Consider the following 53,293-nt stretch of genomic DNA (forward strand, 5'->3'; position numbering starts at 1 on the left):
TTTCACGCCCCCAGCAGCCGCTGGGGGCGTTGCGCTGTTTGGGCTGTTCTGGTTTGCCATCTCTGCTGGCCGCTGGAGCAGCCCTTTGTGCACTTTGCACCGGGTACACTGCCGGGCATGACTCCTTTTGAACAGGCCCAGCAAGACGTGCAGACCCTCACCCGGAAGCCCGGGAATGATGTGCTTCTCAAGCTCTACGCGCTGTATAAGCAGGGCAGCCAGGGCGATGTCAGCGGGGCGCGGCCTGGGGGCTTTGACTTCGTGGGTGGAGCGAAGTATGACGCCTGGGCTGGCCTCCAGGGCATGAGCCAGGACGACGCGCAGCGGGAGTATGTGGCACTGGTGACTACACTCAAGGCACATAGCTGAGGCGAACACCATCGCTACCAGTTCAGAAACCTGTCAAATGTGTATCTGGCCAGGACGTCTTTCTCTGCGACTTTGCCGCGCAGATGAGCAATCACAGTTGGTTTGGTCGGGCATCTGGCAGAACATCGCCCCGTGCTAGTCGCTCCGGCACAGCGCCGGAGCGGCTTCGTCTCGCGGCCCTTACATCTACAGTCTGGCCTGTCTTCCTGCCCTGATCGGGTAAGCTGCAAACCGTGACTGACGCGTCCCCCTCTGCTTTGCACGCGCCCGACATCATGGCGGCGGCCAGGGCGCGCATGAAGATGCTGGCGGCCGACTACGCTGCCCGGCTGCCCGGTCTGGATACCCATAGCCTGATGCACGGCCTGGACGGCGTGCAGTTGACCTTCATGCCGATGGGCGACCGGGACGGCGCCTATGACCCCGAACACCGCGTCATCCTGGTGAACAGCCGGGTGCGTCCAGAGCGGCAGCGGTTTACCCTGGCCCACGAAATCAGCCACGCCCTGCTGCTGGGAGACGACGACCTGCTGAGTGACCTGCACGACGCCTACGAGGGAGACCGACTGGAACAGGTCATCGAAACTCTGTGCAACGTGGGGGCCGCCGCACTGCTGATTCCCCGCACCCTCATTGACGAGATGCTGTCGCGGTTTGGTCCTACTGGGCGAGCCCTGGGCGAGCTGTCGCGCCGCGCCGATATCAGCGCCAGTACCGCCCTGTATACCCTGGCAGAACACACCGCCGAGCCGGTTCTGTACGCCGTTTGTGCGGTGGCCCGGCTCCCCGTAGACGAGGGGGACGATGAAGGTGAGCGGCCAGCCAAGGCCCTGACGGTGCGAGTCAGCAGCGCGGCGCCGGGCGTCAAGTACAGCCTGCGCCCCGGCACCCCTATTCCCGACGACCATCCGGTTGCCGCTGCGCTGGACACGCGCCTGCCGATCACGCAGGACAGTTATGTGCCGTTTCGATCAGGACGGCGTATGCCGGCCCAGGTGGACGCCTTTCCTGACCGGCACCGGGTCATGGCCAGTTTCCTGCTGCCCGTGCGCGCTGAGGCCGCCCCAGTTTGACGGCCCTGCACACCCTGCGTTTTGGCCGGCCAGTGCCCGGTGGCGTGCGGGGGGCGGAGGGCTGGCAGGTCGGCTGGAAGGGCACAGCCGTGATGGGCATTCTGAATGTCACGCCGGACAGTTTCAGCGATGGAGGGCGGTACGCCTCGCTGGGGGCGGCTGTGGCGGCGGCGCAGGCGATGCACGCTGCTGGGGTGCTGATAGTGGATATCGGCGGCGAAAGCACTCGCCCTGGCGCCGAGCCGGTCCCGGCCACGCAAGAAATTGACCGGGTGCGGCCGGTGGTGGCCGCCCTGCGCGACGCGGGCGTGCTGCTCAGCGTAGACACCATGAAACCGGAGGTGGCCGAGGCCGCGCTGGCTGCGGGCGCCCATCTGGTCAACGACGTGGGCGGCCTGCGCGACCCTGCCATGGGCGCGGTGTGTGCGGCTTACGGGGCGCCGGCCTGCATCATGCATATGCAGGGCGAGCCGCGCACCATGCAGCGTGATCCCCAGTACAGCGATGTGGTGGCCGAGGTCGGCGCGTTCTTGCAGGAGCAGGCACGGTTGGCACTGGGCGCGGGGGTGCCGGACGTGCTGCTGGACCCAGGGCTGGGCTTCGGCAAGACGCTGGACCACAACCTGACCCTGCTGCGCGCCCTGCCCGCGCTGTGTGCCGGGCCGCAGCCGGTGCTGGTGGGGGCCAGCCGCAAACGCCTGATTGACTGGCTGGCGCAGGTGCCAGCAGCCGAGGACCGGGACCCGGGGACCCTGGCCCTGCACCTCCACGCCGCGCGGGCGGGGGCGGCCGTGGTGCGTGCCCACGCGGGCGCCGCGCATGTCCAGGCCCTGAGGGTACAGGCGGCGCTGGATCACCCTGAAGTGGCCGTAGGCTACACTCGGCCCTGATGACTGCCTCTGCCCCCACCCAGACCAGCCGCGTGGTGTTGCAGGGGCTGGAGTTTCACGCCCACCACGGCGTGTATACCCCCGAGGCCACACTGGGTGCACGCTTCGTGGTGGACGCCGAGCTGTATTACCCGTTTGTGGACCTGTCGGATGAGCTGGGGGAGGCCGTGAATTACGCCGAGGTCTACGCGGCCATCGCTGCCGAGGTCACAGAGACGCGCCGGCAACTGATTGAGGTGCTGGCCCACCGGATTGCGCGCCGGGTGCTGGCGGCTCAGCCGAAGCTGCTGGCGATCACCGTGCGCGTGCATAAGCCGTTTGCGCCCCTGCCCGGCGTCTTCCGCGACGTGTACGCCGAACTGACCCTGACACGCGCCGAGGTGTGACCGACGCCTACCTGGCCCTGGGGGCCAATCTGGGCGAGCCGCTGCCCACGCTGCGCTGGGCGGTCTTGCAGCTGCGTGCGCTGGGCGAGGTGGCCGCAGTGTCGCGGCTCTACCGCAGCGCGCCGGTGGGCGGCCCACCCGGCCAGCCGACATACCTGAATGCGGCGCTGCTGCTGCGCACGGCCTGGGCGGCCCCGGCCCTGCTGGCGGCTCTGCATGACCTTGAGGCCCAGGCCGGGCGGCAGCGCCGCGAGCGCTGGGAGGCGCGGGTGCTGGACCTGGACCTGATTTTGTACGGCGAGCAGCGAAGCGAAGCCCCAGCCCTACGGCTGCCGCATCCGTTGGCCTGGGACCGCGCCTTCGTACTGGCTCCGCTGGCTGACCTGGACCCAGAGCTGCGCCACCCGCTCACCGGGGAAACGGTGGCAGCGGCCCTGGCCCGTGTGGGGACGGCTGGGTTGCATGCCACTGACCTCGCCCTGACCTGAACCGGACGGAGCGGCCCGCAGCGGCCGGGCGAGCGCTATGCTGGGGGATGACATGAGTGAACACACCTCCTCCAATCGCCACGGCGGTCTGGGCCGCACGCTGCTGTGGGTGGCCGTGGTCCTGACTGTGGCGCTGCTGAGCTTCGTGATGGCTGTGACGACCCGCAGCAACCCGATCTACAGCGACCGCGAGGCCAACGGCATCAGCAAGTACAAGTTTATCGAGGTCTGCAAAGAGGCGCTTGAAGACACTGACGAACTGACGGTCAGCGCGGGCGGCCAGAGCCTGCCCCTGAAGACGCTGGTGGAGCAGGGCAGCCCTCTGAAACCTGGCGATGAGATTCACGCCGAACTGGAGGCGGAGCCCGCCCAGGTGGTGCGCGCCGCCCAGCCGGCTGAAGGCGGCGGCTGGACCATGACCGGCCCCGTTACCATCGCTGTCCACAGTGGCGAGCGCGTAAACGCTCTGGGTCAGCTGCCCCTGCAGTGCAGCCACGACAAGAAGACGGGCAAAACCACCGCCCAGCTGAGCCTGCCGGGCCAGTAACACCGGCTGACACGCGAGGCGCGGAAGACGGGGTTCTCCTGGTCTTCCGCGCCTCGCTTCTGGCGGTCTAAGGACGTCGTACCGGGAGTGGAGTCTGTTCGGCGCTTTTTCAGACAGTGGATAAGTTTAGGTACGACGTCCTTTTTTCGATCCTCACTTTGCTCGGTCAATCTAAAGACTGATTTCGTTGTACTTACATCACCACGTCCAGGCCGCTCAGGCATTCCTCGGCGATGGCGCGGGCCAGGGGGTCGCGGGTGCTGCGGGCGTAGCTGACGCCCAGTTGCAGGTGGCGCTGCCCCCCATCTTTGCCCCCCAGCAGCTCTAGCGTCTGATAGAACGCCAGGTGGGTGTGGGCCAGCAGCACGTCGCGCGTGCGTTCGGGGGGCAGCAGGGTCAGCAGGTCCAGCGCCTCGCCGTACAGCCGCAGGGCGCGCGCCTGGTCCCCTTCCAGCGCACCTTCCCGGCCCAGTTGCAGGGCGCGGGCGGCGGTCAGGTACGCACTTCGCATGGCAGGCATTCTAGAGGAGAGGAGAGGGCAACACCCCCTTGTCTGTTCGGGCCGCCGTACGCGGCAACGTGGGGGCCTAGCGCCGTTTTGAACTGTTCCCTCGGGAAGCCGCCCCACCCACAAGGAGCCTTTTGACCGACTGGACCATTGAACCTGCCCGCCCCGAAGCCCTTCACGAAGTTGTGGCGCTGCTGCCCGACCCCGCTGAAGCCGAGCGGCGCCTGAGCCTCCTCCGGGAGAATGTGGCGGCGGGCCGCACGCACCCCGAGCAGTTTCAGCTGCTCCGCTCGGCGCGCGGGCTGGAGGGCGTGTGTCTGCTGCCGACGCCCGCTCACATCCCGCTGCTGCCCAGGCTCCAGGCCGGAGTGCCTCGGGCGGCGGCACAGGCGTTTCTCGCTCATCTCCGCCGCCAGGCCACGCCTGGGCGGCAGCTCATTCTTGACGACACCCTCGCCCCGCTGGGCCGGGAGGCTGCACAGGCGGCGGGATGGCAGTTTCAGGAGGAGGCTGTCTTTTACACCACCGACCTGCGGGCGCGTACCTGGCCGGCTGACCCCCAGGCCCAGCGCCTCGGCCCGGAGGCGCTGACCCGGCCTGACGTGCAGCGGCTGCTGGCGGCTCTGGACCGTGCGGACCTGAGTCTGAAGGAGGGGTGGGTGCTGGTGGCATTATCAGATGCGGCTGGCCATCTGACCGCCCTGGGCGCAACAGGTTCTGGTGGTCGCCCCAGCACAGCGAGCATTGATCTGATTGGGGTGCATCCAGCGGCGCGGGGTCAGGGCCTGGGCCGGCGCCTGCACGCGCACCTGCTGGCGTTGGCCTCCCACACGTTCACTGGCCATATGGGTGCCACCTGGGCTGACAACCACGCCATGATCCGCATTTTCGAAGGCCACGGCGCCGTCCTCAGCCAGCGGCACCTGGTCTTTGTTCAGCCTTGACCGGTGGCCTGGCTAGCGGGTACAATCCTCTCTTGGTCAAGTGGGGCAGGGCAACCAACGGCTTTGCGTGCAAAGCGGCCCGAACCTCAGACGGAAGCCCCGCCCAGGTGGGCGCGACCGGACTGCAAAGGAGGCATGTCACATGCCCAAGATGAAGACACTGAAAGCGGCCAGCCGCCGGGTGAAGATCACCGGGACCGGCAAGGTCATGGCGTTCAAGAGTGGCAAGCGCCACCAGAACACCGGCAAGAGCGGCAACGAAATCCGCGGCAAGGGCAAGGGCTTTGTCCTGGCCAAGAGCGAATGGGCACGCATGAAGCTGATGCTGCCGAAGGGGAAGTGAGCTAGATGCCACGCGCCAAGACCGGCATTATCCGCCGCCGCCGTCACAAGAAGGTCCTGAAGCGCGCCAAGGGCTTCTGGGGCAGCCGCTCCAAGCAGTACCGCAACGCCTTCCAGACCCTGCTGAACGCCGCGACCTACGAGTACCGCGACCGCCGCAACAAGAAGCGCGACTTCCGCCGCCTGTGGATTCAGCGTATTAACGCCGGCGCCCGCCTGCACGGCATGAACTACTCCACCTTCATCGGTGGTCTGAAGCGCGCCGGGATTGACCTGAACCGCAAGGTGCTGGCTGACATCGCCGCCCGTGAGCCCGAAGCCTTCAAGGCCCTCGTGGACGCCGCCAAGACCAGCAAGTAAAACGCTTTCTCGCTGGGCCGCTCCCTTTACCGGGGGCGGTTTTTATTGTGCCTGACCTCTGGATGCCGATTGAATCGAGCATGCTACCAGGTGGAATCCAAGCGGACTGGCGGAGTTGCGCCGCAGACCTGACAAGTTCCGCAGGAGAGCGGGCAGGACAAGAGATGGACTGACGCGATATGGAAGCGTAGAGGGTGCTCTCCTGGCTGTGCTGGAATGAAGTGGAATCTGGATTCCACCTGTTGGCCTCTGCTGTATCTCCGCCGCGCACTGCTTAAGCGGAACACCACAAGACATCAGGCCGCTGCGGTCAACAGGCGGCCTGATGCTTTGAAGGGGTGCTTTCTGCGGGGCTCTGCCGGTCTGACGCCTTGCTTTACGGCTCGAAGGTGTCCTGAAAGGCGTACCGGTCGCCGCGCACCCAGTAATTGACATAACTGGCTCGTTTCTGGCCGCTGTAGGTGGTGCGGCGCAGCAGGAAGGCCGCAGTGCCCAGCGGCACCCGCAGCAGGTCGGCTTCTTCCTGGCGCAGATTGACGGCCTCCAGGTTTTGCTCGACGCGCTGAAGGGGCAGGCCCAGGCTGATCATGGTTTCGTGGATGCTTTCGGTGGCGAGGTTGTGGTCCAGCAGGCCCGGCACCAGCGCGCCGTTGATATAGCGCTTTTCGATGACCAGGGCTTCGTCGCCGGCGGTGCGCAGGCGGTGCACGAAAATCACCGGGTCGCCCGGCTGGATTTGCAGCACGATGGCGATTTCCGGTGTGGCCTCTATCTGCATGGCGCGCAGCACCGTGGTGCGGTGGTCGGGGTGGCGCGCCCACTCCTTGAAGGGGCGCACGCGGAACATGCCCTGACGGAAGCGCTTGCCGGTCGGAAAAGTGCCGGCCCCCTGCACGCGGTAGACGTACCCTTCGCGTTCCAGTTCGTCAATGGCCCGGCGGGCCGTCATGCGCGAGACTTCGAATTCGCGGGCCAGTTGTGGCTCGCTGGGCAGCGGCAGCCCTTCGGCGTAGTGGCCGCCCAGCAGGCGGTCTTTCAGGGTGGTCTTGATGAGCGGGTACTTCGCCATGCATCCCTCCGGTGTGTCCGCTGGCGGGCGGAACCTGCTTCATCTTATGTTTAGTGTCCGTGGTACACAAGTTCACTGCCTCGGTGACTGGACCTGGGCCAGTGTTACCTAGCCGCCGATGTGCGACATTTCGACCCTCGACCCCTGCGGCGCGGCCTCGCCACGCTCCTCGCTGTAGCGGTCACGGCGGGCCTGCCAGGTCTGGGCAATCTGGTCACGTAGGTCGGCGTCGCTGGCCCCAGCGCGCAGCGGCGCGCGCAGATCGGTGCCGGTGCCGGCAAACAAACAGGTGTACAGCACCCCCACTGCCGAGAGCCGTGCCCGCGTGCAGTCGCCGCAAAACGGCGCCGTGACCGAACTGATCAGGCCGACCTCGCGGCCCTGGGCATCGGCGTAGCGCGTGGCCACCTCGCCCCGGTAGGCAGCGCCCACGGGTGTAAAGGGCTCGCCGCCGCCGCTTAGGTGGGCCAGCACCTCGCGCGAGGGGACCACACCGCCCAGGTTCCAGCCATTGTGGTTGCCCACATCCATGAACTCGATAAAGCGCACCGGGGCGAGGTCGCGCAGGGCCGCCCACAGCTCCCGTAGGCCCTCGTCGTTCACGCCGCGCTGGACCACCGTGTTGATTTTGACGCCTAGCCCTGCCTGAAGTGCCGCCTCGATGCCGTCCAGCACGCGCTGGGGGTGGGTGCCCAGACCGTTCATGCGCCCAAACACTTCCGGGTCCAGGCTGTCCAGACTGACGGTTACGCGCCGGAGCCCTGCCGCTTTCAGGTCGCCCGCCAGCCGGGGCAGCAGCAGGCCATTGGTCGTCATGGCGAGGTCCTGCACGCCGTCTATGGCGGCCAGGCGGCCAATCAGGACCGGCAGGTCACGCCGCAGGGTGGGTTCGCCGCCGGTAATCCGCACTTTCTCGACGCCCAGTGCCACAAAGGCCCGCGTCAGCCGCTCGAGTTCCTCGAAACTCAGCAGCTCCTGACGGGGCAGAAAAGCGTAGTCGGGGCCAAACACTGAGGCGGGCATGCAGTAGGTGCAGCGCAGGTTGCAGCGGTCGGTCACGCTCACACGCAGGTCTCGCAGGGGGCGGCCCAACACGTCACGCAGCATCAAAGAGCAGCATACGCGCGCTGGGCAAAGCGGTTGGCGGGCCAGTTTGCTTTTTGAGGAGGTGCGTGCGGCCTCCTTTCACCTGTTTGTTGCACCCGGTTCAGTACCGCCCCGGTACTGGTCTGGACCGCTGAGCAGACGGCCCGGCTAAGGCGGAAGGCCCGGCGGCTACAGTGGGGCACGCACCTCGCCACAATCTCGCCCTCGTCCCGGAGGAGTTCATGACCCAGACCCGCCCTGCCAGTGACCACATTGACGCCATGCTGCACGAAGACCGCGTTGTGGCCCCGAGCGCCGATTTTCAGGCCCGCGCCCGCATGGGCCGGGAAGACTACGACCGCCGTTACCGCCAGAGCCTGGATGACCCGGACACCTTCTGGAGCGAGGTCGCCGGGCAGCTGCACTGGTTTGCACCCTGGCAGGAGGTGCTGGACTGGCAGCCGCCACACGCACAGTGGTTTGTGGGGGGGCAGACGAATATCGCCTACAACGCCCTGGACCGCAACGTGGCGCGCGGGCTAGGAGACAAGACCGCCATCATCTGGGAGGGCGAGGACGGCGAGGTCCGGCGCTTCACCTATGCCGAGCTGCTGACCGAGGTGAAGCGGGCCGCCAACGCCCTGACGGCCCTGGGCGTCGAGAAAGGCGACCGCGTGACCCTCTACCTGCCCCTGGTGCCCGAAGCTGCCATTGCCATGCTGGCCTGCGCCCGCATTGGGGCAGTGCATTCGGTGGTGTTTGGGGGCTTCTCGGTCAGTGCGCTGGCTGACCGCCTGAACGACGCCCAGAGCAAATTGCTGATTACCGCCGACGCCGGGCAGCGCCGGGGCGCGCTGGTGAGCTTGAAAGCCAACGCCGATGAGGCGGTCGCGCTGGCCCCCAGCCTGGAGAAGATGCTGGTGGTGTGCCGCGCCGACTGCGGCGCCCCCATGCAGGCGGGCCGCGACGTGTGGTGGCACGACGCCCTGGCGGCCGCTGGAGCTGAGCATGAGGCGGCGCCGCTGGACAGCGAGCACCCGCTATTTGTGCTGTACACCAGTGGCAGCACCGGTAAGCCCAAAGGCGTGCAGCACACGACGGGCGGGTACATGGTGGGCACCTATCTGACCACCCAGACCGTCTTTGACCTGCAGGACGACGACGTGTACTGGTGCACCGCCGACGTGGGCTGGATCACCGGGCACTCTTACAGCGTGTACGGCCCCCTGCTGAACGGCGCCACGGTGCTGATGTACGAAGGCGCCCCCAACCACCCCGACTGGGGCCGCTTCTGGCAGCTGGTGGCAAGGCACCGCGTTACCATCCTGTACACCGCCCCCACGGCCATCCGGTCGTTCATGCGCCAGGGCGATGACTTTCCGGCCCGCGCCGACCTGAGCAGCCTGCGCCTCCTGGGGTCGGTGGGCGAGCCGATTAACCCGGAAGCCTGGATGTGGTACTGGCGCGTGATTGGCGGCGAGCGCTGCCCCGTGGTGGACACCTGGTGGCAGACCGAAACCGGGTCCATCATGCTGACCACCCTGCCCGGCGCCCATCCCAGCAAACCCGGCAGCGCGGGCCTGCCCATGTTTGGCGTGGAGCCGGCCATCATGACCCGAAGCGGCGAGGAACTGGGTGCCGATGACGGCGGCCTGCTGGTGCTCAAGCGGCCCTGGCCCAGCATGCTGCGGACGGTTTACGGCGACGACGAGCGCTACCGCAAAGCCTACTGGGGCGAGATTGAGGGCGTGTACTTCGCCGGGGACGGCGCCCGCCGCGACGCCGACGGCTACTACACTGTGATGGGCCGGGTGGACGACGTGCTGAATGTCAGCGGGCACCGCCTGGGCACTATGGAAATCGAGTCGGCCCTGGTGGCCCACCCGAGCGTGGCCGAGGCGGCGGTGGTGGGGCGCCCCGACGACGTGAAAGGCGAGTGCGTGGTGGCGTTTGTGCTGCCCCAGGGGGGGTACACGGTCGATCCGAAGGAGCTGCGCGCCCATGTCAGCAAGGAAATCGGTGCCCTGGCCCGTCCGGATGCCATCTACATTGCCGACGCCCTGCCCAAGACGAGAAGCGGCAAGATCATGCGCCGCTTTCTGCGGCAGATTGCGGCGGGCCGCAGCATCGAGGGCGACACGAGCACCCTGGAAGACCCCAGCGTGTTGGAGCGGCTGGCGGCTACCCCGTCGGTGTAGATCAGGTCACCCAGACCTGAAGGTGCAGGGCGTCTTGCACGGGGAAGAGGTGGTCGGTTCTGGCGGCCACCTCGCCATAACTCTGGGCCAGGGCGCGGGCTATGTCAGCTGTGACCGTGACCGGCAGGCGCAGGTCAAACGTCGGTATGGCCTGGTCGTGACCTGAGGCCTGAAATCGTCCTAGCGCCGCCCGGGTCTCCCGCAGGTGGTCGGGACTGTGCGCCGCCACGATGACCTGTCCGCTGGGCCGCAGCACCCGCCGCGCTTCACACAGCGCCTGTGCTGGGTCTGGCAGGTGCGCCAGCACACGCACGAACAACACGGCGTCAAAACTGGCTTCGGGGAAAGGGAGGGTGTCGGCGGTGCCGCGTAGGACACCTGCGCCCGGTTGGGGGTCCAGGCCCGCCAGGTGGCCCCGGTGCCCCCGCGCTTTTAGCTCGCGCAGCAGCCGGCCGTCCCCGGCGCCAACGTCCAGCACATCCAGAGCAGGGGAAAGGCTCAGGGCGCCCAGCAGCGGGCCGTGTGGCCAGGGCTCACCACAGAGGCCAGAGAGGAGGGCGTCACGGGCAGCCAGACTCACCCTTTAAAATGTTCCTGCGCAAGAATATAGAGCGCGCTTTGGGTATCCAGCATATCTTCCAGAGGTAGGCCCTCCTCTTGCCAGAGGGCCTGAACATGCTTACAGCGGCCTACAAAGTCTTGCAGGAGGCCGCTTATAGTGCGCCTGTCCAGACCTTCTGACTTGTCATACAGCGCTTGGATGGCTTTTGCAGAAAAAGATGCCCGGTAAAATGGATGGTGCTGCGGATTGGCAACAAAAAGGAAATAGGACACTACACTCGTTCTGGCATTCAATGAAGCAAATCGTTTCTGGTGGGTTGCTGGAAGAACATTTAGAGCTGGATCAATAATGCTCCAGAAGAGGTCAGCACCCTTGAACGTGATTTGATCAGCCCACAGGGCTGTGAGTGCTTCTCGAAACAGCTTAGGGTGGTGAATGAACATGCTGCTCAGATCGTCCTTCATGCGCCAGTCCAGCAGGTTCAGTTCAATTTGAATGTTGGGCTCTTCAGTTTCACCACGTAAAAAGGATTCTAGAGCGTCTCTGGTGGCAGCTGCCCCCCGTCGTTTGTAGTGGCGCTCCTCTGCATCAAGCTGGGCCATTTTTTCGGGTAGTCTAAGAAACGCTGTAGCTCCTGCAAATTTTTGTTTATAGGTCATATTTGACTGTATCGCCTGTACCTCACCGCACCACATGTAGAAGGCAGACGGCCATAAGCCATCTGCCTCCTGGCATCTGCCCTGCTCTTACATCTCCATCCGCGTTTTCAAAAAGTTTGTCATGACCGCGCCGCGCTTGTAGAACGGGTTGTCCATGATTTTGACGTACAGGGGAATGGTCGTTTTCGGGCCCTGAATCACGGTTTCTTCCAGGGCGCGCTTCATGCGGACAATCGCCTGCTCGCGGGTGTCGTGGTGGACAATCAGCTTGCCAATCAGGCTGTCATAGTGCGGCGGAATCACGTAGCCGCTGTAGGCGTGGCTGTCCACGCGCACGCCGGGGCCACCCGCGAAGTGCACGTCGTCCATCTTGCCGGCCGCCGGGCGGAAATCCTTGTCGGGGTCTTCCGCGTTCAGGCGGCATTCGATGGCGTGACCACGCAGCACAATGTCGCCTTGCTGCAACTTCAGGCCGTAACCCGCTGCAATTTCCAACTGCAACTTCACGAAGTCCAGGCCACTGATTTCCTCAGAGACGCAGTGTTCCACCTGAATGCGGGTGTTCATCTCCATGAAGTAGTAGTTGCCGTCGCGGTCCACGATGAATTCCAGCGTGCCGGCCCCGGCGTAGTTGACGTGCTTGGCCAGGCGCACGCCGGCAGCCAGGATTTCCTGGCGCAGGCTGTCTGGCAGGGTGCTGGGCGCCTCTTCAATCAGCTTCTGGTTGCGCCTCTGAATGGAGCAGTCACGCTCACCAATGTGAATGACATGCCCCTGCCCGTCGCCCATGACCTGCACTTCTACATGGCGGAATTCCTCCAGAAACTTTTCCATGATGATGGCGGGGTCGCCAAAGTACAGCCGCGCCTCTTCCTGCGCCTGGGCAAAACCCTTGGCCAGTTCGTCCTGGGTGCGAATGATTTTCTGGCCGCGTCCGCCCCCGCCCGCGCTGGCCTTCAGCAGCACGGGGTAGCCAATCTGCTTGGCCGCCAGCAGCGCCGCGTCTGTGTCATCCAGTACGCCAGTGCCGGGCACCACGGGCACATTGCTCATAGCGGCAATCTCGCGCCCACCGGCTTTGGACCCCAGGGCGCGCATGCTCTCGGGTGTGGGCCCGATAAACACGATGCCGTGGTCGCGGCACATCTCGGCAAAATCCGGGTTCTCGGCCATAAAGCCGTAGCCAGGGTGAATCCCCTCGGCGCCGGTCATTAGGGCAGCCGACAGGATGTTGGGGATATTGAGGTACGACTGGTTCGAGGCGGGCGGCCCCACGCACACCGATTCGTCGGCCAGCAGCACGGGCAGACTCTTTTCATCGGCGGTGGAGTACACCACGACCGTCTTCACGCCCATCTCGCGCGCGGTGCGAATAACGCGCAGGGCAATCTCGCCGCGGTTGGCGATCAGGATTTTTTTAAACATGTGCTTGCCTCCGGCAGAACGTCAAAGCATCCAAGGGTCAAAGGGTCTAAGCAGGTGCAGCCCTTAGCCACTTGGACTCTCTGACCCTTGGCCTCACTCAATGATGAACAGCGTTTGACCGTACTCGACGGGCTCGGCGTTTTTCACCAGAATCTCGCGCACCACGCCGCCCATCTCGGCTTCGATCTCGTTCATCAGCTTCATGGCCTCGATGATGCACAGCACCTGACCAGCCTGAACGGTGTCCCCCACCTTGACGTAAGCAGGCGCGTCGGGGGTGCTGGCCGCATAGAAGGTGCCCACAATCGGCGCCTTGACCGGCGTGCCCTTGCTGGCGGCGGGGGCGGCAGCGGGTGTGGGGGCTTCGGTGGCGGGCGCTGGGGCGGCACTGGGCGCGGCGGGCGCCTCAGGGGCAGCGAGCGGGGCCACCGGGGCCGGGCTGGCGGGCGCCGGGGCAAAGACGGGCGCGGGGCCGGCCACCGGCTGGGGTGCAGGCGCGCTGGGCACCCCGGCGGCCTGGGGGCCGCGCTTGAGGCTTAGGTCAAAACTGCCTGTCCGGAGGGCAAATTCACGCACGTCGGCGTGTGTCAGGGCGGAAAGAATCTGTTTCAGGTCGTCCGGGTTCATGGCCCCTCCTAGGTGTGGTGGTGAAGCACGGGTCGTGTGGTATCGCCTCATCATGACGGGTTGGGCAGGCGCGGGGGTGTCACCCGCTGCCTAACGCCCGTTAGGCTGCACCGAGTCTAACGGCAAAGGCGCGCGCCGCCCCCGAGTCTTTTCGGCAGGCGGCGCGCAGACACCAGGCTTAGGCCCGGCTGAGGTACTGGCCGGTGCGGGTGTCCACCTTGACGCTGGTGTCCTGTTCCACAAACAGGGGCACCTGCACGGTGGCGCCGGTTTCCAGCTTGGCGGGCTTGGTGCCGCCCGAGACGGTGTCGCCGCGCACGCCGGGGTCGGTTTCCACGATTTTCAGGATGACCTGGTTGGGCAGGGTGATGGTCAGGGCCTTTTCGCCGTACATCGCCACTTCGACTTCGGTGTTTTCCTTCATGAACTTGGCGGCGTCGCCCACCAGGCTGGGGGGCAGCGTCACCTGCTCGAAGGTGTCCATGTCCATGAACATGAAGTCGTCGCCGTCTTTGTACAGGTACTGCATCGTCTTGCCTTCAACGTAGATGTCCTGCAGCTTTTCGCCGCTGTTGAAGGTACGGTCCACGATGGAGCCCGTTTCCATGTTGCGGAACTTGGTGACCACCTTGGCGCCGCCGCGCCCCATCTTCAGGTGCGAGTAATCCAGGCATTCCCACAGGCCGCCGTCCATCTCTACTTTGGTGCCGTTCCGCAGTTCCGTCACGCTGATCATGTGTCTCTCCTTTGGTCTTCTGGCCGGGGCCGCCTCCAGGCACGCTGGGGGGCCGCGCGGCAACGCCAGAGAGTCTAGCAGAGGCCCGCCTGACCCTTCCACCGGCCGGCGTGCCTTTTCTGCTATGCTGTTCCGGTTGCCGCGCCCGTCCCCGCCCCCAGGCTGACTGACAGCCGGAGCGCGGCGGGGCAGGGCGGCGAAGCCCTAACCGCAAGGAGAACACAGCACATGGAACTGAACGCCCAACCCCGCAGCAGCCAGCAGAAACTGGCCGAAGGCATGATTCCCGCCGTGGCCTACAACAAGGACAAGAACGTGTCCTTTGCCATTGACCGCAAGGCGTTTGACCGCGCCTTCCGTCAGCACAGCACCACCGGCCTGTTTGACATCACCCTGGAAGGCGGCGAAACCTTCCCGGCCCTGGTCAAGACTGTCCAGATGGACAAGCGTAGGCGCGTGCCTATTCACGTGGATTTCTACGTGGTGACCTACGGCGAGCCCGTGACCGTGTCGGTGCCGGTCCACACCAAGGGCAAGAGCCAGGGTGAAGTCATGGGCGGCCTGGTGGACGTGGTGATTCACAACCTGTCCGTCGTGGCCCCCGGCCCCCGCCGCATCCCCCAGGAACTCGTTGTGGACGTGACCAAGCTGAACATCGGTGACCACGTCACTGCCGGTCAGGTCAAGCTGCCTGAAGGCGTCAAGCTGGCTGCTGAAGAAGACCTCGTGGTCATCAGCGTGCTGCCGCCCCGCCTGTCCGACAGCGAAGCCGCCGCCGAGCAGCAGGCCGCCCAGGTGGCCGGTCTGGTGGCCGCAGGCGAAATCAGCGAAGAGGCCGCGACGGCCATCTTGGAAGGCGACGCGACTGTGGAAGAAGCCAAGGCCGAAGCCGCTGGCGACGCCACCGAAGCGGCCGACGACACCAGCGAGAAGAGCGAAGAGTAAACGCACTTTCCAGAGGCGAGGCTCCCATGAGGGGCCTCGTCTTTTCATTAACTGGGAAGAGAAAGGCTAGGGCCAGGACAGGTGTGTCCAAGTCTGCGGCGCAGCGCTTCTGATGGTTGACCTGTCGGCGACCAGATGGCCTTGCGGCTTGGCCGGGTGTTGACCTGCGACAGGACGACAGCTTGAGCTTCCTCTCCAAACTCCAACTGAATCGTGTGCAAGCAGGGTTCAATTCGAACAGGACGACAGGAAGCGTGTTCTGGGCCTGGAACGGGCTCTTTCCCGATTTGTGACCGGAACAGACCGAACTCGGGTCAGCGGCTGAAGCCAACTTGCGAGAGAACCCAGAGGCATCGATCAACCGTCGATCAGAGCGCCATAAAAAAGCCACCCTGGGTATTCCCAAGGTGGCTATAGGAGTTTTCCCTTTATGCAGGTTGCATCTGAAGGCCCAGGGTGTCTGGGTTGGGGGCCTCCGTCGGCGGTGCGCCCAGGACCACGCGGTTCTGGCCGGTCTGGTGCAGGGCGTTCAGGCTGTCCTCGGCCTCGCGCAGCAGGGTCAGGCCATCTTGACGGCCATCCTGAAACGCCAGGGCGATGCTGACCGTGACATTGGCGCCATCCACAGGCCGCGAAGCCACGCGCACGCGCAGCCGTTCGCACACGGCGCGGGCCGAGCGGGCGTCGGCAGCGCGCAGGACCAGAACCAGCTGGCCGTCGTCCAGGCAGCCCAGCAGGTCGTCGTCCCGCACGGCACCCAGAATCACCCGCGCCACGTGGGCGAGGCGGTGAGGCTCAGGGGTGGCGTCTGCCGGCACGCCGGGGTGCGGAGCGTCCAGTCCAATCACAGCCACACCCAGGCCCTCGGGACGGCGCTGAGCCTGGCGGGTGAGCCAGCGTTCCATCATGGCGCGGCCTGGCAGGCCGGTCAGGGTTTCGCGCCCGGCGTCGCCGTCGCCCAGCAGATCGCGGCGCAGGTCGCCCAGGGCGCGGTGGGCGGCGCTGTGCTGGCCAGCCAGCAGGACCGCGCCGCCCAGCAGCAGTTGCAGCACCGCGCCCACGACCGGCTGCTGCAGGGCGCCGGGCGTCAGCAGGACGTGTGCCAGCAGCAGCGCTGCGGTGCTGCCCAGCGCCAGCAGGCTGAGGGGCAAGCTGACCCGCCGTCCCAGCAACCAGAGGTGCGAAGCTAGCAGCACGGCGGCCCACGGTCCCAGGCTGCCCAGCACCTGCATCTGCGTTTCGGCGGGCACCCGGAACAGCACATGCCACAGGTGGCCCAGCACATACCCCCAGGCGCCCAGCAGCGTGAGCACATGCAGGGTCCGCAGCTGAACGCGCGTGACCGTTAGGGTCAGCAGCAGGCCGGACATCAGCACACTGAGCAGCGGCAGCGCCCAGCGCTCAAAGCCGTCCAGCGGCACGTAGAGCAGCCGCACCAGCATCGCCAGCAGCACCGCGCCCAGCAGGCGGGCGTTTAGGGTGCGGCGGTCCAGCGGGCGGGTAAAGGGGCAGGCAGCGCGCCGGGCCTGGAAGTCAGCGGTGGTAGGGAGAGAGAAACGGCGCATCCTGCCCGCAGTTCAGCATGCCCACTCTCACCGGAGCCTGACAGCGCGGCTTATAGGGTGCCCAGGTGCCTTGAGAAGATCTTCATGTGCTGGGGGCCGGGGCTAGAACGCGCACGCCCGCTGCCTCCAGCGCCGCGCGCAGATCACGCGCCAGCTCGGCGGCCTCGGCGCCGTCGCCGTGCAGGCAGAGCGTCTGGGCGGGCACACGGACCCATTCGCCCGTCACGGCTTGCACCTGGCCCTGGCGGGCAATCCTGACCCCCTGCGCCACCGCCGCCGCATGAGGCAGCAGGGCGCCGGCTTGCGAGCGCGGCCAGAGTGTGCCGTCCAGGGCGTAGCCACGGTCAGCAAAACCTTCGCCCAGCGCTGTCAGGCCCAGCGCCCGCGCCCCGCGCAGCATCACGCTGTCGTCGCCAGCCAGGCCGTAGTACAGCGGCAAGCCGCTGTCATGAGCCGCTTGGGCAACGGCGCGGGCCAGTGCTGGGTCCCGCGCGGCCATGTTGTAGAGCATGCCGTGCGGTTTGACGTGGCGCAGCGTCACCCCCTCGCGCGCTGCCACCGCCTTGAGCGCTTCAATCTGCTCCCGGACGAAGGCCGTGACCTCGGCGGGGGCAAAGTGCAGTTCGCGCCGCCCAAAGCCCTCGCGGTCTGGAAACCCAGGGTGGGCGCCGGCCGCCACCCCGTGACGCGCGGCCAGACGCAGGCTGTCCCGCATGGTTTCGGCGTCGCCAGCGTGGCCCCCGCAGGCGATGTTGGCGCTGGTCACGAACGCCATCACGGCTTCTTCGTGGGCGCTGCCCTCGCCCAGGTCGGCATTCAGGTCGGTGCCAGTGTGCATGGGGGCAGCATACGGGCTGGGCCGCCGGCCGCTGGAGTGTGTGACAGGCCGACCCAGCTCAGAAGAGCAGTACGGGTCTGAAGGCAGACAACCCGATGGGCCGCACCGTCATGAAGACCAGCCGGAAAGAGGGTGCCGACCTGTCACCTGACTCGGCGACCCGGGCGTCTCTTTATCCAGCCTGGGCGGCGTACCACAGGCGCAGAGCCGCCTCGGCCTGCCGCAGCCCCTGTTCCTGCTGCCAGAGGGCGGTTCGGGCGGCGGCCGTGGGCACCGGTTCAAACTGCACCTGGTTGCCAGGGCGCAGCTGTCCCAGCCGGGCGAGGTCGGCCTGAATCACCACCAGCGGCGCTGGGTAGCCGCCGTGGGTGCCGGCGTCGGGCAGCAGCACGATAGGCTGCCCCCCCGGCGGCACCTGCACCAGGCCAGGTACGTTGGGCACGCTGGCGCGCGTGGGGTCGTGAGGGGCCGGTACGCCTTCGGTCAAGCGCACGCCCATGCGGTCAGCCTGCGCGCTGACGGTGAAGGTTGGGCCACACAGCGCCGCCAGCAGCATGGCGGTCGCGTCGGGGGTGGGCACCACCCGCAACCTGACATTGGGGCCGGTGGGGGTCTGCACCTCCGGCGAGAGAAAAGCGCGGGGGGGCTGCACACTTGGCCTGTCGGCCCAGGTCAGACGGTCACCCGCCCGCAGCACTCGGCCCTCATAGCCGCCAAAGCCGCTGTAGACATCGGTTGAGTGGCTGCCAAATACCTCCTGGCCGTTGAGCCCTCCGCGCACCGCCAGAAAGGCCCGCGCGCCTGCCGGTGTGCCGCGGAGGTCCAGCCGTCCGCCAGTGGGCACCGGGACGGCCCGCCACAGGGGGAAGGGCTGTCCGTCCAGCAGCGCCTCGAAGGGCGCGCCGCACAGGCTGACCAGCGCCCCAGCGTCAAAGCGCAGTGCCGGGCCGCCCAGGGTTACCTCCAGGCCCGCCGCGCCGGGCGGATTGCCCACCAGGGCGTTGGCCAGGCGCCGGGCCACCGGGTCAGCTGCACCTCCAGCCGGCACCCCCAGGGCACGCACGCGGCGGCCTGCATCCTGCACGGTGGTGTGTAGGCCGCCGCGCAGGACCTCAAGCACGGGCGGCCTCAAAGCGCACGCGGTCGCCCGGCTGCCACAGCACCGGCTGGGGGCGGGCCGGGTCAAAAAGGTTCAGGGCTGTATGACCAACGACCCGCCACCCGCCCGGTGTGGCCCGTGGGTATACGCCAGCCCACGGCCCGCCCAGCGCCACACTGCCCGCTGGCACCCCAGCGCGCGGGGTGTCCAGGCGCGGCATCTGGAGGGCCGTGGGCAAGCCTGTCAGAAAGGCGAACCCCGGTGTGAACCCCAGAAAAGCCACCTCCAGCGGTGCGGCGCATACGGCAGCCACAAAAGCTGCCTCACTCAGACCAGCATGCGCGGCGCACCACGCCAGGTCGGGGCCGCCAAATGTCACCGGCACGGTGAGGGTCTGGCCCTGGGTCTCGGTCTCGGGCGGCAGGGTGGCCAGGGCCGCGCGCACTGCTCCAGCCAGGGTGTCGGCTTCGGTACAGAGCGGGTCAAACAGCAGGGTCAGCTGGCCCAGCGCGGGCACGCTGTCCAGCAGGCCAGGCAGCCCCTGCCTCGTCAGGTGGCGGTGCAAGCCACGCGCCCGCCCAGTCAGGACCACCAGCGCCGCGTCCCCTAAAGGCAGAAAGGTCACCGCCGACATATCGAGGCATCATGGCACGCGGGTGCCCCCTGTCCTGCTCTAGGCTGGGGCATGACCCGCCGCGTCCGCGCCGTGGCTGTGCAGCCCCAGTGGCACGCCAGCGACTTTACCAGTGCCCGGCGGTTTCGCGCCTGGCTGCGCGCCCAGCTGGAAAGCAGCCGCCCGCACCTCGCGCCTGACCGTCCCAATCTGGTGGTGCTGACCGAACTCAATGGCCTGCCGCTGGTGCTGCGCGGCGGCGGCTGGGCGCTGGGGCTGGGCACCTTTCAGCGAGTGATGCTGGCGCTGTTTGTGGCCCGCCTGCCCCGCACCCTGCCCACGCTGCTGCGCGAACGGGTGTCGCCTGTGCGCGCCCTGCAACTGGCCGACATTGACCGTAATACGGCGCTGTACCTCCAGACATGCCGTGACCTGGCCCGCGAGTACGGCGTGTACCTCTGCTGCGGCTCGGCGCCCATGCCCCGCTACGAGGTCCGTGGAGGCCGCTTGCGGCGTGCGCCGGGCGTCCTGACCAATCAGACGGTGCTGTTTGACCCCCAGGGTCAGCTGATTGGCACCGCCGACAAAGTGCACTTGACGCCCGATGAGGAAGCGGATGGCGTGGACTTGACCCCCGGCCGCCTGGAGGAGCTGCGTGTGTTTCCGACTCCGGCCGGTGACCTGGGGGTGGCGATCAGCCTGGACGCGTTCCGGGCCGACGTGATTGCCCGTCTGGAGGCCCAGGGCTGCACCGTGCTGCTTCAGCCGGACGCCAACGGCGCGCCTTGGACGGCCAAGGAAGGCCTGCCCCCCGACCCGGCCCATGTGCGCGACCAGCCGGTGGCCTGGCTGGAAAGCAGCTGGCAGGTGACAGCCACCAGCTCTCAAATTCGGTATGCCGTCAACCCGATGGTGGTGGGCAACCTGCTGGACCTGACGTTCGACGGCCAGAGCGCCATCACCGGGCCAGCAGAGGAGGCCAGTGCGCCGCAGAGCTACGTCCTGACCGAGCCTCGCCCCGGCTTTCTGGCCCTGGCTCCGTGGGTGGCCACCGGCGAGTCAGAGGCGCTGCGGCAGACCGGTCGGCAATTGGCCGCCCACAGTGGATACGCCCAGGAAAACGCCTACCATCAGACAGTCCTGAGTGCGGACCTGACCTTGCCTAAGAGCCACCTAGCGCCGCCGCCCCCTACGGCCCACGAAGAAGCCCTGCGCGCCCTCTTGCGTGGTGAGGTGCAGTGGCCGCGCCGGGCACCACTGATGGTGTGGGCAGCGCTTCTGGGCGCGGGCGTTCTGCTGCTGCGCCGTTGGCGTTGACAAGTTCGGCCCTCCCTCATATACTTCCCCTCGCGCTTAGGACAACCGACAGCGCGCCCCGCCAGAAGGGGGGGTTGGCCGAGTGGTTGAAGGCAACGGTCTTGAAAACCGTAGTAGGGCAACCTACCGGGGGTTCGAATCCCTCACCCCTCGCCAAGTATGACAACCCACAGACGGTATGGAGAGATGGGTGAGCGGCTTAAACCAAGCGTTTGCTAAACGCTCGTAGGGGTTATTCTCTACCGCGAGTTCGAATCTCGCTCTCTCCGCCAACTGTCATCTCGGATGTGCCCGTAGCTCAGCTGGATAGAGCGTCTGACTACGGATCAGAAGGCCAGGGGTTCGAATCCCTTCGGGCACACCACAAGGAAGATCCGCCGCAAGGCGGATCTTTTGCTGTTTATCACTGTCGTGGTCAGACTACAAAGACGCCCACCAAGCCCGCAGGCTGCGTTCGGTCAGCATTTCTTCTGCGACTCGGCGGTTGTTGGCCAAAATAGGATCAACCCGCTTCTGAATTTCTTCTGGCAGCCAAGCCAGATCGGTTTTCCTGTGTCTCTTGTTTTCTTGTACAGCCAAACCGTCAGGGCGGTTAATTCGCATACGTGGATCATCAAGGCCATTTAACATGGCCAGGTAAGCCCCAACTGCTGGGACGACCGGCGGTAAGCCAGCTCCTTGGGCCTTCAAAGCGGATCTGGCCGCCATTGCGATCCCAGGCCAATCTAAGTCTCCTACGTAATCGATGCGCTGCAGGGGTTGGCCGATTTTCTGGCGATAAGCCTCTGACTTCTGGATATCTGCGAAAGCGAGTACAGAGCGCTGAAAGTTGCCGCCCCCGCCGAAGGCAATGATGCCGTAAGGTCGCTTGACCAGGGTTTTTAGGACGCTAAGGGCCAAGTTATATGGCTCTTCGTTTTCGAAAACTAATGCCAAAGGCGGGCCGTCAAGAATCTCATGGGTCAGTGGGAGCGTGGCCGAAGCGCAGTTGAGCAGCGAAGAACTAAGCTGCCCACTTTTGAAGAGCGAGCCTTTGAGTAGTTGTCCCAAACGTTTATCGTCTCCGGTCAACTGAATAGAACGGTGCCTGAGGGTAGCGGCATCTTCGAACCACCCTTCCATGAGCCCTTGCTGGACTTTGCGGAGAAAATTGTCGTGCGCCTCGTCTAACGTTTCCAAATCCAGAATCCATTCCAGTTGTGGATGCCAGTACTCCGTTTTCCACCAAGGGTGGCGTGGTGGTTTTGGAATCCGGACACGAGTAACTTTCTTTGGCAGTCGCGGGATACCAGAATCATCCCATTGCTGGCCATTTTCAGCTGGCAAGTTAATGACGCCCTGCTCCTGTGCGTAGCGCAAAGCCTCTCGGAGCCACGCGCGCCGATCTGGGATGCCTGGGCGGTGGGCGAATACCTGCGTGAATTCGGCATGCAGCTGCTCTAGCGAAATCGTCTTGGTTCCTGGCCGCAGCTTAAGCTGGCGCAACCGCTCAGTGAATTCATCGTACCAGCGGGGGTCTACGTCAGTTCTGGGGGTTTCACTCATCGCCTGGCTCCTGTTCTATGCGGCCTAACCGCACGACCTCTACAAGGCTGTGGCCCGTGCCGGTGTGCCGCTTCTCGTTGCGCAACTGCACCACGTTGGGCATGGTGCGGACGGCTTCTAAGTCCTGCACGCCTGTCGCGTAAATTAGCTGAATGGACATCGCGCGCGCCATGTCCCGCTGCAAGGTCAAGAGCTTGACGCGCGAAGAAGCCCCCACTGGATTGTCGAGAATCAGGGTGCCGGTGAGGGATAGGGGCTGTGCAGATACCACCTGGGCCCGCTCGCGGGCGCGCTGACGGGCAAGGGCGCAGTACAGCAGCACCGCACTCGTCAGGCGCTCGCCGCCACTTTCTTTAGCCATCATCGTGATGGGCAAGTGCTTAGGCGGCGCGTCCACATCGGGAAACAGCACCTCAACCCGGATGGGATGGGCGAGCTTGCGCACGGCCCGCTGGACCAGGTCTGGGCCCTGGAACTCGGTCTGGTCTCTCACCATGTCGTTTAGAAGGTTGCCAATTAGTGCTCGCCGTTCGCTCTGAGGTAGGGGAGCCGGCAGTGTGATTTTTAGAAAGCGTTGCCCGCTGAGGGTGCCCGCGCCTTCGGGCAGAACCGAGTTGGACGAGAGGCTTTTCAGGAGGCCGGTGCCGCGCTCGGCCAGGCTGAGCGTTTCTGTAATCAGTAGCTCCCGATGTTTGTCTGCGTCCTCAAGCGACGCTTCAATGGTTCGCCGACGCAGATCCAATTCGTTGTACACCTGGTCGGCACTTTGTTCCAAGTCTTCCGATGACCAGTCCGAAAGCTTTTTGGCCAACTTGATCGTACTGCCTGCCAGGGTACGGTCAAAGGCCCGGCCCGCCGTCTCCTGCCGCCCTCTCAGGTCGTGCCAACGGTTCTGCTGTTTGTGCAGCGTGGAAGCGAGGTTCTCTACATGAGCTGCGAAGCCTTGATCGGCCGGAGGTTCGCCGGCTGTCTGCGCCGCTGCCGTCCGTTCTTTCAATAGGTCGTCGTATCGGTCAAGCAGTTGCCTAAGTGTTATCTGGTGGTCTGTCCAGAGACGCCGCGGCTCCTCAGCGGCTTTGCTGGCTTTTTCCATCTGCTCAAGCCGTTCCTCCAGCCGGTCCAGCGCGGCGCTTGCCTCCTCGCCTTTCCGCTTTGCCGCCTGAACGCGTTGCCACAGGCTCGTCGAGTCTAGGGCCTGCTCGTCAGGCTCAAGTGTGCGCTTGAGCTGAACGTACTGGCCTTGATGATGCTCAAGCTGTGTCTGCACAGAGCGCCAGGTCTGCATCATGCGTTCTTTGGCTGACAGTGCCGCGTCCCGCGTCCACTCAATATCCTGAATCCGCTGCTGAAGGCGGCCCTTATCGTCTAGCGTCTCAAGGGCAGCGCGCACTTCCAGTTCGGGGATGTGCGGGGGGCACGTTTGCTGAAAGGCCGTGCGCGTGGCCTGAAGGTTGTCTTGCGCTGCCTGCAACTCAGCTTTGAGGGCGTGCCCCTGCGTTTTCTGGTCAATGCTGCCGCACAGCAGACTGTGACGCTCCCGGCAAGCGTCTACATCGTCCGCCGTTGGTGTGGGCAGGGCGCCCTCCAAGTAGGCCACAGCGCGCGCTTCGTGGAGTGCAGCGGCAGCCGCCTGATCTAACTCCTGTGCGGCCCCCCGCAGTTGACGGGCGTGCGCCTCCTGCTCTTTGCTGCGGCGCTCTGTCTCGTCGGCCTGCCGTTCAAGGGTCCGCACGTCCGCTTCGTCCTGGAAGATGCTGAGTTCAAGTGCCGTAGCTTGCGCTTCGTCTCCGTAGAGTTCGAGGTGAACCTTCAACCGGCTTGTCTGCTCCAGAATGAGGCGGCTGCGTGTCTGGGCCTGCTCCAATTGCTGCTCAAGCTGTTGCTGACGCGCGCGCCGAACGTTCTGCTCGCCAGCCAGTTCGCTCAGGTGGGCCTGGGCGGCCTGCCAGGCTTGTCGGCTGGCCGTGACCTCTGCCTCCTGCGTCTCGAAAAAGCCCTGCGGATAGCGCTGAAGGTAAGTGTCTAGCCGGTCGCTTAGCTCCCGCAGTTCATGGCCCTCGGCCTGAAGTTCATCGCTCCTGGCGCGCAGAGTCTCCAACTGCTGCTCGCGCACCAGGGCTTCGCGCCGTCCGGCCTCCTCATCAAAATGGGCGTCGCTGGTGGGCCCGACGACAAACCGCTGGGTGCCCTCGGGCAGAGTTGCCCGGAAGAGTGGCGTGCGGGCTGCCACCACCACAGGGGCGTCCAGCGTCAGCGCCGCGCTCAGCAGTGCGGTTTTTGCTCGGTCGAGGTCCCGGTCAAGAACGAGAACACCACGCACCAGTTCGGGGGCGCGCTCTATGAATTCCTGCGCCTTCGCCCGAGTCTCTATTTGGGCCACATGGTCCCAGCCGGACCAACTGCGTACGCTGGCCTCTTCCAAGGCCGCCCGCACGGCCACGACGTCGCGGGCGGGTGGCAAGAGCGACCGTGTATGCAGGTGCTCCAGAATTCGCTCTTCTTCTGTCAGCTGGGCCTGAACGTCCAGCCGCCGCTGGTCCGTGTCGGTCCGCTGGCTGCGCAATAGACGGGCCGTTGCCGGCGAGAGTGTGTCGAGGTCTGGGTCGTTCATCAGGGCGCGGCTCAGCATGGGGTGCAGGGTCAGGGCGTCACGTTGCCCGCGCGCGTCCTCCAACTCGGCGCCGGCCCGGTGATGGCGGTCTTCAGCAAGTCGCTCCTGACTTTCTGCCGCCAAGCGGCGCTCCGTCCACGCCTGGGCTTGGTCTTCCAGCAGGCGCCGCTCGCCCCGCAGGGCCTCACGGCTGAAGTCTGTTGCTGCCTGCTGCTCTTGCCAGCGGGTTAGGCCTTCAGCCAGTGGCTCATCGGGCTCTAGGGTGCCTTGCTGACGCAGTGTGTCTATGGCCAGGCGCCGCTTGTCGAGTTTCTGGCGGTCATTTATGGCCCGTTGGGCTGCCCGGCTCGCTTGATTCCTTGCGCCCTTGGCGTCTTTCTGGTCGTGCTGGACGGTTTGTTCAAGGGCCTCCGCGTCCAGGCGCTTCTGGCCTGCCTCAGCACGCCTTGCCTCTGCCCTGGCCACCAGCGCCCCGGCCAGTTGACGGGCCGCGACCCGAACATCGGCCCATTCGGGCTTGAGCGCCTCATTCTCTCTTTGCAGCAGCGCTTCGAGGGTCCGCAGTCGGCCTTCACTGCGTTCAACCTCTAGCAGGCTGGGGGCCAATCGCCAGACCTGCTGGGCCTGGTCAGCGGCGGCATAGCGGGCCTGTTCTCCCTCACTTTCCTTTTTGAAGTGTCCCGCCTCTTTCGTGAGCCGCAGTCGTTCTAAAGCAGTGGCGTGGTCCTGGTGTTCTTGCTTCGCAAGCCCGAGCCGCTTCTTCTCCTGCTTCGCTTCCTCAAGGCGCGCTGCCAGGCTGACCACGGCCGCCTCCGCTTCGGCTCGCCGCCGCTGAGCATAGGTGTGAAGCAGCTCTAGACGCGCGGCCAGTTCCCCCAGTTGGACGCGGGCCAGGTGCCGCTCGGCCGAGACGCTTTGAATCTCCTGCACATGTGGCAGCAGCGCGCGAATCAACTCAAGGCCCGGCAAGTGCTGTTCGAGCCGCTTCTTAAGGGACTCGCTGTAGGTGGTCAGATTTTTGGCCACCCCTTGCCCATGCTCAGGATTCATCGCCAGGTCGAGGAAAAAGTTGACGAAAGCGTCGGATTCCCGGAAGCGGAAGAGGTCCTCTGCGCCGCCTTCACGGGCATTCATGACCCGCTGATAGCCGAAGAGGTCCGGGTCAATTCGCCTCTTGTCGAGCATTCCCTGCCATTCCTGCAGCAGGTGGGTTTCGTGGGCTTCGGCGCTCGGATGCGCTGTGGTGAGGTTCTGCCAGGCCTGTTTAAAGCCATGCATGGTGAGGGCTCGACCGCGCTCGTCCTGTAAGGGCAGGCGGTCTAGAGTGATAGCGCCTTGTACGCGAGACGCGAAAAACAGCCGTTCCAGTGTATTTGGGTCCCGCGGATTCCACTCGTAGAACGCGCCGGTCAGAAACCACTGCGGCAGATCATCCTTAGCGACGTCAAGCTGCCACTCGGCGACTACGACCCCACGCGTTTCAGGCAGCACGTAGTCTTCCAGCAGGCGGTCACTTTGCCCCGCCTTGCCCAGAAATTGGCGGCGGTTGGGTTGCAACAAAGAGAAAAAGAGATTGAGGATGGACGATTTGCCGCCGCCGTTGCGCAGCCACAGCGTAGAGTCGATGGGCCGCCTAGATTGGTCGTGAAAAGGAATGGTCACGTCGTCAAACCGGGCCTTAGGGTGGCCGACATTGATTAGGCGCAACTTGGTTAGACGCGGCATCAGCCCTCCTCTGCGGCAGGGGTCAGAGCCCGCTTAACGGCGGCGTGGACCCGGCTTGCCGCGTAGTCCTGTACCAGCACCTGATAGCGCCATAGGGGCCGGTACGTCTGGTCTTTGCGCTGAAAACAGCGTTGCTTGCACAGATGTTCGAGCGCGTATTCGATGACGCGGCGCGTGGTCAGGGCCGACGCCCGGTGGTCCTTGGTATCGCGGTGCGCCAGACGATGCTTGTAGACTCGCCAGGCTTCGTGCAGGCCGCTGGTGTCGCTGTGGAGTGGGTCTGGGCCTTGCGCAGCCGCTTCATCCATCCGGTTCACGATCTGGCGCAGGGTGTCTTCAATTTCATCCACCGTCACGGGGTTGCGGGCCAGGGTGGCGTCGCCCAGCAGGTCGGTGGCCCGTGGATAGACGGTGGCGGCAATGGCCACATGAACCAGGCCGTCCAGCAGGCGGGTCTCCTCGCTGGCGGCGGATGGCCGGTAGGCGCTGGCCTGCGCCGCAAACACAGAGCCGGGTGCGGGGATCAGCACCATGCCGTGCTCCGCACTAGCCTCCAGAATCTCCAGCTCTAAGCCGGCCGCGACCTGCTGAACGGTCTCGCGGAAGTCAAGGCGGTCCAGATACCGAGCGAGGAGATTGCGATACTCGTCATTCCGTTGTGGGTGAGTGCTGGGCCGCAGCGCCCACTGCACCAGGCGGCCAGCGGCGTGGTGAGCGTCTTGTGATGCCGTCATGAGGTGTTCTCCTGTTCTACGTTCAGCCAGTTCAGCGTGAGTTCGTCGCCGTAGAAACCAGCCGTTTCAAACAATGTGCCTTCGCGCTCGGCCTTCAGTGGCGACGGCCGATCATCCTCGAATGCCTGAAGGGCCCTGAGCCCCAGGTATTCCAGAACGGCCTGGGGCTGCTCTTCTTGCGCTGCCGTGTTCAGGAGATCCGAAAGGCGTGTGGCCCCCCGCCCCAGGTAAGCCTGCCCTGCCGCCTGAATCTCAGGCGGGTAACGCTGCGGATCGGGCACTGCCTCTTCCCAGATCAGCGCTGTCGCCTCAGTGCTTTCGGCTGGAATGGCCCGTTTAGGCCGGAGGAGCCACGACACCAAGTCCGTGAGAGAGAAGACTTGAGGTGCCTCCACCGGCAGCAAGGTGGACCAGATTGGCAGCGCCTCATCCGGCAGTCCCTCTCTCGCCGCGTCGCCTTCAAGCGCAGTTAAGGCCTGCGTACCGGGAGCGGCAAGAAGAGGTTCGAGGACCTCGCTGAACAGGTTGGGTAGATGGGCACGCGCTCGGGGTACAAAAGCCTGCCGGTCCTGTTCGGCGAAAAAGACTTCCCGCGCTTCCAGCAGGACATGGTGAAGGTTGGTGTGGCGAATAAAGCACTCGTCAATCAGGGTGGCAATGCGCGCCACTTGCTGGGCTTTCTCACTGCCCAGTGGCAATTGCTCCAAGCGGTCACGCGCTGTTTGAACGATCTCCTGCTCGACTCGCAGCCGGCCGCTCAGGTGACTAAGCCCCTCGCTCAGCATGCGCGGCACTTCGCTCTGCCAGTCCACCCGTGTCACGTCCCGCCGTGTGTCCCGCAGCAAGCGGTCGAATTTCTCCTGCAGCTGAACCGAGCGGGCCCGCGCGTCCTGGGCAAAGTGCACTGCCTCGTCAAAACGCCCGCGGTCGATCTGGGATTTGATGACCCCTTCAAGGGCCGCCTGGGCGTCTTCAATCGCCAGATCAAGCGCGCCGAGGTACATGTTGGTGGCTTCCGTGGACAGCCGGAGGGCAAACTGCCCGCCTTCCACAAACCGCTCTTCGAGAAGGTGAAACGGCACATCGCGCTTTGCCAGCCGGTTGTTCTCGAAGTCTGCGTAGGTGGCGATGAAAGGTCGCCGGGCATCTTCATCCCTTCGCAGGCGACCCAGCAGCCGACTGACAAAGGCAGCCTGTCGCCCCCGGTGGGACGGCACGTTGGCGGCAAGGTCCATCTGATGCAGAAGGGGTTGCAACTCCTTGAAGACATCTTCTTCACTCACCTGCACGCCGAAGCCGGTGGACTCGACAATTAGGTCAAACGCCTTCAGAGCCAGCGCGATGGTGTCGTATTGCCTGGTGTCCTCGTCGCGCTTGGTGTCCCATTCGCGCAGAGCCAGGATGGGCCCTAGAGTCAGGAGAGTCCGTGAGCGCTTGGGCAGGTGCTCAGGCCAGGACACCTCTTTCTGTTCCAGTCGTGGCAGCTGGCGCATGATCTGGTCTTCCCATTCCAGAGGTACAGGAACTGGCCCAAGCTCCCGTGCCAGAGCCATCACGTCGTCAAGGTGGCTGTAAACAATGTCGGCGCAGCTTGGACATTCGCCCAGATGGGTCTGAATCTCTTCTAATTCGGCTTCGGGAAGACGCCCAGACGCGTAGGCCAGTAAGCGTTCTTCATCAATGTGAGTCATTATTCAATCCCAGCTTTTGGCCTTGCTGGAGTAAGCGTCGGCGTAAAGCACTGATTCTAGTTTTGGCCGTTCCAACCGGTATACCTTGTAAAGAAGCAATCTCTTGAGTGGAGTAGCCTTTATCCCAAAGATCCATAAGCTCTAGATCGTAGAAATCCATCCCCTGCCGTAGACGCTCAATCTCAACACGCTGCTCAATTTGTTCATGATGTGAATAAGCAAAGAGGAACGGCTCTTGGTACTCAAATGATAATTCGATTGGCTTTTCTAGATTTCGTCTAGTCCAAGCACGCTGTTTAGCTAAACGATAAAGCTCATCCTTCGACAACTTGCCTGTTAAATCGCGAAGGTGCACGGCGTCGCGGTAGAAGAAGCTAAAAGCCTCAAAGAGAGTCTGCTCAACCTCATCAGGACAGTTGATTAAACGTCGGATGACGGCGTGGACATAACCTGCTTCACGACGATACAGCTCCCGAAACGCCAGCTGATTCCCTTCAAGGATGAGCCTCAGTAGAACTTCATCTGGGAAGTCTTCCATACCTTTCAGCGTAGTCATTCTAGGCCGGTCTGGCTTTACACTTTAACATTAAACTATATGAGTAGAGGTGGGCTGTGCTTCGTCTCAGCTGAAACCAAAATCGGCTGCGCGTGGCGGCACTCTCATGCTCAAAGACTAGAGGGGTTGGGAATGCGCCTCGGTACGGCAGCCACCCTCTCGTTAGTGGCCAGCAGTGAAACTTTCTAGGCCACAGCGCTGAGTCCTTCCTTTCTCCTTTCCACCTATACTGCGGGGCGTGCTTGTTGCCGCCCTAGACGCCAGTAAAGAGTACGGCCCGCTGACCGTCTTGTCCGACGTGACCTTCGCCGTGCAGCCTGGCGACCGCGTGGGCCTGGTAGGCCGCAACGGTGCGGGCAAAAGCACCCTACTAAAACTCCTGACGGGTGAACTGATCCCAGACGGCGGCGTGGTCAAACGTGGCCCTGGTGTACATGTGCGCGCCCTGCAACAAGATCCCGTGTTTGCCCCTGATGCCACGGTGGACAGCGTCCTGAGCGCCGCTTTTCATGACCTTGACCAGTTGGAAGCTGAGCTGCACGCGGCCGCCGAAGCCATGAGCAGCGGCACTCCCGAGAGCATCCTGCACCACGAAGCGCTGCTGGAGCACTATCAGCGCCGGGGCGGCTTCGAGCGCCGGAGCCGCAAGGACGCCGTGACCCTGGCCTTCGGATTCCGGGGGCGCGAACAGGACCTGGCCTCGGGTCTGAGCGGCGGCGAGCGTACCCGCCTGGGCCTGGCCGCGCTGCTGGTCGAAAACCCCGACGTCCTGCTGCTGGACGAGCCCACCAACCAGCTCGACATCGTGATGGTCGAGTGGCTGGAAGCTTTCCTCGGCCGCTATCCGGGCGCCGTGCTGGTCATCAGCCATGACCGCACCTTCTTAGACACGGTCACGCGTGAAACGGCCTACCTCCGCAGCGGCACCCTCAAGGTGTATGCCGGCAACTACTCGACTTTCCGCGAGACGCTGGCTGTGGAACTAGAAGGCCAGGCAGCCCGTCATGCCACCGAAAGCAAGCAGATTGCCTCCCTGCAGGCCAGCGCTGACCGCATGAAAATCTGGGGCCTGGGCATGAGCAAATTGGCCCGGCGCGCCAAGGCCATGCAGGCACGAGTGGACCGCATGCAGGCCCGCGCCACCGCCGCACCACCGCCCGAGCAGCGCACCGCGCGCATCACTTTCCACGCGCCCGAAAGTGGGGACGTGGTGCTGGACGCCCGGCATGTCACCCGTACCCTGCCCGGTGGCCGCACCCTGTACCGCGACGTCAACGTGCAGATTCGGCGGGGCGAGCGCATTGCCATCATCGGGCGCAACGGGGCCGGCAAGACCACCCTGCTGCGCGCCCTGCTGGGGCTGGACAAGGGGGACGATGCGCGCGCCCGCGTACTGACCGGCGCGCGCGTCACGGTGGGCTACTACGATCAGGCCCTGCGCGGCGTGGACCCAGCCGAGACCCTGTACGACGTGGCCCGCGCCTACACCCAGAAAGACCCCGAGGCCCACGACCTGCTGGGCACCTTTATGTTTCCCTACGACCAGCACGACAAGCCCGCGCGCATCTTGTCGGGCGGTGAGCGGGCCCGGTTGGCGCTGCTCAAGCTGGCCCAGGAAGACCACAATCTGCTGGTGATGGACGAGCCGACCAACCACCTGGATATGGAGATGGTCGAGGCGCTGGAGGACGCTCTGGAGCACTTTACCGGCACTTTGATGATGGTCAGCCACGACCGCGCGTTCATTGAGGGTCTGGCCGACCGTATCTGGCTGGTCGAGGAGGGACAGTTCTACGAGTACCCCGGTTGGGAGGACTATAAGGCCAAGCACAGGAGCGTGGAGACCGAGGTGGCCCCCAAGCCCACGCCGAAGCCGACCGCGCCCAAAGGCAAGGGCCTATGGCATCTCAAGCGTGAGGTTGAGGCCCTGGAAGCCGATATCGCCCGTCTGGAAGGCGAGTTGGAGCAGGCGCAGGCGGCCCTGGCCAGCGCCTCCCCAGACGCTGATTTCGCTGCGCTGGGTCAGGCCGCGCATGACCTGGAAGTGCAACTCGAAACCCGCATGGACGCCTGGGGCGCCAAGCAGGCTGAGGTCGAGGCCAGAAGCACCTGAGAGCAGGACTCGGAAGGGTTGAGGGCCTCAATTCCTCTGGGGCAGAGACAGGGAGTGGTTGCTGAGAAGTGCACTGAGGGGGATTGTTGGCCTCAGGGTGGAAGTTGGAAACCGCTGTGTGAGTGGGTCTCAAGCGGCGTAGGCGCTGCGAACTACTGTCCCGCCCAGGCGCCATGAAGTTGAGGGTTATGCAGGCCTCACAGGCTGGAATGGAGCTGTTCCGTGACGCGGGCAACCTCATTGGTGCTCTGCCTCCCTGGACAGGGGACAGACATCTCACCCGCCATGCCTTATCTTGACCACCAGAGTCAGGATTATGCCCATCCCCCACCTGCACCCCACCCCCACCGCCGCCCCCCAGGACCGCCACGCCGCTTCCTTGCAGCGGGCGGCCGAAGCCTACCTGGCGCACACTCATCCCCGCACGCCGCTGCGACTGGACCGGGTCACCTTCAGTGGTGTGGTGTACCGCGCCGTCCCTGACCCCGCCGCCCTGCGCCTCAACCGCGCGCTGGCTGAAGAAGTGGTGCTGGTGGCGCTGGCCGGCGAAGAGGCGGCGATTCTCAGTGGAACCACGGCAGTGGCGGCCGGCCGCGACGCCCGTATGCTGCTGGCCTGCGCGCTGACGGACCCCGATGAGCAGGACACCCTGGACGCTTATCTGGCAGTCTTGCGGGGCCGCGCCAGGGCCAGACTGCGCCGCGCCTGGAGTGAGGTGGAAGTGCTGGCCGCCGGCCTGCGCGAACACGGCGAACTGGACGCCGCCCAGGTGGCCCACCGGGTGGCCTGCGCCCAGGGCATTCGCGCCAGCCTGCTGAACTGAGGCAGTGCCCCAAAGCCGCCCTGGATGCTAGACCAAGGCGGCTCTCCTTTGAGATGACGGTGCTCGGCCGCCAGCGCCATTCAAAGAGGACAGAGGCAGAGTCTCAGGGCCATCTCTGGCGTGAGGCTGGCCTGAGGGTGGGCCATAGGCCTCGTTCTCTTACCTCTTAGTCTCAGGTCGAGATTGCTCGTCTGGCACGGCTACTGCTGGCGAAATCTCTCTAACCTTATCTGCTCGCTCGGGTTTTGGAGCCTTCCTTGAGCTTGCAAGCCGCATCACGTTGGGCCGCTGTTCAGGGGCGCAGGCTGCGGGAACGGAGGTCCGTTATGAACGACACCGAAGGCCAGAGCATGGTCAGCCGCTGCGACGCCACCACCTGCCGCTATAACGAGGACATGGCCTGTACCGCCGGCCAGATTGAGGTCAGTCTGAGCGGCCAGCAGGCCCAGTGCATCACCTTTAGCCCCGCTGAGGGCACTGGTGACGCCTACAGCGCGACTGCCGACAACTAGGCCAACTGAAAAGGAGTTCAAGGCGCCGGGGCTACAGCTCCGGCGCCTTGTGTGGTGGGGTGAGTTGACTGTGCCGGTGGTGGATGCAGCGATCAGGACCCGGGGGTTCCGCACCCAGGCGGCGGAGGCAGCTGAAGGCAAACGTCACGGCCTGCCGCACCTGTTCACGCCGCTGCGCCCGGCTGGCCCGGTGCAGGGCCAGCAGCACGCCAAACAGGGCACTGGCTTCACCGCAGGGTTGGCCAGCGGCGGCCGCCACCTGCTGCGCCGCCGCCCAGCCGTGAAAATAGGCCACGCTGGCGGTGTCCCAGGCGGGCGGCCCAGCCGCGGCGTCCCCGAAGTCCAACAGGGCGGCCAGGCGCCCACCGCGCCAGATCAGCTGTCCAGCGTGCAGGTCGGTGTGGCACACCGCCGCCGGGTGCCTGACCGCCTCACGCAACTGCGCTTTGAGGGCAGTCAGCGGTGCCAGCAAAGCGCTATCGGCCTGGATCAGTGGATGTACGGTCAGGGGCACCGGACCAAAGGGCCACACCCCCGGCAGGCGGGTAATGATGCCCAGCTCAGGACGGCTGGCCTGGCCACGCAGGCCGTCTGCCCGGTCCTCCAGGAGGCCGTAACCCTCATGCGGCAGGTGGTGCAGCGCCCCCAGTGCCTCGCCCAGATCGGCCCAGCCGGCGGCTGTGGGGGGCTGGCCGTCCCCGCTGATCAGAATGTCCACGCTGTAGGGCGTCTCGCCGCGCAGCAGGCCGGTTTCAAGCACGGGGGGCACTGGCACCCCCTGCGCGGCCAGCCGCCGCTGAAGCTGCACCTGAACGCCCAGCCGGGCATCAGCCGTGCGGGCCAGCCGGGCCACCCGGCGGCCGTCCGTGTAGGCCAGGCAGGTGGCGCCGCGTGCCAGCAGGTAGGCCCCTGGCCCCAGCAGGGTGCGGGCGTCGGCCAGCGCCTGCGCTTCAGCGGGCATACAGCACCTGGGGCCGACTCAGCGACGTGTAGTCCAGCACGACTCCGGCATGCTTTTCGGGCTGGGCGTGGGCAAAATACAGCCGGTTCCCCTCTATATAGCGGCGGTTACTCGCGGCCTGTGGATCGGGCGAGCCATACCCTGGCCCCCGCGCGGCGCCGCGCGGCACCGAGACCTCAAAGGGCACCCGCAGAAACACCGAGTCGTCCCAGAAGGCGCGCAACTCGGGCCGGTGCAGGAACAGACCGTCTAGCAGGAGAATGCTGCCCGGCTCGGCCTTCTGGGGCGCGGCCAAGACAGGCAGGTCGCGCTCCACATCAAAGGCCGCCGTTCGGTAGAGCCCCGAGCCGCTCGGCGACAGCGGCCGCAGCACCTCGTGGCGCAGAGCGTCCAGGTCGTACGAAGCCTCGTAAAAGCCCTGCGGCGAGTCGCGGCCCAGCTGATAGCGCACAGCGCGCGGCGCATGAAACGCGTCGGCGCTGATCCGGATGACTGGGCGGCCCAGGTCATGCAGGGCCACTGCCAGCTCATCGGCCAGCGTGGTCTTGCCGGCGCCGTCCACGCCGTCAATGGCCACACGCAGCACCGGGCAGGCCGGCTGGGCCGCCAGGCGCACCACGAGCCACGGCAAGACGGCCTGCCGGTCTGCCGCCGGCAGGACAGGGGGGGGCGCGGGCATCAGAGTTTCAGGTCGCCCTGCGCGGTCACGTTCAGCCCCTGCGCCACCTCACGTGACGCCTGCTGCCGCTCGCGGTCGAGGTAGGTTTGCGCCTGGGCCACCTCCTTGTCGAGCACCTGCATGGTGTCGCGGAAGCGCTCCAGCGCCTGCTGGCGGTAGCTGCTGATGGCGTCCAGGGCGCCGTACACATCCCGGAAGGCCGCTTGAATAATCTGCGGGTCTACGGTGGCGCTGCCCGCCTGCCGCTGAATCTCGGTGCTTTGCTGGCGCAGGAGGCTGGCCGTGCTGCCAATCATGCGCCCGGTCGTGTCGTTCAGGGCCGTCACCTGCCCCAGCACCGCCTGCTGGGTGCCCAGCGCCTGCGACACCATCAGGGCCGTTTTGAGGGCACTGACGGTGGTGGTGGTGGCGCGGTCCACACCCTTGATCAGTTCCAGGTTGTTGCGCCGCACCAGGTCCAGGGCCAGATACCCCTGAATGCTGACCGCCAGCTGGGTCAGCAGGTCGGTCACGCGCTGGCGCACTGCAAACAGCAGCTCCTCGCTGACCATGCGGGCCTTCTCGGGGTCGGTGACTTGCAACTCCTGCAGGCGGCTGGTCAGGGCCTCGTCTACCGCCCGGCCCACATGGGCGTATTGCCGCAGCTTTTGCATGGTGTCCCAGAGGTGGACCTTTTCCGTCTCGATGGTGGCGTTGTCGCGGCGCAGCTCATCCTGGCCCCGGTAGAGGGCTTCCAGAATACCGTTCAGGTGGCTCTGGGCACTCTGGTAGCGGTCGAGGTGATTTTGCACCTTCTTGCCGCCGGGCAACTTGCCGAACAGGCGCCGCGGCGTGGGCGCGCGGCTGGGGTCCAGGTCTTCCACCGTGCGGCGCAGGTCGGTCAGGCCGCGCAGAATGTCGCTGCCCTCGGCCAGGGCGCCGGCGCGGGTGGCGCGCAGCGGGCGGTCCAGCATGCGGTTGCTGCTCTGGGCGGCGGCGCGCTGCTCGGGCAGGCCTAGGTCGTGCACCGCGTCGAGCTTCCGCTTGAAGTCCGGGGTATGCGTGCCGGCCGAGAGCACGTCCTGGGCAAACGCCTGGGCCATCTGTTCCAGGCGGGCGCGGTCCTCGGGCGACAGGGGCACCATTTCTGGGGCTTCCTGGGCCTGCACAGGCGGCACGGCCTCGGGCGCTTTGAGAAGCGAATCGGGGGGAGTCAGCGGACCGCCTGGGTTGCTCATGCCCTCCATTACGCAGCGGCGGGCGCCCTGGTTGCATCCGGCAAAAGGCGCAGTGGGGAGGAGCGGTGCAAGCCGACCGCTGTGTGCGTGAGCCACCGGGGGAGGGAAGGCGTCTGACAGCGGTCCTTCGCTGCATCAATGGTGAGCAGGTGCCCCAGTTGAGGAAGGCTGCTGCGCAAGGGAGAGACCCGCCCTGCGGCGCTCCAGAGGTGTCGGGCTCTCTCTCGTCAGCTCTGGCTTCTGTCCTAAGACCCGATGCGAAAGTTGTCTGGACGCCGCTGTTTACCCGCGACGGCTCCTGCCTGCTACAAGATCTTACCCAGCGTCCGGGCGGTTAAAGCGGCAGTCCTGCCAGAACTTCACAAAATGGTCCACCTGCGCCAGAAAGCCGGGGAAGTCCTTGCTCTTGACCATGTACGAACTGGCGAAGAGGTTATATGCCTGCGCCACATCTTCCGGGCTGTCCGAGGTGGACAGAATCACCACTGGCAAGTGCCGCAGCGCCGGGTCAGCGCGGATGGCGGCAATCACTTCAAAGCCCGTCATGCGCGGCATATTCAGGTCCAGAATCACCACGTCGGGCAGGGCGCGGCCAGGGTGGCGCAGCCAGGCCAGCGCCTCTACCCCGTCCTCGCTCACGCTAATATCAACGCTCTCGGCATGTTCGCCAAATGCTTCCAGCGCTAGCAGTCTGTCGGCTGGATCATCGTCAATGAGCAGCACATGCAGGCAGCGGGTGGGGGCAGCTTTCATGGGATAAGGCAGTGTACCCGCTCCACCAAATCTTTAGATTCGGTGGGTCATCTCTAAAGATGACTTGAGATTTCTCAGAACTTCGTCAGTTTTCTGGTGAAAGCTCTCTGTCGCCTCTGTCACCCTGGAGCGCCTGGCCCATCAGGTACAGCTCCAGAATCTGGACTGCGGCGGCCTCATCCTCGTCCTCGGCCCCCAGGGCGCGGGCGCGGCGGGTTGTAAAGCGCTCGTCCTGATAGGCCACCGCGTAGCCCTTATCTTCCAGAATGCGCCCAAAGGCGCGCACCCGGTCGGCGCTGGGGCTGTGGGCGCCGTCCGTTCGCAGGGGCAGGCCCAGCAGTAGCAGGTTGGCTCCAGCAGCCTCGGCGCGCAGACGCACCGCTTTCAGGTCCAGGGGCAACCGCTTGCGGTCCACACTGCCGCGCCCGAACGCCAGGCGGCCCGCATTGACCGCAAACCCAATGCGGGACTTGCTGACATCCAGTGCCAAGATGACGGGCAGGGCCGCAGGCTCGCTCACGGCCCGGAGTGTAGCAGCCAGGCGCAGGCGCGCTACGCTGCTGGCCATGACCGCTGACCCTGTGATTCTGGCGCGCACCCAGGCGCATGTTCTGACCCTGACCCTCAACCGCCCCGACAAGCTGAACGCGGCCAACGACGAGCTGCTGCTGACCCTGACCCGCGAACTGCAAGTTGCCGACGCTACCCCTGATGTGCGGGTGGTCGTGCTGACCGGGGCGGGGCGGGGCTTCTGTGCCGGGCAGGACCTGGGCGACGTGTCGGGGCGCGACATGACCTTCACCGAGCACCTGCACCACACCTATAACCCCCTGATTCGCACGATTCGGGGGCTGGGCAAGCCGGTCATCAGCGCGGTCAATGGCGTGGCGGCCGGCGCGGGGGCCAGCCTGGCCCTGGCCGGCGACATCCGGCTGTGGGCCGCGTCGGCCAGCCTGATTGAGGTGTTTTCCAACATCGCCCTGATTCCCGATTCGGGCAGTACCTGGACCCTGCCGCGCCTGGTGGGCTACCACCGCGCCTTCGAGCTGATGGCCCTGGCCGAGCGCGTGCGGGCCGAGGACGCCCTGCGCCTGGGCCTGTGTGAGCATGTCTTTGCCGATGACACTTTTGCCGCTGACGTGCAGGCCTACGCCGAGCGGCTGGCGCAGCGCCCAGCCCACGCCCTGAAACTGACCAAACAGGCGCTGGTCGCTGCCTTGACCAGTGGCCTGGACGAAGCGCTGGACCAGGAGGCGGCCCTGCAACAGCTGGCCGGCGACCACTGGGAGCACGAAGAAGGTGTGTCGGCCTTTAAGGCCAAGCGCGCCCCGCAGTTTATCCGCGAGGGCTGAAGCCAGCAGCAAAGCGCAGGCAGAGCGGCCCGAGTGTGGCCAGGGCCGCTGGCTCCGGCTGATGAGGCTGAACTGCCTTGCTATGACAAGTGGGACAGGTGCAGCTTTCTAAGCCAAAGAGAAAGGCGCTGGGGCATTCTGCTCGCTTCCGGCGCCTTTTTCTGTCGCGTCTATTTATCTAAGGGGTCGGGGTTACGGCTGGCAGCCTTGCCTTCCTCGATGGTGTTGTCATGACGGAACTGCTTATCGCGCTCGGCTTCAAGGGCCACGCCCGCGCGGTGTTCGCCGGGCACCAGGCGGTCATCGCTGTGCTGCATGGTGGGGTCAGGGCTGGTGGGCACGCCCGCAGGACGCTCCTCTGGGGTGCGGTCGGCGGGGGTTTGGTAAGGATTACGGTCAGCGTCGGACATCGTGGCCTCCTGGGGGTGAGGGCGGGGAACAGCGGCCGGCACGTTAGGTTCGGTGCCTCCGGTGGGGAGGGGCGCTTTGGCGAGGCTCATGGGTTCAGAGGACGGCTGGGGCGTTTCCGGGTCACTGCCCAGCTCGGTCATCAGGTGTTCGCGGGCGCGAATCTCGTCCTCAACGCGGCGGATGTCATCCTGAATGCCGCCCAGCACCTCGCGGTCGGCCCCGGAATGGTAGGAGCGGCCCAGGCGGCCATACAGCGCGTCGAGTTCGCGGCCCAGCTGAAAGACCTCCATGCGCAGGCGCGCGGTGTGCGCCACTTCCTCGCCCCGGCGCTGCACCCGCTCGGCTCCACGCTTGACTGTGTTCAGGATGTTGTCCAGCATGCCTGCAGTGTGCGCCCCCACGCGCGGGCTGGGGTGAGGGCGGCGCCCACCCGTCCGGGGCAATCCTTAAAAGATGGCGTGAGGGGGTGAGTCCTGTTGGGTCATGGTGAGCTGTGGCTGGCCTGTACGGCCCAGCAGTGAAGAGGGCTGAGAAGACCGGGCCGGCGCCCTACAGGTATGCCAGGGCCCAGTCGCGCTGACCGTGGGCCACCCCGGCCCGCAGCAGCGCCACGCCGTCCGGCGCCGGGTCATGGTGGTGGGGGGCGCCGCCCAGCAGCGCTTCAAATTCGGTCAGGGGCAGCCGGGCTGGGGGGTGCAGCCGGCCCTGCACCACGCCGCCCCGCACCTCATAGACGGCCCCGTACACGTTGCCCTTGCGGGCGTCCAGCGACACCCCCTGCCGGCCCTCGCCGCGCACCAGGGCCTCAAGCGTGCTAATCCCCAGCACCGGCGCCCCCCAGACGCGCCCCAGCCCCAGCGCGTAGCTGGCCCCCACCCGAACGCCGGTATACGAACCAGGCCCAGTGCCCACCACGATCAGGTCGGCTGTAAAGGGCCGCCCCACCTCTTCAAAGAGGGCGCGGGTAGCTGCGGGCAGCAGCTCGGCGTGGGCGCGGCCCACCTCGCGCGAGACGCTGACCTCGCCGCCAGCCCAGCTGAGGGCCAGGGTCAGCCAGGGCGTGGCCGTGTCCAGGGCCAGAGTGACGGTGGAGGGTGCGTCGGTCATCGCCGGGCATTGTAAGCGGGCGGCCCCAGCAGGCGCGCCCTGTCACCCCTGCGGGAACGTGCAGCGGGGGCAGAACGAAAGCGGTCCGGTGCTATGCTCGGCTCATCATGACGAATATCGCCAAAGGGCTTGAGGGCGTCCTCTTTACGGAAAGCAAACTCACGTTCATCAACGGCACCGAAGGGATTCTGACTCACCTGGGGATTCCCATTCAGGAGTGGGCCGAGAACAGCACCTTTGAAGAACTGTCGCTGGCCCTGCTTAACGGCCAGCTGCCCACAGCCGCCGAATTGGCCGCCTTTGACGCCGAACTGAAAGCCAACCGCGCCATCCCCGAAGCGCTGGCCGCCGTGATTCAGGCGATGCCCAGGGGCGTTCACCCCATGCAGGCGCTGCGTACGGCCGTGTCGTACCTGGGCCTGCTGGACCCCCAGGCCGAGGACACCACCGCAGAAGGCCGCCGCGCCATCGCCACGCGCCTGATCGCGCAGTTTGCGACCATCATCGCGGCCATCAACCGCGCCCAGGACGGCCAAGACATCGTGGCGCCGCGCATGGACCTGACCCACGCCGGCAACTACCTGTACATGCTGAGCGGCAAGGAGCCAACCGCCGAGCAGGCCCGCCTGTTTGACATCGCCCTGGTGCTGCATGTGGACCACGGCATGAACGCCAGCACCTTCACGGCGATTGCCACGGCGTCCACCCTCTCGGATATGTACTCGTGCATGACGAGCGCGATTGGTGCCCTGAAGGGACCGCTGCACGGCGGCGCCAACGAAGCCGTGATGGACATGCTCGACGAGGTCGGCACCCCCGAGCAGGCCGAGGCCTACATCACCAAGAAGCTGGACAACAAGGAAAAAATCATGGGCGTGGGGCACCGCGTCTATAAGTACTTTGACCCCCGCTCGCGCGTGCTGCGTGACTACGCCGAAGTGGTGGCCAACAAAGAGGGCAAGAGCAACTACTACCAGATTCTGGAAACCATCGAAAAGGTCGTCGTGGACCGTATCGGGTCCAAGGGCATCTACCCCAACGTGGACTTTTACAGCGGCACGGTCTACAGCGACCTGGGCATCAAGAAGGAGTTCTTCACGCCCATCTTCGCCCTGGCCCGCATCAGCGGCTGGTGTGCCAGCGTCATCGAGTACACCCGCGACAACCGCCTGCTGCGCCCTGACGCCGTGTACACCGGCGAGAAAGACGCGCACTACGTGAAGCTGCAAGACCGTCAGTAAAAGGACGGGTGAGCAGAAGGGCGGCCTGGGTCAAACCGGGCCGCTTCCTTGTTGGGAGTTAGGGCCTCTTTCCTTCAGACAGAGACGACTTTATTCCACAGGCCACAGGACCAGCGCCCCGGTGTTGACCGGCCCGTCAATGGTCAGGACCTCCAGGCGGCAGGGCAGGTCGTCACGGCCACACTCGCGCAGCAGGTAGGTCTGGGCGGCGCGGTGCATCAGGGCCAGCTTGCGGGGAGTGACGCTCTCGGCCGCCTCGCCGTGCGTAGCGCGGGCGCGGTGTCGCACCTCGGTAAAGACCAAGGCGCCGCTCTGCTCCTGCGTCACCAGATCAATCTCGCCGCCCCGGACGCGGTAGTTCCGGGCCAGCACCGTGCGGCCCAAGGTCTCCAGATGCGCGGCGGCGCGGGCTTCAGCCTCGGCACCCTTCATGGGGTCAGGTCTGCTGCTAGGCCGGCTACCGCTAACTCAGCCGCAGCTAGGTCAACCACTGGGCCCAGTCGCTGAAGTCGGGGGCGGTGCGTTCGGCGCCTGCCGCCAGCAGGGCCTCGGCGGGGGCGGTGGTGGTCAGGGCCACCACGCGGCACCCGGCCCCAGCCGCGCTGCGAACGCCATTGACGGCGTCTTCGTGGGCCAGGCAGCGCTCAGGGCTCAGGCCCAGGCGCGCGGCCCCCAGCAGAAACGGTTCGGGGTGAGGCTTGCCGCGCGACACGTCCTCGCCCAGCACGCGGGTGCGGAAGCGGTGACCAAAGCCCAGCGCCTCCATCCCAAACGCCACGTTCACGGCGTCGGCACTGGTGACCAGGGCAAAGGGAATGCCCCGCACGTCCAGGGCGTCCAGGTAGCCGCTCAGACCCACCACTTCGCGCAGGGCGCCGGCGGCCAGAGCGCGGTAGCGGCCCTCCTTGGCGTCATGAAAGCGCCGCGCCAGAGCTTCCTCGGGCGGGGCGCCAGTCAAGCGCTCCATGATTTCGGAATTGCGCCCGCCGTCCACCTTGGTGTCCAGATCATGCTCGGTCAGGTCCAGGCCCAGCACCTCGGCGGCCACCTCCTGCCACGCCTGACGGTGAAAGTGGTTGTTCAGGGTGAGCACGCCGTCCATGTCGAACAGCACGCCGTCCGGGCGCCAGGGCCAGGCGCTCATTCCTCTGCCTCAGGACCGTGCCCCAACTCGGTCAGGAGCCCCCGGTACAGCCGCGCGGCCTGGGCGCGCACATCGTCCAGGGTGGCGTCGTCGTTGGCAAATTCGGCAGCCGTCTCCAGCGCGGCCTCCAGCACCACGCTGTAGATGGGCCAGCGCCCCGTGACCTGCGGCTGAGGGTCGTCGGCCCTGGCCGGCGCCGGGTCATCCAGCGCCTTCAGGGCCGATTCGGCGGCCATCCGCTCGGCGTCGCGTTTGCTGCGGCCCTCGCCGCCCTGGCCCAGCACCTCGCCGCCCACGCGCACCGTCACCCGGAACAGCGGTTCGTGGGGCGGTCCCTGCGGCGTGACCTCGAATACAGGCGTGCCCAGGCCCAGGGTGATGGCCCGCGCAATTAAGTCCCCTTTGGCATTCACGCCCGCCAGCATAGGCCGGAAGGGAGGAAGGCCGGTATAGCTCTGCCCCCGGAGACATCGAGGCCGGCCTGCACGTCCCGGCTTAAAACTCCAGGCGGCCGCGCGGGCCACTCAGGCGCGCCAGCTTTTCCGGCGTCCACAGCTCGTAGGGGTACATGGGGTACTGGCGCTTGAACCGGCCCACACGGTCCCAGACTTCACGCGACTCGAAAGGCACCACCAGAATCAGACGAATCACGCTGTCCTCGGCGTCATAGACATAGAAGTCAAAGTGAAAGGCCTGCTCGTTGCCCTTGTCGGTAAACAGAGGAAACGAAAAGGGCCGGTAGCGCCACGCCTTGCGCTTTTCGGTCAGAATCTGCGCGGCCACCCGCTTGAGGTTGCTGTCGGGAAAGGTTAGGCCCTCGCCGTCGCGGTCCTTAAACACGCGGTCAGGGGCGGGGGCGTCCAGCTGCACCCGCTTGAGTTCGGGCAGCGGCTTGCGGCGCTGAATCTGACCGGCGCGGCCCTGCTGTCCGGTGCGCCCCGAACCACCACCTTCGCCCGGCGTGCCCCGGCTTTGGCCAGGCCCACTCCGGCGCGGTCCGCCGCGAGTCTGGCCCGCGCGGCCACTTCCACCCGCTGTGGTTCCGCTGCTTTTGCCCGCTGCGCCGCTGCGCGCGGTCTGGGGGCGGTCGGGTCGCTGCTCGCTCCGGTCGCTGCCCGCCGCTGCGCTGCGTTCCCGCGCCGGCCGGCTGCTGTCACGTGTGGCGCCGCCGCGCCCCTGTGCGGTGTTGCGTTTCGGGGCTCGGCCCCGTGAACCCTTCTTAGGCCCCGTCATCCCTTCAGTGTAGCGGGCAGCGGGAAAGGGGAGGGCGCGGCGCGGTGAACCGGAGGAGAAGGCGCCTTTCTTTGCCCCTGCGCTGTTGCCACTTTCGCCGCGGTGCCAGCCCGCTCAGGTCATGCAGAGCATGTGCCGTCTCAGAGGCAACCCCGCCGCCATGACGACAAAGGAGCCTCCGCAGAGACTCCTTGAACTGCGCTCTTCACGCTGCGCCCGGCGCTTATTTTGCCAGGCCGCGAATAATGTTCAGGTTCACGAATTTGCTCAGGTCCGGCACGTCCCGCGCAAAGCCGGCTTCCTTGTTCAGTTCGGCGTATTCCGCCAGCGTCTTGAGGTTGATATCCCAGGTGACGCGGGTGCGGGCCAGCGCCTTGAACAGCTCGGCGCTGCCCGGCCGCTTGCCGGTAAAGGTATTGATCTGTTCGGCGATGGCCTTTTGCGCCCCCGCGTTGCTGCTGCCAATGAACTTGATGGCGTTCAGGTGCCCGCGCAGCAGGTCGGTCAGGGTGTCGGGATTGGCAGCGGCGTACTTGGTGTTCACGACCAGCACGGTTGTGGTGTAGTTGCCCCCTTCCCAGATGGCCTTTTCATTGGCAATCAGGCGGGCGCCCTGCGTTTCCATGACGGCGCCCCAGGGCTCCTGCACCAGCGCAGCGTCGACCTGCTTGGCCGCAAAGGCGGCGGGCATGTTGGCCGGGTCAATGGGCACGATGGTCACCGTGCCGCCCTCATCGCTGGCCTTTAGGCCGTTTTCGTGCAGCAGGTGGCGCAGGCTGATGTCCTGCGTGGAGCCGCGTGTGGGCACAGCGACCTTTTTGCCCGCCAGGCCCTTGACGTTGCGCACGCCACTGTCCTTGCGCGCCACCAGCACCGCGCCCGCATTGGCGGCGCCGGCGTAGACCTGAATGGGCACGCCGCGCATAAAGGCGTTCATGGCGGGGCCAGGTCCGACATAGGCGGCGTCAATGGCGCCCGCTGCAAAGGCCTCATTGATCTGCGAGCCGTTGGCAAACTCCTTGACGACCAGCTTGACGCCCCCCAGTTCCTTCTGGAAGATGCCGCGCTGCACGCCCACCAGGCCGGCGGCGTGGGTGACATTGGGGAACACGCCCAGACGCAATTCTTTGGCCTGCTGCGCGCCAGCGCCAGCGACCAGGCTTAGGGTGAGTAGAGAGAGAAACGCACGCTTCATGAGGCCTAGAATAGCAGATAAGTTGAGTTATTTTATCAACTAAGCTGGGGGCATTGGGGGTGCTTTTGAGGATAAGAGGGCACGCTGTGGCAGCCGTCTTGCGCTTTTGTGATGGGCCCCAGGTCACCACAGGATTTGAAGGCAGATCAGAGCGGGCCGCTCATCTGACACGGTCCCTCGTCCCAGCGCTATGGCGTGCTGTTGCCTGAGGCGGCTCTTACATCAATCAGGCATTGCCCTCCCAATTCAGTCAGGTCTCTGGGGCTCAGCAGGCCACTGCTGGGCCACGCTCAGCACCGCCTCCAGGCCACGCCGGGTGGCGGCCAGCGCTTCGGGCAGACGCCACACGGCCCGGTCCCGTGGTCCCACCGGATTACTGACGCCGCGCACCTCCAATGCCGGCACACCCGCCAGCAGCGCCGCATGGGCCACGCCGGCGCCCTCCATGCCTTCAGTCAGGGCACCGGGCCAGCGCTCTGCCAATGCCCGCGCCCCTTCGTGCGAGCCGGTTACGCTGCACAGCGTCAGGGCCGGCCCACAGGCAGCGCCGGCCACGCGCGCCGCCTCCACCGCGCCGGGCCAGACCGGAAAGACTGCCCCCTGGGTGCGGTCTGGCTGCACCGACAGCCCCAGGGCGTCCAGAGGCAAAAAGGTTTCCCCATCCCAGGCTCCCAGGTCGGCCTGCACAATGACGCTGGCCACCGCCAGGTCGCCCGGCACCAGGCCCGAGCCAGGGTAGGCCCCGCCAATGCCGGCACTGACCACCAGGTCGGCGGGTGTCTGAGTCAGGGCGCGTGCGGTGGCGAGCGCCGCCGCCACAGGGCCCACGCCGCTGACGACCACCCGCGCACCGGGGCCAGCCTCCAGGTCGCGCAGCCGCTCGGCCTCACCAGCGGTGGCCACCACGATCAGAACGTTCATGCCCGCAGGCTAGAGCAGGTGACGGAGGCGTGCGCGGGCTGGAGGTGGAGGCTCATGCGGACACTGGTTGACTCACCTCTGCCCATCAGTTGAAGTGGGCTGACGGCTGCGGCGTGCTCCCCTTGCTTCTGGCCCGAGGGGTGAACGGCACAGCCAGAATCCGGATAAGGTGGCCGCTATGACCCTCTTTCGGCTGGACGGTAAACGCGCCCTGGTCACGGGCGGCAGCAAAGGGATCGGGCTGGCCGCTGCCCACGATCTGGCGCGGCTGGGTGCCCACGTTACGTTGGCGGCGCGCGGCGAGGAGGCGCTGCGCCGCGCCGCGGACGCCCTGGGCGCGCGCTGCGTCGTGGCGGACGTGAGCACGCTAGAGGGCGTGCAGGCCGCCGTGGAGGCCGCCGGCCCAGTGGACATTCTGGTCAGCAACGCAGGCGGCCCGCCCCCCGCCCGGCCCAGCGAGGTGGACGAGGCCGCCTGGACGCAGGGCTTCCAGACCACCTTTCTCAGCACCGCGCGCCTGGCCACCGCCGTGCTGCCCGGTATGCGGGACCGGCGCTGGGGCCGCATTATCGCCATCACCAGTCTGACGGTGGGGCGCCCGGCCCTGACCCTGCCGGTCAGCAACGCCATGCGCGCCGCAGTCACCAACCACCTGAAGACCCTGGCGCTGGAGGTCGCCGCCGACGGCGTGACCTGTAACACGGTGGCCCCCGGCTACACCGCCACCGAGCGCCTGCGCGCCCTGCACCGCGACCCAGCCGACGCCGAGGCGCTGGCGACGCGCATTCCGGCCCGCCGCTTTGGCGAGGCCAACGAGGTGGCGGCGGCCGTGGCGTTTCTGGCCACCAAAGAAGCGGCGTACATCACCGGCCAGGAACTGCTGGTGGACGGCGGCTGGAGCATCTGACCCGTCCCACAAGCTGCAAAAGACCCCGCTTCAGGCCGGACGGGCCGCGCGTGGCGGACATTCACCGTCCTTTGATCAACGCCGATTAAGGTTTGATAGGTGAGCTGAGGTCAATCTGCCGGCCCACCAATCGCATACCTTCAAGGCAGAGAGACGGCCGCGTAGAGTGCGGCCCCGCCTTCCTAAGGAGACACGAACATGGGACCCCTCGAAATTATCCTGATTGTTGTTGTGATTGCGCTGGTGTTTGGCGCCCGCAAGCTGCCCGAACTGGGCAAGGGCCTGGGCCAGGGCATCAAGGAATTTAAGCGTGAAACCCACCAGCCCGTCACCCCCGTGACCGATGTGCCCTCGCGTCAGCTGGACCCGGTGACCGGCGCCCCGGTGGTCACCCCCGCCGAGCCGGTCGCGGAGCGCCGCAGCTGAGGAGGGCCACATGACCCACGGCACGGACCCCATCTCGGCCCTGAAAAGTGCGCCGCTGTTTGACCACCTGGACGAACTCAGAAAGCGCATCGTCATCAGCCTGGTGTTTCTGGCGCTGGGGCTGGTGGTGGCCTTTCAGTTTCGCGTGCAGCTGATCGAACTCCTCAAGGTGCCGCTGACCTATTCCACGCAGTACGCCGCCGGCACCGTCAAGCTGGTCACGCTGCAACTGACTGAACAGCTCATGCTCAGCCTGAACATCTCGTTCTGGGCGGGCCTGGGGCTGGCGCTGCCGTTCATTCTGGGACAGGTCTGGGGCTTTATCGCGCCGGGGCTGTACGCCCATGAGCGCCGCTGGGCGCTGCCCTTTGTGCTGGGGGCTGGCCTGTCGTTTCTGGGCGGCGTGCTGTTTGGGTACAAACTGGTGCTGCCGACCATGGTGCCGTTCCTGGCCGACTTTATGGCCGGGGCGGTCGAAGGCACGTTCAGCCTGGGCAATTACATCGGCATGATCACCACGTTTCTGGTGGCTTTCGGCCTGTCGTTCGAGATGCCGATTCTGGCGGTCATTCTGACCCGAATTGGCATTGTGAACCATGTGCTGCTGCGAAAAGGCTGGCGGATAGCGCTGGTGGCCATCATGGCGGCGGCGGCCATCATCACGCCCACGCCGGACCCCATGAACATGCTGCTGGTGGCCGTGCCTCTGTACGTGCTGTACGAACTGGGCGTGCTGCTCTCGCGCGTCTTCCGCCTGCCCCCGCCCGAGGAAACCCCCGCGCTGGGCCTCTGACCACCCCGCTTTTTCTGGCCTATCTCTTGCAGACAGGCCGGTTTTTTTTGGCCGGAAGCCCTACACTACGAAGCACCTATGGATCCAGTGTTCTTGCAGATTGGCAGTTTCACGATTGCCTGGTACGGCGTGCTGATTACGCTTGGCATTGTCGCGGGCGTATGGGTTGGCACGAAGATGGCGCGCGAGCGCGGCCTGAATGTGGACCTGTTTAACGACATGATCTTGTGGATGATTGTCTGGGGTCTGGTCGGCGCCCGGCTGGTCTTTGTGGCGACCTCGTGGCACCAGTTTGAGAACATTCCCTTTCCGCGCGTGCTGCTGGATATCGTCAACCTCCGCCAGGGCGGCATCTCAATTCACGGCGGCCTGATTGGCGGCATTCTGGTCATGCTGTATTACGCCCGCCGCAAGGGCATGGACTTTTACCGCTACGCCGACCTATGCGTGCCCGGCGTCGCCTTTGGCATCATCGGCGGACGTATCGGCAACATCATGAACGGAACCGATACGGTGGGGCGCGTCACCGGCTGGCCGGTCGGCTTCCGCTGGCCCGACGGCGCCCGCGCCTTTCACGACGGCATGTGTATCAAGAATGCCAACCCCGACATGGACCTCTCGCAGTACTGCCAGGAGATCGGCGGGCAACTGGTCATGACGGCCCCCGTTCACTTCACGCAGCTGTACGGCGTGATTATCGGCATCATTCTGTCGGTGGCGGCGTTCTTCTGGCTGCGCTCGCGCATTCCGGGCTGGGCGTTCTGGCAGTTCTGGCTGTGGTACTCGCTGCTGCGCGCCGGCTGGGAAGAGACCTTCCGCCTCAACCCCCTGTCGCCCAAGGCCTACCTAAATCAGGGCCTGGACGCCCCCGGCATCGGCCTATTCACCGACACGCACCTGATCAGCATTCCGCTGATTCTGGTCAGCATCTGGATGCTGGTGCGCCTGCGTCAGAAAAAGGCCGAGGTGACGGCCCCTACGCCCGCCACCGAAGCGCCCAGCGTTTAAAGGTCCGAATTCCTCGTGGCTCCTCAGGGAGCCATTTTTTTGTGCCGCAGTCTCGGCGCAGGGACTCGTTGTGCTGGATGCAGAAGGCGTGGGGGTGGCCCCTCACGGCCTCTGGGTTCTATTCAGACTGGTACAGTAACCGCCGTATGAGTGAGACAAATCGTCCCCTGGACGTGGTGATTCTGGCGGCGGGGCAGGGCACCCGCATGAAGTCCGCCTTGCCCAAGGTGCTGCATCCAGTGGCGGGCCGCCCGATGGTGGCCTGGGCGGTCAAGGCCGCGCAGGACCTTGGTGCGCGCCAGGTGATCGTGGTGACCGGTCACGGCGCTGACCAAGTTGAGGCGGCGCTGCAAGCCCCTGGGGTGGCTTTTGCCCGTCAGGAGCAGCAACTGGGCACTGGTCACGCTTTCCTGAAAGGGCTGGACGCCCTGCAGCGTCACGGCGACGCCGACGTGCTGGTGCTGTACGGCGATACGCCGCTGCTGCGGGCACAGACTCTGCGCGACTTGCTGGCCGACCACCGTGAGCGGGGCAGCGCCTTTACTGTCCTGACCGGCGAACTGCCCGACGCCACCGGCTACGGGCGCATCCTGCGGGATGAGGACGGTGCAGTGGAGCGCATCGTAGAGCAGAAAGACGCCACCCCCGAGCAGCGCGCCGTGCGCGAGTTCAACTCGGGCGTGTACCTCATGGACGGGCGCGCGCGCGACCTGGCCGGGCGCATCACCAACGAGAACGCGGGCGGCGAGTATTACCTGACCGACCTGCTGGGGCTGTACCGCGAGCAGGGTGCGGCCGTCCAGGCCTTCAAATTGGCCGACCCCGACGAGGTGATGGGGGCCAATGACCGCGTGGGTCTGGCCGACGCCCAGCGCGTCCTGCGCGCCCGCCTGACCGAGCACCACATGCGCGCGGGCGTGACCATTCCCATGCCCGAGACGGTCTTTATAGAGGACACCGTGCAAATTGACCGCGACGTGACGCTGGAACCCGGCGTCATCGTGCGCGGTCAGACCCGGATTGCCAGCGGCGTGACGGTAGGCGCCTACAGCGTCCTGACCGACAGTGTGCTGGCTGAAGGCGTCACCATTAAGCCGCACAGTGTGCTGGAAGGCGCGCAGGTGGGGACTGGCAGCGACGTGGGCCCGTTTGCCCGGCTGCGGGCGGGCACGGTGCTGGCAGAGGGCGTGCACATCGGCAACTTCGTGGAAACCAAGAATGCCCAGCTGGCCGCTGGCGTCAAAGCGGGGCATCTGGCTTACCTGGGCGACGTGAGCATCGGCCAGGAAACCAACGTGGGCGCCGGGACCATCGTGGCCAACTTTGACGGCGTGAACAAGCACCGCACGCAGGTGGGCGCGGGTGTGTTTATCGGCAGCAACTCCACCCTGATTGCGCCGCGCATGGTGGGCGACGCCGCCTTCATTGCGGCGGGCAGCGCCGTTCACGATGATGTCCCCGAAGGCGCCCTGGCGGTCGCACGCGGCAAACAGCGCACGCTGGAGGGCTGGTCACGCCGTTACTGGTCGGGCCTGCGTGACAAGGTGCAGGTGAAGTTGCCGTGGCTGGCGGGCTGGCTGGAGCGGGAAAGCAGAGAGTAAAAGGGGAGATCGGCAAGGCAGCTGACCTCTAGCCTTTGATAGAAACTGATGAAAGGGCGGCCTGAGCGAGTGCTCTGGGCCGCCCTTGCCAATGATTCAGCAGTCGAATGGGGAGCGACCCGCAGGTGCCAATATTTCCTGCTCTCTCAAGAGGCTGGCACTTCTTTTGCATGTGCTGACAGGCTGGGGTCTTCGACTCGCCGCATCACCGGGTTCAGCAGTTGCAGGGCGGCCACAGCGGCCAGCAAGAGCCCGGCCACGATGGCCACGCCCCCCGGCGCGTAGCGGGCGGCCAGGACGCCGGCCAGAGCGGTGCTGGCAGGCGAGGTGAACTGGGCAATCAGGCGGCGCACGGAAAACACGCGGCCCTGCATTTCGGGCGGCACCTGCGACTGCCAGATGCTCTGCGAGTGGGCGTTCATGGTGGGCAGGGTCAGACCCATGACAAACAGCGCGGCAGCGGCGCCCAGCACGGTCGCACTGGCCCCAAAAGCGGCGAAGGCCAGGCCCGACACCACCATCGGAATCAGCACGCCCAGCACCCGCTGGTGCTTCAGGCCGCCCCAGGTGCTGATCAGCAGGCCGCCCAGTAGGCCCCCCACGCTCTGGGTAACCGCCAGGGTCGCCAGAGCGGCTTGTAGCGTGCCGCCGCGCGCCTGCCAGTCGGCGGCGAGTCCAAACTTGACGATCAGCGGCTCCAGCACGCCCAGGTTGCTGGTGCACAGGTTGGCGACGGCAAACGTCAGCAGCAGCGCCAGCAGTGGCCGCCGCGATCCGATAAACACCCAGCCAAAGCGCATGTCCTGGGCCAGCGTGGGCCGCGTGTCGGCCGGTTGCGGTGCGGGGGAGGGCACCGACAGCCGCCAGAGGACTGCGGCGGCCAGCACGAACGTCAGGCCGTCCACGGCGTAGGCAAACGGCACGCCGTCATTCAGCCCGCTTAGCCACGCCGGGGCCGCGCCTGTGTCGCGCAGCAGGGCCGGTACCCCAATCAGCAGGGCCGCCGCCGCTGGCCCCACCAGGCCCGCCAGGCTCCAGACCGTCTGCATCAGTCCGTTGGCGCGGGGCAGGCGGTCGCGGGGCACCAGCGAGGTGTAACTGGCATCAAACGCCGAGCCGTGAAAGGTGGACACCAGGCCCATCAGTGCCGAGAGCGCCACCAGTCCCCACAGCGGGGCGGCAGGCAGCAGCAGCAGCCCCAGCAGCGCAAAGGTCAGGGCGGCCCCGGCCAGGTCGCAGGCCAGCATGATGCGGCGCCGGTCATGGCGGTCGGTCCACGCCCCGGCCAGCGGCGCCGTCAGGGTGGCCGCCAGCGTCCAGGCCAGCGCGGTGAGCGAGAGGGCCGCCGCCAGCTGCGGTTTTTGCTCGGCCAGGGGAAAGCGCGTCTGCGTCAGGTAGATGTTGAAGGCAAAACCGGCGATGGCCGACCCAATCACGCTCATCGCCTGCGACCCCCACAGCCACAAGAAGGTACGCCAGCCGTCCGGCGGCTGCAAGGAGGAGGCTGGGTTGGTCATGACCCCCAGCGTAGTCCGGTGCGCGGCCTCCCCACGATAAGCACAATGGCGGGGCCATCTGCCCTACCCCTAGCCTGAAGCATGCTGCGCCCAATCCTGTCTCTGCCGGTCACGGCCCTGCTGACGCGCGCCATGTTTCCCAACCCGGTGCGGGTGCAGGCTGAACTGGAGGCCTACCGCACCGATCCAGCACGCCAGGTCTGGGTGTGGGAGGCCCAGGGCCAGCCCGCCAGTGCCGCTGGGTTACGGATAGAGGGAAGGCACGCCACCCTCCTGCATATCGCCACCGCGCCCGGTCAAGAGCGGCAGGGGTACGGCGGCGCGCTGCTGCGTGCGGTCACTGGTCACCTGGACCTCCTGACCCTGAGCGCCGAAACCGACGACAGCGCCGCCGACTTCTACCGCCGCTGCGGCTTGACGGTGCAGGAGGTGCCGTCGCCCTGGGTGGGCCGGCGCTACCGCTGCGAGTGGCGGGCTACGCCTTCCTGAGCTTCTTGCGCTCCTGCACGGCCAACTCGTCAACTCGCTCGTTTTCGCCGTGCCCGGCGTGGCCCTTGACCCACACGAAGGTCAGGGCGTGCAGCCGCGCCTGGGCAATCAGGTCTTCCCACAGGTCCTGGTTTTTGACGGGGTCGCCGCCCGCCGTCTTCCAGCCGTTGCGCTGCCATTTCAGAATCCAGCCGTCCGTAAAGGCCTTGCGCAGATACTGGCTGTCGGTAACCACCCGCACCTGACAGGGCCGTTTGAGCATCTTCAGACCTTCGAGCAGGCCGCGCAGCTCCATGCGGTTGTTCGTGGTGCCTGCCTCGTGGCCGCTCAGAACCAGCTCCTTGCCCTTGTAGTTCAGGATGGTGGCCCAGCCGCCATGCCCCGCCTGGGTGTCGCAGGCGCCGTCGCTGTACAGGTCCACGTTTTCACCCTGAATAGGCTGCTCGGGCTGAATGCCGGCCTGGATGGGCAGGCGGTCACGCGCCGCCGCCTGCGCCTTTTGCGCGGCGCTTCTGACTGGTCGGCCTCGGGTCATCGCCTGGGAACTGTAGGCAGAGGGGGGGCGTAGTGTCAAGCATGACCCGCCTGCCCGCCCTCCTCCCCGAAGCCGAGCGAACGCCCGCCATCCTGACCCACCTGTCGCCGCTGGCCGGACTGCTGCTGCCCACGCTGGGCAATATTCTCGGGCCGCTGATCGCCTGGCTCGCCCTGCGTGACCGCAGCCGCGCCCTGGATGAACAGGGCAAAGAGGCCCTGAATTTTCAGCTGAGTGTCTGGCTGTACGGCCTGGTGCTGGGCGTGCTGGCCTTCGTGCTGTTCAGCCTGGGCCTCATTGGCGGCGCGGTGGGCGCCGTGACCCGCCCCGAACTGGCGGGCCTGGCCGTGCTCGGGACGTTCAGCACGTTTTTCCTGTTCTACCTCCCCGTCATGGTGGTGCTGGGCCTGATTCCCTTCGTGTTCATGATTGTGGCGGTGGTGCGCGTCAGTGCCGGGCAGCCGTACCACTACCCGCTGACCATCCGGTTTCTAAGGTAAGTGGGGAAGGGCAAGTAAAGCAGAGCTGAGCCTCTTCCGCTCCCCACGCTCTCCTTCCCACTATCCTGCCGTCATGCGACTGATGGCTGTCTTTGCCCACCCCGACGATGAGATTGGCTGCGCAGGCACCCTGGCCCGCCACGCCGCGCGCGGCGACGAGGTCATGTTGGTCTGGACCACGCTGGGCGAACTTGCCAGTCAATTTGGTGACGCCCCACACGAGGAGGTGCGGCGGGTACGGCGCGAACATGGGGCATGGGTGGCGCAGAAGCTGGGCGCCCAGCACCATTTTTTTGATATGGGCGACAGCCGCATGACGGGCGGCCGCGCCGAGGCACTACTCTTGG

At 65.8% G+C, this 53,293-nt stretch carries 57 protein-coding genes and 3 tRNA genes (1 of these 60 cut by a window edge); 28 read left to right on the forward strand and 32 right to left on the reverse strand.

Going from position 1 to position 53,293, the window contains the following annotated elements; translation table 11 throughout:
• Positions 1–117 precede the first annotated feature (117 nt).
• From K7W42_RS16110 to K7W42_RS16135, 6 genes are all read left to right on the forward strand, one after another.
• Entirely contained in the window at positions 118–369 is a 252-nt protein-coding gene (locus K7W42_RS16110; RefSeq protein ID WP_224575872.1) for an acyl-CoA-binding protein, read from the forward strand.
• Positions 370–665: 296 nt separating this feature from the next.
• Positions 666–1,442 carry an ImmA/IrrE family metallo-endopeptidase gene (locus K7W42_RS16115; RefSeq protein ID WP_304524154.1) on the forward strand — a complete coding sequence of 259 codons (777 nt, stop codon included), beginning with the start codon at positions 666–668 and terminating at the stop codon, positions 1,440–1,442.
• Positions 1,439–2,332, forward strand: a complete 894-nt coding sequence (gene folP, locus K7W42_RS16120; protein ID WP_224575873.1) for a dihydropteroate synthase — start codon at positions 1,439–1,441, stop codon at positions 2,330–2,332. The genes K7W42_RS16115 and folP overlap by 4 nt, the downstream gene beginning before the upstream one ends.
• Positions 2,332–2,718, forward strand: coding sequence for a dihydroneopterin aldolase (folB, locus tag K7W42_RS16125; protein ID WP_224575874.1), 387 nt, complete (start codon positions 2,332–2,334; stop codon positions 2,716–2,718). Before folP ends, folB begins: the two co-directional genes overlap by 1 nt.
• Positions 2,715–3,206, forward strand: coding sequence for a 2-amino-4-hydroxy-6-hydroxymethyldihydropteridine diphosphokinase (folK, locus tag K7W42_RS16130; RefSeq protein ID WP_224575876.1), 492 nt, complete (start codon positions 2,715–2,717; stop codon positions 3,204–3,206). Before folB ends, folK begins: the two co-directional genes overlap by 4 nt.
• 52 nt (positions 3,207–3,258) lie before the next feature.
• Positions 3,259–3,753 carry a hypothetical protein gene (locus tag K7W42_RS16135; protein ID WP_224575877.1) on the forward strand — a complete coding sequence of 165 codons (495 nt, stop codon included), beginning with the start codon at positions 3,259–3,261 and terminating at the stop codon, positions 3,751–3,753.
• A 193-nt stretch (positions 3,754–3,946) separates the two neighbouring features.
• Here the strand turns inward: K7W42_RS16135 and K7W42_RS16140 are convergent, their stop codons facing one another.
• Complete coding sequence (locus K7W42_RS16140) at positions 3,947–4,264, reverse strand: hypothetical protein (protein WP_157460147.1); 318 nt, start codon at positions 4,262–4,264, stop codon at positions 3,947–3,949.
• Positions 4,265–4,395: 131 nt separating this feature from the next.
• Here K7W42_RS16140 and K7W42_RS16145 point away from each other — a divergent pair, with 131 nt between their 5' ends.
• The 3 genes from K7W42_RS16145 to rplT all read left to right on the forward strand — a co-directional run bounded on the left by K7W42_RS16145 (position 4,396) and on the right by rplT (position 5,907).
• Complete coding sequence (locus K7W42_RS16145; RefSeq protein WP_224575878.1) at positions 4,396–5,205, forward strand: GNAT family N-acetyltransferase; 810 nt, start codon at positions 4,396–4,398, stop codon at positions 5,203–5,205.
• Between the two features lie 142 nt (positions 5,206–5,347).
• On the forward strand, positions 5,348–5,548 hold the full coding sequence (gene rpmI / locus K7W42_RS16150; RefSeq protein WP_046843284.1) for a 50S ribosomal protein L35: 201 nt from the start codon (positions 5,348–5,350) through the stop codon (positions 5,546–5,548).
• Positions 5,549–5,553: 5 nt separating this feature from the next.
• Positions 5,554–5,907: a 50S ribosomal protein L20 gene (gene rplT / locus K7W42_RS16155; protein ID WP_157460145.1), complete on the forward strand. Its 354-nt coding sequence runs from the start codon at positions 5,554–5,556 to the stop codon at positions 5,905–5,907.
• Positions 5,908–6,283: 376 nt separating this feature from the next.
• Here the strand turns inward: rplT and K7W42_RS16160 are convergent, their stop codons facing one another.
• Positions 6,284–6,976, reverse strand: a complete 693-nt coding sequence (locus tag K7W42_RS16160; protein ID WP_157460144.1) for a GntR family transcriptional regulator — start codon at positions 6,974–6,976, stop codon at positions 6,284–6,286.
• A gap of 108 nt (positions 6,977–7,084) precedes the next feature.
• A complete protein-coding gene (gene moaA, locus K7W42_RS16165; protein ID WP_224575879.1) occupies positions 7,085–8,083 on the reverse strand; it encodes a GTP 3',8-cyclase MoaA in 999 nt (332 codons plus the stop codon).
• A 221-nt stretch (positions 8,084–8,304) separates the two neighbouring features.
• Between moaA and acs the strand changes: the two genes are divergently transcribed.
• Positions 8,305–10,260: an acetate--CoA ligase gene (acs, locus tag K7W42_RS16170; RefSeq protein WP_224575880.1), complete on the forward strand. Its 1,956-nt coding sequence runs from the start codon at positions 8,305–8,307 to the stop codon at positions 10,258–10,260.
• 1 nt (position 10,261) lies between these two features.
• Here acs and K7W42_RS16175 read toward each other — a convergent pair whose 3' ends face one another.
• From K7W42_RS16175 to efp, 5 genes are all read right to left on the reverse strand, one after another.
• On the reverse strand, positions 10,262–10,840 hold the full coding sequence (locus K7W42_RS16175) for a class I SAM-dependent methyltransferase (RefSeq protein WP_224575881.1): 579 nt from the start codon (positions 10,838–10,840) through the stop codon (positions 10,262–10,264).
• Positions 10,837–11,481, reverse strand: coding sequence for a hypothetical protein (locus K7W42_RS16180; protein WP_224575882.1), 645 nt, complete (start codon positions 11,479–11,481; stop codon positions 10,837–10,839). Before K7W42_RS16180 ends, K7W42_RS16175 begins: the two co-directional genes overlap by 4 nt.
• Positions 11,482–11,568: 87 nt before the next feature.
• On the reverse strand, positions 11,569–12,906 hold the full coding sequence (gene accC / locus K7W42_RS16185) for an acetyl-CoA carboxylase biotin carboxylase subunit (RefSeq protein ID WP_224575883.1): 1,338 nt from the start codon (positions 12,904–12,906) through the stop codon (positions 11,569–11,571).
• Positions 12,907–12,999: 93 nt separating this feature from the next.
• Positions 13,000–13,533: an acetyl-CoA carboxylase biotin carboxyl carrier protein gene (gene accB, locus K7W42_RS16190; RefSeq protein ID WP_224575884.1), complete on the reverse strand. Its 534-nt coding sequence runs from the start codon at positions 13,531–13,533 to the stop codon at positions 13,000–13,002.
• A gap of 178 nt (positions 13,534–13,711) precedes the next feature.
• A complete protein-coding gene (efp, locus tag K7W42_RS16195) occupies positions 13,712–14,269 on the reverse strand; it encodes an elongation factor P (protein WP_157460136.1) in 558 nt (185 codons plus the stop codon).
• Positions 14,270–14,497: 228 nt separating this feature from the next.
• On the opposite strand from efp, the gene K7W42_RS16200 reads away from it, so the two are divergent.
• Entirely contained in the window at positions 14,498–15,214 is a 717-nt protein-coding gene (locus tag K7W42_RS16200) for a 50S ribosomal protein L25/general stress protein Ctc (protein ID WP_224575885.1), read from the forward strand.
• A 428-nt stretch (positions 15,215–15,642) separates the two neighbouring features.
• Here the strand turns inward: K7W42_RS16200 and K7W42_RS16205 are convergent, their stop codons facing one another.
• The 4 genes from K7W42_RS16205 to K7W42_RS16220 all read right to left on the reverse strand — a co-directional run bounded on the left by K7W42_RS16205 (position 15,643) and on the right by K7W42_RS16220 (position 19,350).
• A complete protein-coding gene (locus K7W42_RS16205; RefSeq protein WP_224575887.1) occupies positions 15,643–16,779 on the reverse strand; it encodes a nucleotidyl cyclase domain-containing protein in 1,137 nt (378 codons plus the stop codon).
• Between the two features lie 82 nt (positions 16,780–16,861).
• Positions 16,862–17,617 carry a 5-oxoprolinase subunit PxpA gene (gene pxpA, locus K7W42_RS16210; protein WP_224575888.1) on the reverse strand — a complete coding sequence of 252 codons (756 nt, stop codon included), beginning with the start codon at positions 17,615–17,617 and terminating at the stop codon, positions 16,862–16,864.
• A 172-nt stretch (positions 17,618–17,789) separates the two neighbouring features.
• Positions 17,790–18,737: a 5-oxoprolinase subunit C family protein gene (locus tag K7W42_RS16215; protein WP_224575889.1), complete on the reverse strand. Its 948-nt coding sequence runs from the start codon at positions 18,735–18,737 to the stop codon at positions 17,790–17,792.
• Complete coding sequence (locus K7W42_RS16220) at positions 18,730–19,350, reverse strand: 5-oxoprolinase subunit B family protein (RefSeq protein ID WP_224575890.1); 621 nt, start codon at positions 19,348–19,350, stop codon at positions 18,730–18,732. The genes K7W42_RS16215 and K7W42_RS16220 overlap by 8 nt, the downstream gene beginning before the upstream one ends.
• Positions 19,351–19,401: 51 nt before the next feature.
• On the opposite strand from K7W42_RS16220, the gene K7W42_RS16225 reads away from it, so the two are divergent.
• The 4 genes from K7W42_RS16225 to K7W42_RS16240 all read left to right on the forward strand — a co-directional run bounded on the left by K7W42_RS16225 (position 19,402) and on the right by K7W42_RS16240 (position 21,010).
• Positions 19,402–20,646, forward strand: coding sequence for a nitrilase-related carbon-nitrogen hydrolase (locus K7W42_RS16225; RefSeq protein WP_224575891.1), 1,245 nt, complete (start codon positions 19,402–19,404; stop codon positions 20,644–20,646).
• A 68-nt stretch (positions 20,647–20,714) separates the two neighbouring features.
• A tRNA-Ser gene (locus tag K7W42_RS16230) sits at positions 20,715–20,802 on the forward strand.
• Between the two features lie 24 nt (positions 20,803–20,826).
• Positions 20,827–20,918, forward strand: a tRNA-Ser gene (locus tag K7W42_RS16235).
• Positions 20,919–20,933: 15 nt separating this feature from the next.
• Positions 20,934–21,010: transfer RNA gene (locus tag K7W42_RS16240), tRNA-Arg, on the forward strand.
• A gap of 56 nt (positions 21,011–21,066) precedes the next feature.
• Here K7W42_RS16240 and K7W42_RS16245 read toward each other — a convergent pair.
• From K7W42_RS16245 to K7W42_RS16265, 5 genes are read right to left on the reverse strand one after another with little or no spacing between them, the layout of a single operon-like run.
• Positions 21,067–22,191, reverse strand: coding sequence for a hypothetical protein (locus K7W42_RS16245; RefSeq protein WP_224575892.1), 1,125 nt, complete (start codon positions 22,189–22,191; stop codon positions 21,067–21,069).
• Complete coding sequence (locus tag K7W42_RS16250) at positions 22,184–26,527, reverse strand: coiled-coil domain-containing protein (RefSeq protein WP_224575893.1); 4,344 nt, start codon at positions 26,525–26,527, stop codon at positions 22,184–22,186. Before K7W42_RS16250 ends, K7W42_RS16245 begins: the two co-directional genes overlap by 8 nt.
• Positions 26,527–27,261, reverse strand: coding sequence for a hypothetical protein (locus tag K7W42_RS16255; protein WP_224575894.1), 735 nt, complete (start codon positions 27,259–27,261; stop codon positions 26,527–26,529). The genes K7W42_RS16250 and K7W42_RS16255 overlap by 1 nt, the downstream gene beginning before the upstream one ends.
• Entirely contained in the window at positions 27,258–28,952 is a 1,695-nt protein-coding gene (locus K7W42_RS16260; RefSeq protein WP_224575895.1) for a zf-HC2 domain-containing protein, read from the reverse strand. The genes K7W42_RS16255 and K7W42_RS16260 overlap by 4 nt, the downstream gene beginning before the upstream one ends.
• Entirely contained in the window at positions 28,939–29,490 is a 552-nt protein-coding gene (locus K7W42_RS16265; protein ID WP_224575896.1) for an RNA polymerase sigma factor, read from the reverse strand. Before K7W42_RS16265 ends, K7W42_RS16260 begins: the two co-directional genes overlap by 14 nt.
• A 256-nt stretch (positions 29,491–29,746) precedes the next feature.
• On the opposite strand from K7W42_RS16265, the gene K7W42_RS16270 reads away from it, so the two are divergent.
• The 3 genes from K7W42_RS16270 (at position 29,747) to K7W42_RS16280 (ending at position 32,956) form a co-directional block, all read left to right on the forward strand.
• Positions 29,747–31,621 carry an ABC-F family ATP-binding cassette domain-containing protein gene (locus tag K7W42_RS16270; RefSeq protein ID WP_224575897.1) on the forward strand — a complete coding sequence of 625 codons (1,875 nt, stop codon included), beginning with the start codon at positions 29,747–29,749 and terminating at the stop codon, positions 31,619–31,621.
• A 316-nt stretch (positions 31,622–31,937) separates the two neighbouring features.
• Positions 31,938–32,444 (forward strand): hypothetical protein, encoded by a 507-nt coding sequence (locus K7W42_RS16275; protein ID WP_224575899.1) that lies wholly within the window; start codon positions 31,938–31,940, stop codon positions 32,442–32,444.
• A 326-nt stretch (positions 32,445–32,770) separates the two neighbouring features.
• On the forward strand, positions 32,771–32,956 hold the full coding sequence (locus K7W42_RS16280) for a DUF1540 domain-containing protein (RefSeq protein ID WP_224575900.1): 186 nt from the start codon (positions 32,771–32,773) through the stop codon (positions 32,954–32,956).
• Positions 32,957–32,987: 31 nt separating this feature from the next.
• Here the strand turns inward: K7W42_RS16280 and K7W42_RS16285 are convergent, their stop codons facing one another.
• The 5 genes from K7W42_RS16285 to ruvX form a co-directional block, all read right to left on the reverse strand.
• A complete protein-coding gene (locus K7W42_RS16285; protein WP_224575901.1) occupies positions 32,988–33,917 on the reverse strand; it encodes a phosphotransferase family protein in 930 nt (309 codons plus the stop codon).
• Positions 33,907–34,596, reverse strand: a complete 690-nt coding sequence (locus K7W42_RS16290; RefSeq protein ID WP_224575902.1) for a nucleoside/nucleotide kinase family protein — start codon at positions 34,594–34,596, stop codon at positions 33,907–33,909. Before K7W42_RS16290 ends, K7W42_RS16285 begins: the two co-directional genes overlap by 11 nt.
• Positions 34,596–35,813 carry a toxic anion resistance protein gene (locus K7W42_RS16295; RefSeq protein WP_157460125.1) on the reverse strand — a complete coding sequence of 406 codons (1,218 nt, stop codon included), beginning with the start codon at positions 35,811–35,813 and terminating at the stop codon, positions 34,596–34,598. Before K7W42_RS16295 ends, K7W42_RS16290 begins: the two co-directional genes overlap by 1 nt.
• A 315-nt stretch (positions 35,814–36,128) precedes the next feature.
• Positions 36,129–36,566, reverse strand: a complete 438-nt coding sequence (locus tag K7W42_RS16300) for a response regulator (protein ID WP_224575903.1) — start codon at positions 36,564–36,566, stop codon at positions 36,129–36,131.
• Positions 36,567–36,651: 85 nt separating this feature from the next.
• Entirely contained in the window at positions 36,652–37,134 is a 483-nt protein-coding gene (gene ruvX, locus K7W42_RS16305) for a Holliday junction resolvase RuvX (protein WP_439648868.1), read from the reverse strand.
• On the opposite strand from ruvX, the gene K7W42_RS16310 reads away from it, so the two are divergent.
• Positions 37,133–37,918, forward strand: coding sequence for an enoyl-CoA hydratase-related protein (locus K7W42_RS16310; RefSeq protein ID WP_224575905.1), 786 nt, complete (start codon positions 37,133–37,135; stop codon positions 37,916–37,918). The two genes, ruvX and K7W42_RS16310, sit on opposite strands and share 2 nt — an antisense overlap.
• A 170-nt stretch (positions 37,919–38,088) precedes the next feature.
• On the opposite strand, the gene K7W42_RS16315 is transcribed toward K7W42_RS16310, so the two are convergent.
• Positions 38,089–38,709 (reverse strand): hypothetical protein, encoded by a 621-nt coding sequence (locus K7W42_RS16315; protein ID WP_224575906.1) that lies wholly within the window; start codon positions 38,707–38,709, stop codon positions 38,089–38,091.
• Positions 38,710–38,878: 169 nt separating this feature from the next.
• Positions 38,879–39,436 carry a tRNA (adenosine(37)-N6)-threonylcarbamoyltransferase complex dimerization subunit type 1 TsaB gene (tsaB, locus tag K7W42_RS16320; RefSeq protein ID WP_224575907.1) on the reverse strand — a complete coding sequence of 186 codons (558 nt, stop codon included), beginning with the start codon at positions 39,434–39,436 and terminating at the stop codon, positions 38,879–38,881.
• Between the two features lie 107 nt (positions 39,437–39,543).
• Here tsaB and K7W42_RS16325 point away from each other — a divergent pair, with 107 nt between their 5' ends.
• Entirely contained in the window at positions 39,544–40,677 is a 1,134-nt protein-coding gene (locus K7W42_RS16325) for a citrate/2-methylcitrate synthase (RefSeq protein WP_224575908.1), read from the forward strand.
• 90 nt (positions 40,678–40,767) lie between these two features.
• On the opposite strand, the gene K7W42_RS16330 is transcribed toward K7W42_RS16325, so the two are convergent.
• The 6 genes from K7W42_RS16330 to mqnB form a co-directional block, all read right to left on the reverse strand.
• Entirely contained in the window at positions 40,768–41,109 is a 342-nt protein-coding gene (locus tag K7W42_RS16330) for a YraN family protein (RefSeq protein ID WP_224575909.1), read from the reverse strand.
• A 46-nt stretch (positions 41,110–41,155) separates the two neighbouring features.
• Entirely contained in the window at positions 41,156–41,821 is a 666-nt protein-coding gene (locus K7W42_RS16335; RefSeq protein WP_224575910.1) for an HAD family hydrolase, read from the reverse strand.
• Positions 41,818–42,234 carry a putative dsRNA-binding protein gene (locus K7W42_RS16340; RefSeq protein WP_224575912.1) on the reverse strand — a complete coding sequence of 139 codons (417 nt, stop codon included), beginning with the start codon at positions 42,232–42,234 and terminating at the stop codon, positions 41,818–41,820. Before K7W42_RS16340 ends, K7W42_RS16335 begins: the two co-directional genes overlap by 4 nt.
• An 82-nt stretch (positions 42,235–42,316) precedes the next feature.
• Positions 42,317–43,054, reverse strand: coding sequence for a hypothetical protein (locus K7W42_RS16345; protein WP_224575913.1), 738 nt, complete (start codon positions 43,052–43,054; stop codon positions 42,317–42,319).
• A 223-nt stretch (positions 43,055–43,277) separates the two neighbouring features.
• Entirely contained in the window at positions 43,278–44,249 is a 972-nt protein-coding gene (locus tag K7W42_RS16350) for an ABC transporter substrate-binding protein (protein WP_224575914.1), read from the reverse strand.
• Between the two features lie 246 nt (positions 44,250–44,495).
• Positions 44,496–45,170 (reverse strand): futalosine hydrolase, encoded by a 675-nt coding sequence (mqnB, locus tag K7W42_RS16355; protein WP_224575915.1) that lies wholly within the window; start codon positions 45,168–45,170, stop codon positions 44,496–44,498.
• Positions 45,171–45,348: 178 nt separating this feature from the next.
• On the opposite strand from mqnB, the gene K7W42_RS16360 reads away from it, so the two are divergent.
• From K7W42_RS16360 to glmU, 5 genes are all read left to right on the forward strand, one after another.
• On the forward strand, positions 45,349–46,077 hold the full coding sequence (locus K7W42_RS16360; RefSeq protein ID WP_224575916.1) for an SDR family oxidoreductase: 729 nt from the start codon (positions 45,349–45,351) through the stop codon (positions 46,075–46,077).
• 198 nt (positions 46,078–46,275) lie between these two features.
• The gene (locus K7W42_RS16365) at positions 46,276–46,503 is read left to right on the forward strand and encodes a twin-arginine translocase TatA/TatE family subunit (RefSeq protein WP_157460111.1); all 228 of its coding nucleotides are present in this window, start codon (positions 46,276–46,278) and stop codon (positions 46,501–46,503) included.
• A 10-nt stretch (positions 46,504–46,513) separates the two neighbouring features.
• Positions 46,514–47,296: a twin-arginine translocase subunit TatC gene (tatC, locus tag K7W42_RS16370; RefSeq protein ID WP_224575917.1), complete on the forward strand. Its 783-nt coding sequence runs from the start codon at positions 46,514–46,516 to the stop codon at positions 47,294–47,296.
• A 78-nt stretch (positions 47,297–47,374) separates the two neighbouring features.
• On the forward strand, positions 47,375–48,304 hold the full coding sequence (locus K7W42_RS16375; protein ID WP_224575918.1) for a prolipoprotein diacylglyceryl transferase: 930 nt from the start codon (positions 47,375–47,377) through the stop codon (positions 48,302–48,304).
• Positions 48,305–48,450: 146 nt separating this feature from the next.
• Positions 48,451–49,905, forward strand: coding sequence for a bifunctional UDP-N-acetylglucosamine diphosphorylase/glucosamine-1-phosphate N-acetyltransferase GlmU (gene glmU, locus K7W42_RS16380; RefSeq protein ID WP_224575919.1), 1,455 nt, complete (start codon positions 48,451–48,453; stop codon positions 49,903–49,905).
• A gap of 146 nt (positions 49,906–50,051) precedes the next feature.
• On the opposite strand, the gene K7W42_RS16385 is transcribed toward glmU, so the two are convergent.
• Positions 50,052–51,422: an MFS transporter gene (locus K7W42_RS16385; protein WP_224575920.1), complete on the reverse strand. Its 1,371-nt coding sequence runs from the start codon at positions 51,420–51,422 to the stop codon at positions 50,052–50,054.
• 81 nt (positions 51,423–51,503) lie between these two features.
• Here K7W42_RS16385 and K7W42_RS16390 point away from each other — a divergent pair, with 81 nt between their 5' ends.
• Positions 51,504–51,911: a GNAT family N-acetyltransferase gene (locus K7W42_RS16390; protein ID WP_224575921.1), complete on the forward strand. Its 408-nt coding sequence runs from the start codon at positions 51,504–51,506 to the stop codon at positions 51,909–51,911.
• Here the strand turns inward: K7W42_RS16390 and rnhA are convergent.
• A complete protein-coding gene (gene rnhA / locus K7W42_RS16395) occupies positions 51,898–52,446 on the reverse strand; it encodes a ribonuclease HI (RefSeq protein ID WP_157460105.1) in 549 nt (182 codons plus the stop codon). The genes K7W42_RS16390 and rnhA overlap by 14 nt on opposite strands.
• Before the next feature lie 41 nt (positions 52,447–52,487).
• Between rnhA and K7W42_RS16400 the strand changes: the two genes are divergently transcribed.
• A complete protein-coding gene (locus K7W42_RS16400) occupies positions 52,488–52,946 on the forward strand; it encodes a DUF4870 domain-containing protein (RefSeq protein ID WP_157460104.1) in 459 nt (152 codons plus the stop codon).
• A 73-nt stretch (positions 52,947–53,019) separates the two neighbouring features.
• Positions 53,020–53,293 carry the 5' portion of a PIG-L deacetylase family protein gene (locus tag K7W42_RS16405; protein ID WP_224575922.1) on the forward strand. It continues 482 nt past the right edge of the window, so 274 of the gene's 756 nt are visible here — the first part of the coding sequence; the start codon lies at positions 53,020–53,022; its stop codon lies off the right edge, out of view.

This window comes from Deinococcus betulae, from assembly GCF_020166395.1.
GTDB lineage: Bacteria > Deinococcota > Deinococci > Deinococcales > Deinococcaceae > Deinococcus > Deinococcus betulae.

Excerpts from the sequence above, each read along its gene's own strand:
- accB (WP_224575884.1), bottom strand. The coding sequence starts at position 13,533 with ATGAACCCGGACGACCTGAAACAGATTCTTTCCGCCCTGACACACGCC.
- K7W42_RS16255 (WP_224575894.1), bottom strand. The coding sequence starts at position 27,261 with ATGACGGCATCACAAGACGCTCACCACGCCGCTGGCCGCCTGGTGCAG.
- rplT (WP_157460145.1), top strand. The coding sequence starts at position 5,554 with ATGCCACGCGCCAAGACCGGCATTATCCGCCGCCGCCGTCACAAGAAG.
- K7W42_RS16180 (WP_224575882.1), bottom strand. The coding sequence starts at position 11,481 with ATGACCTATAAACAAAAATTTGCAGGAGCTACAGCGTTTCTTAGACTA.
- glmU (WP_224575919.1), top strand. The coding sequence starts at position 48,451 with ATGAGTGAGACAAATCGTCCCCTGGACGTGGTGATTCTGGCGGCGGGG.
- K7W42_RS16245 (WP_224575892.1), bottom strand. The coding sequence starts at position 22,191 with ATGAGTGAAACCCCCAGAACTGACGTAGACCCCCGCTGGTACGATGAA.
- tsaB (WP_224575907.1), bottom strand. The coding sequence starts at position 39,436 with ATGACCGACGCACCCTCCACCGTCACTCTGGCCCTGGACACGGCCACG.
- K7W42_RS16250 (WP_224575893.1), bottom strand. The coding sequence starts at position 26,527 with ATGCCGCGTCTAACCAAGTTGCGCCTAATCAATGTCGGCCACCCTAAG.
- K7W42_RS16135 (WP_224575877.1), top strand. The coding sequence starts at position 3,259 with ATGAGTGAACACACCTCCTCCAATCGCCACGGCGGTCTGGGCCGCACG.
- K7W42_RS16390 (WP_224575921.1), top strand. The coding sequence starts at position 51,504 with ATGCTGCGCCCAATCCTGTCTCTGCCGGTCACGGCCCTGCTGACGCGC.
- K7W42_RS16335 (WP_224575910.1), bottom strand. The coding sequence starts at position 41,821 with ATGAGCGCCTGGCCCTGGCGCCCGGACGGCGTGCTGTTCGACATGGAC.
- K7W42_RS16200 (WP_224575885.1), top strand. The coding sequence starts at position 14,498 with ATGGAACTGAACGCCCAACCCCGCAGCAGCCAGCAGAAACTGGCCGAA.
- K7W42_RS16285 (WP_224575901.1), bottom strand. The coding sequence starts at position 33,917 with ATGCCCGCTGAAGCGCAGGCGCTGGCCGACGCCCGCACCCTGCTGGGG.
- K7W42_RS16290 (WP_224575902.1), bottom strand. The coding sequence starts at position 34,596 with ATGCCCGCGCCCCCCCCTGTCCTGCCGGCGGCAGACCGGCAGGCCGTC.
- K7W42_RS16300 (WP_224575903.1), bottom strand. The coding sequence starts at position 36,566 with ATGAAAGCTGCCCCCACCCGCTGCCTGCATGTGCTGCTCATTGACGAT.
- tatC (WP_224575917.1), top strand. The coding sequence starts at position 46,514 with ATGACCCACGGCACGGACCCCATCTCGGCCCTGAAAAGTGCGCCGCTG.
- K7W42_RS16265 (WP_224575896.1), bottom strand. The coding sequence starts at position 29,490 with ATGGAAGACTTCCCAGATGAAGTTCTACTGAGGCTCATCCTTGAAGGG.
- K7W42_RS16375 (WP_224575918.1), top strand. The coding sequence starts at position 47,375 with ATGGATCCAGTGTTCTTGCAGATTGGCAGTTTCACGATTGCCTGGTAC.
- K7W42_RS16160 (WP_157460144.1), bottom strand. The coding sequence starts at position 6,976 with ATGGCGAAGTACCCGCTCATCAAGACCACCCTGAAAGACCGCCTGCTG.
- K7W42_RS16345 (WP_224575913.1), bottom strand. The coding sequence starts at position 43,054 with ATGACGGGGCCTAAGAAGGGTTCACGGGGCCGAGCCCCGAAACGCAAC.
- K7W42_RS16280 (WP_224575900.1), top strand. The coding sequence starts at position 32,771 with ATGAACGACACCGAAGGCCAGAGCATGGTCAGCCGCTGCGACGCCACC.
- K7W42_RS16275 (WP_224575899.1), top strand. The coding sequence starts at position 31,938 with ATGCCCATCCCCCACCTGCACCCCACCCCCACCGCCGCCCCCCAGGAC.
- accC (WP_224575883.1), bottom strand. The coding sequence starts at position 12,906 with ATGTTTAAAAAAATCCTGATCGCCAACCGCGGCGAGATTGCCCTGCGC.
- K7W42_RS16400 (WP_157460104.1), top strand. The coding sequence starts at position 52,488 with ATGACCCGCCTGCCCGCCCTCCTCCCCGAAGCCGAGCGAACGCCCGCC.
- K7W42_RS16365 (WP_157460111.1), top strand. The coding sequence starts at position 46,276 with ATGGGACCCCTCGAAATTATCCTGATTGTTGTTGTGATTGCGCTGGTG.
- K7W42_RS16140 (WP_157460147.1), bottom strand. The coding sequence starts at position 4,264 with ATGCGAAGTGCGTACCTGACCGCCGCCCGCGCCCTGCAACTGGGCCGG.
- efp (WP_157460136.1), bottom strand. The coding sequence starts at position 14,269 with ATGATCAGCGTGACGGAACTGCGGAACGGCACCAAAGTAGAGATGGAC.
- K7W42_RS16260 (WP_224575895.1), bottom strand. The coding sequence starts at position 28,952 with ATGACTCACATTGATGAAGAACGCTTACTGGCCTACGCGTCTGGGCGT.
- rpmI (WP_046843284.1), top strand. The coding sequence starts at position 5,348 with ATGCCCAAGATGAAGACACTGAAAGCGGCCAGCCGCCGGGTGAAGATC.
- K7W42_RS16315 (WP_224575906.1), bottom strand. The coding sequence starts at position 38,709 with ATGCTGGACAACATCCTGAACACAGTCAAGCGTGGAGCCGAGCGGGTG.
- K7W42_RS16330 (WP_224575909.1), bottom strand. The coding sequence starts at position 41,109 with ATGAAGGGTGCCGAGGCTGAAGCCCGCGCCGCCGCGCATCTGGAGACC.
- moaA (WP_224575879.1), bottom strand. The coding sequence starts at position 8,083 with ATGCTGCGTGACGTGTTGGGCCGCCCCCTGCGAGACCTGCGTGTGAGC.
- acs (WP_224575880.1), top strand. The coding sequence starts at position 8,305 with ATGACCCAGACCCGCCCTGCCAGTGACCACATTGACGCCATGCTGCAC.
- K7W42_RS16325 (WP_224575908.1), top strand. The coding sequence starts at position 39,544 with ATGACGAATATCGCCAAAGGGCTTGAGGGCGTCCTCTTTACGGAAAGC.
- K7W42_RS16295 (WP_157460125.1), bottom strand. The coding sequence starts at position 35,813 with ATGAGCAACCCAGGCGGTCCGCTGACTCCCCCCGATTCGCTTCTCAAA.
- K7W42_RS16385 (WP_224575920.1), bottom strand. The coding sequence starts at position 51,422 with ATGACCAACCCAGCCTCCTCCTTGCAGCCGCCGGACGGCTGGCGTACC.
- rnhA (WP_157460105.1), bottom strand. The coding sequence starts at position 52,446 with ATGACCCGAGGCCGACCAGTCAGAAGCGCCGCGCAAAAGGCGCAGGCG.
- K7W42_RS16360 (WP_224575916.1), top strand. The coding sequence starts at position 45,349 with ATGACCCTCTTTCGGCTGGACGGTAAACGCGCCCTGGTCACGGGCGGC.
- mqnB (WP_224575915.1), bottom strand. The coding sequence starts at position 45,170 with ATGAACGTTCTGATCGTGGTGGCCACCGCTGGTGAGGCCGAGCGGCTG.
- K7W42_RS16225 (WP_224575891.1), top strand. The coding sequence starts at position 19,402 with ATGACCCGCCGCGTCCGCGCCGTGGCTGTGCAGCCCCAGTGGCACGCC.
- K7W42_RS16205 (WP_224575887.1), bottom strand. The coding sequence starts at position 16,779 with ATGCGCCGTTTCTCTCTCCCTACCACCGCTGACTTCCAGGCCCGGCGC.
- folB (WP_224575874.1), top strand. The coding sequence starts at position 2,332 with ATGACTGCCTCTGCCCCCACCCAGACCAGCCGCGTGGTGTTGCAGGGG.
- ruvX (WP_439648868.1), bottom strand. The coding sequence starts at position 37,134 with ATGGCCAGCAGCGTAGCGCGCCTGCGCCTGGCTGCTACACTCCGGGCC.
- pxpA (WP_224575888.1), bottom strand. The coding sequence starts at position 17,617 with ATGCACACTGGCACCGACCTGAATGCCGACCTGGGCGAGGGCAGCGCC.
- K7W42_RS16310 (WP_224575905.1), top strand. The coding sequence starts at position 37,133 with ATGACCGCTGACCCTGTGATTCTGGCGCGCACCCAGGCGCATGTTCTG.
- K7W42_RS16220 (WP_224575890.1), bottom strand. The coding sequence starts at position 19,350 with ATGTCGGCGGTGACCTTTCTGCCTTTAGGGGACGCGGCGCTGGTGGTC.
- K7W42_RS16115 (WP_304524154.1), top strand. The coding sequence starts at position 666 with ATGAAGATGCTGGCGGCCGACTACGCTGCCCGGCTGCCCGGTCTGGAT.
- K7W42_RS16110 (WP_224575872.1), top strand. The coding sequence starts at position 118 with ATGACTCCTTTTGAACAGGCCCAGCAAGACGTGCAGACCCTCACCCGG.
- K7W42_RS16350 (WP_224575914.1), bottom strand. The coding sequence starts at position 44,249 with ATGAAGCGTGCGTTTCTCTCTCTACTCACCCTAAGCCTGGTCGCTGGC.